Below are 55,448 nucleotides of genomic sequence, written 5' to 3'. Positions count from 1 at the left end.
CCCACCGACTTCCGCCAGACGGTTTTTCTGTCGACGCAATTCTTTGCGTTTTTTGGGACGAACCGCCATTTCGTAATATAGTTGTGGAGACACACCATTTTCCAGAAGTGCTCTATCCGTTTGATGCACCAATCCGTAGTTTCTACGTTGATTAGCACATTGATCTTCCAATGAATTGGCGATTTCGCCACCTATCGTAATGCCGTTCACATGCAAAAACAGGGATTGTCCCGGTTTGGTATCCAGAACAGCAAATAACTCGCGCCAAAAATTATCCGCATATCCCGTGCGGATTAGCGGCGTTCCCAAAAAGGCATTGTGGTGAAGCCAATTTTGCACATGCGGAAGCGGCCAACGACCATATCGTTGATGCGTTGACAGAGGCATCAATCCGCATAGTTGATCGCCATCCCAAAGGGTAAAGATTTGTACCTGACCCGATGTATCGAACTGTTCCAAAGCCGGACGCAGGAACCAGCTTTCGCCAAAGATGTTCGGTTCGGAAACATTGCCAGCAAGGTCATTCCAGGCCGCGACAAAGCCACGGTCAAACGTCTCCCGCCAACCCGAAAGCCGCCGACCGATTGCCCCTGCCCTGTTGGCGGCATCAAGTGCCCGTGTCGCCATTTTGCCCCTTGCCCCGAACGTCAATGTTCGTCGTAACAGCAAGCAGCAAACAATTTGCTAATATGGTAATGAAAAAGGCCGTCCACTTTTCCTTGAAAAGCAAGACGGCCTTATCCGAACTTGAATAACACAGCTTATTTGGAAGCCAATGTCATCGAAACGGGCGGAGCTTTGTCAGGGTCGGTCGACACATAGGCCGGATTGAAGCGTTCTGCCCAAGCTTCGGCTTCTTTCAACCATTCAATATGTACATCTTCATAAGGAAGATTGTGGGTTCCTTTAGGTTGTTCGACATATTTGAAATCCACACCCTCTTTCTTGCCAGAACTTTTCAAACGCGACACCAGGGTTCGCGATTGTTCGATGGGAATACGCGCATCGCGTAAACCGGCAACAATCAGGATCGGTGACCACGGACCATCGGTATTTCGTGCAGAAGAAATCCCGATCAAATCGTTGCTTGTAGCCTGGAAATTGGCGCCAAAATCACCGAAGGCGCGGGTGTCATATGCTTTCATCATGGGGAAGTCATATACCCCGGCACCTGCGATCGCACATTTCCATTTATCCGGATCCCGCTGAGCACCGCGCGCCGTGGCATAACCTCCATAGGACCATCCCATGATGCACGCACGTTTGGGGTCAACCAGACCCGATTGACCGAACCATGTCAGGACATCATTCAGGTCATCTTGCATCCGCAAACCATAGCCATCCGGCTTGCGACCTTCTTTTACAAACTCTTTGCCATAGCCACCCGACCCACGATAATTGGGCTGAATAACGACATAGCCCAATTCGGCCATCGATTGATGCCAGGGGAAAAAGCCAAATTCTTCCTGATCCCGTACCCCGAATGGGCCGCCATGGGGCATGACGATGACGGGCAAATTCTTGCGGTGTGGACGATGCCGCGGATATGTCACAACCGCTTCAATTTCCATCCCGTCCGATGCCTTGTACCGGATTGACTCCATCGGATTCATTTCAAAATCTTTTAAGACAGGATGGTACCAACCGAGCAGATTCATATTTCCGGTTTCCGTATCGAATAGATAGAAACCGCCAGGTTCGTTCACTTTTGCTACGAACAGCAAGATTTTGGTATCGCCATCATTGGTCGAAACAATTTGCGCATTACCGCGTCCAAAATCATCATCCATCAGTTTCTGCACTTCGGCCAAACGCTGATCAAACCAGCGCACACGGTCTCTCGTGCTTGTATAGGCAACTCCTGCAAGCTGATTTCGCCCCTCATTCGGTATGAGATTTCCGACATCATATCCTTTGACGCCGAAAATTGGTTCTCCGACAATCTGCATGGATTTCAAATTAACCTTATAAACCTTGCGCAAGCCATCCTTGTTGCTCGTCGCATAGGCCATATCGGGTTCGTCAAGAAAGATGTCAGGGGTGATCTGAGCACCAGTAAATGTAGTATCCGCCTCATTCGAGACTGTCTTCATTGCGCTGTTCGCATCCGATCGATACATTAAACGTTGCTTGCCGCTATCGCCGTCGCCTCCAACACCGGCCCGAACAATGCCTTTGCCGTCCACCAACCAACTGCCCACCTCGACATTGGGCCGCATTATGATTTTGAACTTGCCGGTCCGAACGTCGACTTCAATAACTTCTGGATTGCTGCTATATTTGAAATCTTTCAGGACATCACGCTCTACAAGCAGTTTCTCATTTTCGTCATCGATAAATAGGATGTTCGCGCCGTCACCGCCTGCGCCATCCCAGGCCAACGGGCTCACCTTTTTCGTTTCAATGTCATAGGATACCAAGCGTCTAACGTCGGAGCGCGAACCGCCAAGAATTTCTCTGGACAAAACGGTGAAAACAATCGTTTTGTTTCCAACGAAGCGCCACGATCCGATTGTCCGGTCGCCTGCTTCGCGAAATTCTTCTGCCTGAGCAAAAAAGACTGGGGCGGAGCCTGGTTTGGTTACGTCGATATAACCAAGATTATCGACGCCATCTTTAGTCATCATCACCGCAATCTTGGAACCATCTGGCGATAGCACAGGTGACCGCATGAATGGCCGTTTGCCGAATACGGCGGTGTCAACTTTTCCACGCGGAGCTTTTACAACGATGGTGCGGCTATCGATATTTTCTTTTGCGGCCTGCGCCGCCGACAGCGCAGCGGAAACCGGAGCCTGTTGATTGTCCGCAATGGCCGCCGCCGGTGTAATCGAAATTGCGCTTACCAACAAAGCACTCAAAACTCTCATGTTCATCAAAATTGCTCCCCAGCAAAAAATGTATGCTGTGGGTTATACGTGCGATGCAATCTGACGCAAGCATGGGAAACTCATTTTACATATTTTTCAACGATTACATTTCAACCACAAAAAACCCCGCCGAAATCGCTTCCGGCAGGGTCCGATTTTTGCGGATAACCAATAGCTACATTCCGCCATGTGCCAATGCAGCAAGAAGCAAAAGCGCCACGATATTGGTAATCTTGATCATCGGGTTTACCGCCGGACCGGCAGTATCCTTATAAGGATCGCCCACTGTATCGCCGGTGACGGCTGCTTTATGGGCTTCGGAGCCCTTTCCGCCATGGTTGCCGTCTTCGATATATTTCTTGGCATTATCCCACGCACCACCGCCCGAGGTCATCGAGATAGCAACAAACAGGCCGCCTACAATTACGCCAAGCAAAAGCGCACCGAGAGCGGCAAAACCCTCGGCCTGTCCTGCGACAGCGGTGATGATGAAATATACTGCGATAGGTGTCAGTACAGGCAACAGCGAAGGAATGATCATTTCCTTGATCGCGGCTTTTGTTACGAGATCCACCGTCCGCGCATAGTTTGGCTTGGATGCGTAAGTCATGATGCCTGGGTCATTCGCAAACTGGTCACGAACATCTTTCACAACTTCACCAGCCGCACGGCCCACAGCGGTCATGCCCATCGAACCGAAAAGGTACGGCAGAAGCGCACCGAGCAACAGCCCGACGATGACATACGGGTTTTCGAGGCTGAAGTTGACCGTGAGTTCGGGGAAATACTCCCGAAGGTCGGCGGTGTAGCATGCGAACAATACCAATGCGGCCAGACCTGCCGAACCAATGGCATAGCCTTTGGTCACAGCCTTTGTCGTGTTGCCAACGGCGTCGAGTGCATCCGTCTTTTCACGGACCGATTCATCAAGACCCGCCATTTCGGCAATGCCGCCGGCATTGTCTGTTACCGGACCATAAGCATCAAGTGCGACAACCATACCCGCCAAGGCAAGCATTGCGGTTGCTGCAAAGGCAATACCAATGACGCCAGCAAGCTGGAATGCGATGATGATACCGGCGCAGATAACGATGGTCGGCATCGCAGTTGATTCGAGGCTGATCGCCAGGCCTTGAATAACATTGGTACCGTGTCCGGTTTCCGATGCCTTGGCAATCGAACGCACAGGACGATAATTGGTGCCGGTATAATATTCTGTAATCCAGATGATCAGACCCGTCACGACCAAACCGAGCAGCGAGCAATAAAACAGGGTGCGACCGGTAAATCCGCCCACGCTTGTTTCCATGCCACCTAATGCATAGCTGATTGCCCACCAGATTGCAGGCACCGAAAGCACAGCAGTTACAAGGAAACCCTTGTACATTGCGCCCATGATATTCTTTCCGCCGCCGAGACGGACGAAATAGGTGCCAATGATCGAGGTAATAACGCAAACGCCGCCGATCAGAAGCGGAAGGCTCATGAGGTTCATGAACAATGCGCTGTCGGTTACTCCTTTCACCAAAAGCGCGATCAGCACCATCGTAGCACCGACAGTCACAACATAAGTTTCGAAAAGATCGGCGGCCATACCAGCGCAGTCGCCGACATTGTCACCGACGTTATCGGCAATAACCGCTGGGTTGCGTGGATCGTCTTCCGGAATACCGGCTTCGACCTTGCCAACGAGATCAGCACCGACGTCTGCTGCTTTGGTGAAGATACCGCCGCCAAGACGCGCAAAGATCGATATCAGCGAAGCACCAAAAGCAAGCGCAACAAGCGCATCGATCACTTCACGGCTGTTCGGTGCAAGCATCGAGACATCGGTCAGATACCAGAAGAACACTGCGATTGCGAGAAGCGCCAGACCTGCCACCAGCAAGCCGGTAATCGCACCGGCGCGAAATGCCATCGTGAGACCCGCCTGAAGCCCCGTTTGCGCCGCGGCAGCAGTGCGGACGTTGGCTCGAACCGAAATGTTCATGCCGACATAGCCTGCAACGCCTGAAAGCACGGCACCGATTACGAAACCGATGGTCGGAATGACGCCAAGAAACAGCGCAACCAATATGGCAACCACAACACCAACAATGGCGATTGTGCGATATTGGCGCCCGAGATACGCTTGCGCACCTTCCTGAATGGCCGCAGCGATTTCCTGCATTTTTTCATTGCCAGCCGATGCGCTCAGCACCTGGCGGCTGGTTACAAAACCGTACACAACGGCAATTAACCCGCATAATATTGCGATTATTGTCAGAGACATAAATGTCCTCCCCCCTTTGATTTTGCTATTACAGCATAAAATGGCATCTTCCTCCCGAAAGATGCAAGCTTGAAGGGTATAGGGCGGTGATAAGCGTCAACGCAACCCTTAAAAGTGACCTATTCCAGCCGATTAGGTCACTGATGCTGATAGCCAAGTGTCGCCGGTAAGGGCAATTGCCGATCACCGTCGTATAAAAGCAACCCTGACCCTTGGATTACCTGCCCGATCAAAGTTGAGGTTACCGGCAGTTGGATTTCCGGCGCTGCGGCAAACAAAAGCTGGTAATCATCGCCCCAACTTGCCGCCTGCATCCGGCTTTCCAGTGCATCGCCGCGATAGCTGATATAAGCATCGGACAAGGGGATTTGCGAAACATCGATGGCGATGCCAACCTTGCTTGCGCGCGCCAATCGTTCTGAATCCAGCAATAAACCGTCCGAAACATCCATCATGGCATGGACAAGAGGGGCCAGTAACTGGCCTTCATGAAGTCGTGGTTCGGGGCGATTATAGGCATCCGCCAAAATCCTCACCTCATCAAATCCAGCCTCGATCAGTTCAAAGCCAGCTAGCGCGTCGCCCAGGGTCCCTGTCACATAAACCAGATCACCTATGTGCGCGCCTGTGCGCGCAGGGACCGGCGCAAATGTTGCCAAGCCAATCGCCGTAAGCCCCAGGGAGCGCTTATCCCCTCTGTTAGCCACGGTGTCACCGCCGAGCAAGGGCACGTCGAAACGACCCAAAACTTCGTTCAACCCTTCTGCAAATTTCCGGTCCCAAGTATCTTCGCCAAGCATAAAGCCCAGCAATACCCCCAATGGCCGCGCACCTTTTGCGGCAAGATCCGACAAATTGGATGCGACAAGCTTCCATGCAACATCCGCAGGATCAGCATTGGAAAGCCAATGTACGCCTTCGGCCATCATATCGTGGGTAAGAATAAGGCTTTCGCCTCCGATATTCAAAACCGCGCAATCATCTGACAAATCTCGGGCTGCAGGATCGGATGCTATTGCGCGCATAAGGCCGATGAAACCGGATTCCGTTGTCATGGCTGCACGCCCCCAAAATATTTTATACGCGCATATCTTTTGCAACCGCGTCCAGCAATCCATTCACGAACTTTGCGTCTTTCTTGTCAAAAAAAGCGTGGGCGACGTCCATATACTCATCAATGACCGCGCCAGTCGGAATATCCGCGCGTGCAATCAATTCATATGTGCCACAGCGCAAGATCTGGAGCATAGTTTTGTCAAGCCGCGACATTTTCCACATCTCGTCCAGTCTACCTTCGATCAGCGCGTCAATCTCGGCCCGGCGGGCATTCACCCCAGCAACGACATCATCGAAAAAATCAACCTCGGCTTCGGCATATTGGGCATCTTCAATTTCGGCACCAAGACGGTGGGAATGAAATTCATCAAGAAGTCGCGCCAGCCCGACCTTCTCCATGTCCATCTGATACAATGCCTGCACAGCCGCCAGACGTGCGGCCGAGCGAGCTTTGGAGTTACGGGATTTCATAATCTTTTCCTGACACTTGCCGCATGAGCGGGTAAACCTTCGGCATCGGCCAATATCGCGGCCGCCGGTCCGATAGTTTTGATGGAGCGCTCGTCCAGAGCAATAAAACTCGTGCGTTTCATAAAATCAAGCACCGATAAGCCGGAAGAAAAGCGCGCTCGGCGTCCGGTCGGAAGCACATGGTTTGGCCCCGCCACATAATCGCCAATCGCCTCGGGAGTCATGCGGCCGAGAAAAACCGACCCGGCGTGGCGGACCATGTCAAACAAGGATTCCGCGCGGACATCGTCCACGGCCAATTCCAGATGCTCCGCCGCCAGCCGGTTCACAAGCGGCATTGCCTCTTCAAGACTTTTGACAACCACGATCGCGCCATTGTCGGTCCAGCTTTGCCCGGCAACGGTGCCGGTTGCCAATCCAGCAATCTGCGCTTCGACGGCCAGGGCGACCTTATCGGCAAAAGCGGCATTGTCCGTAAACAGGATTGACTGGCTGGTCGGGTCATGTTCGGCCTGACTCAACAAGTCAGCTGCAATCCAATCGGGTTTATTCTGCGCATCTGCAACCACGACTATTTCCGATGGGCCCGCCACCATGTCTATTCCGACCACACCATAAAGTTGCCGCTTGGCTTCGGCCACCCAAGCATTACCAGGGCCGGTAATCACATCGACAGCTTGAATACGGTCTGTACCAAAAGCCAATGCGGCAATCGCCTGTGCCCCGCCAACGCGCCAGATTTCGTCAACGCCCGCCAGATGTGCGGCAGCCATTACCGTCTGATTTATTTCACCACCCGGCGTCGGCGTTACCATGACCAACCGACCCACTCCTGCCACCTTTGCCGGTATGGCATTCATCAATACGGACGAGGGATAAGCCGCTCTGCCGCCGGGAACATAGACCCCTGCGGCATCAACAGCCGTCCAACGCGCGCCCAGACGGACGCCCGACTTGTCGGTATAATCCCGGTTTTTCGGAAGTTGCGCTTTGTGGTAAGCGTGGATGCGCTTTGCTGCGAGTTTAAGGGCATCACGCAAATCGGGCGTGAGTCCATCATAGGCGGCTTTGCATGCCGACGCTTCGACCTGCCAGCCTTCTGTATTCAGGTCAAACCCATCAAATCTTTGGGTCAATTCAACCAACGTGACATCGCCGCGCGCACGAACGCTACGTATCGTCTGCTCGACAATGCTCGACACATCGGCATCGGTCTCACGCCGGTCACTTACCAACGCATCAAAGGCCTCATCAAAGCCCTTTGCCGAGTCATCAAGCCGCCGCACGTGCGCCTGACAATAATCGAAAGCGCTCGACCAACGCGGGTAAAGTGCCGTTCAACATTTTATACGCGGCGCGATTGACAATCAGTCGCGCCGACACCTGGGAAATCACTTCGGTTTCAACCAGTCCATTTTCCGCCAGAGTTTTACCCGACGATACCAAATCAACAATGCGCCCTGATAGGCCCAACATCGGTGCAAGTTCCATGGCACCGTTCAATTTCACGCACTCGGTCTGAATTCCACGGGCATGATAATAACGGCTTGTTGTCGCAGGATATTTGGTGGCAACACGGATATGTCCACCATTCGCATTATCTGCGGCACCCGAAGGCATAGCCACGGAAATACGGCAGCGTCCGATCCCTAAATCCACAGGTGCATAGAGTTCGGAATAGTCAAACTCGTCGATAACATCCGAACCGACAATACCGATATGCGCCGCACCATGCGCCACAAAGGTCGCCACATCAAAAGCACGCACCCGAATGATATTCAAGGCCGGGTTGTTTGTGGCGAACAGAAGAGCGCGGCTGCTGTCGTCAAAAAAGGAAGATTCAGGCTCGATACCAGCGCTTTTCATAAGCGGCAGCGCTTCGTCCAAAATCCGCCCCTTGGGGATTGCAAAGATAATTTGTTCAGTCACAATGGCCGCGCTTTAGGGGCCACAGGCAGAAAGGGCAATATGTCAGACACATTCGGTATCGGTGTAATGGAAGACCACCGGGTTGCCGAAGGCATCCGGGTACAGGCAGAACATTGCCGTCGCAATGGCGCACCTGTTACGGCCCGCATTGTCGAGGCGCAGCTTGCGCTGATGCAAGGAAATACACAGTGCGGTCAGCGTATCGCCCATTGGCCGGGCCTACCGTTAGAAGATGCCATGCCGCTGAGACTTGCCGGTGGGTTCCACCATCTCTTACTGACTGGCACGGATTCCCGTCTTTTGCCGGTTTATCGCGGTGACATAGAAGCACAGACCGAGGTCGACGCCATTGTTGAGGCGGTAACCACCGAACATGATGCACGCCTGTTGCCCTGGCTGGACGGGCCACCCCAAACGAACGAGGCCGGCCGCTCTGCCAGTTTTATGGCGGGGTTACTTTGGCTGTCCGGCCGCATCGGGCCGCGCTTCGAACTCAACGAAATTGGGGCAAGCGCGGGTATCAATACGATGATGGAACGATATTGGTATGATCTTGGCGGAGTCAAAGTCGGGCCGGAAGGGTCGCCGATGCGAATCACGCCGGAATGGCGCGGCCCCACTCCCCCTGCTAATAAGGTGGAAATTGTTGGTATATCGGGATGCGATCAGTCCCCTGTTGATCTTGCAGAACATGACGCCGCGCTGCGTGTTAAAAGCTATGTCTGGCCAGAAAATACCGGCCGGTTGGATCGTATGGATGCGGCAATCATGCTTGCGTCGCAACAGCGACCGGAAGTGGCAAAGGCCGACGCGCTTGACTGGGTAGTTAGCCGATTGGCTGCGCCTCAAGACGCAGGAGTTGTCCGGGTCTTCAATCACAGCATTGTGTGGCAATACATCCCTGCCCAACGGCGCGACGCAATAACTGAAGCGATTGAAATGCAAGGTAGGAAAGCCACAGCCGAGAGGCCGTTAGCCTGGATGATACTCGAAACCAATCGTGAGACGTTCAAGCATGAATTGCAAGTTCGATACTGGCCAGGGCCCGATGAATGGCATTTGCTTGCCGAAGCGCAAGCGCACGGCGCTTGGGTGGAATGGCTGGAAAATGGGAATTAGGGTGGGAACCTAAGCCAAAAACCGTTCCATCGCCGCGTTCACAGCTTCGGGCTTTTCCCAGATTACAAAATGTCCGCAATCGTGCACTGGCTCGATAACCACCGACGGAACAAGCTTTTCGATACCATCAATATTGCTTGCAGGCAGAGCCAGGTCATCCATCGCCCAAACAACCAGCGTTGGGATTGCAAGTTGCGGAAATTCTCCCGCGGCAAAGGCTGGAATCTCGGCTACTTCGTCCATGTCGGGGACATATAAAGCAGACGCCCGATACCAGTTGAGCATTCCGAAACAGGCATCGCGATCTTCCCAATCGGTAAGCAATGCTGCGCGTTCTTCTGGTTCCATCGCGCTTGGTTTGTCCCACTTTATTGTTTCAAGCAACAATCCGGTGAGCCCTTTTTCCCGAACCAATGCATCATTAGCCGGGTCGCGAAAGGCACGGATATACTGGCTGGATGCGCGTTGGTTCATATCTTTAATCAGCAAGCGTTGAAAAAGATAGGGGTGCGGCGCATTTGCGATAATTGCGCGCGACACGCGTCCGGACCATGCGGGATTGAATGCTCCAGGCTGCCCGTTCAGCGCAACACTCCACGCAATTGCGCCGCCCCAATCATGCCCGGCGACAACAAAATTCTGCACATCCAATGCGTCGGCAAGTGCAAAGATATCAGCTGTCAGCTTGTCTGCTGTATATGCCTCAATCTCTTGCGGCTTTGACGTCCCGCGATAACCACGCTGATCCGGCGCAATACAGTAAAATTTGTCTGCAAATGCAGCTATCTGATGCCGCCAGGTGCGATGCGATTCGGGGAAGCCGTGCAGGAATATAATGGCCGGATTGGTTGGATTACCGGCGGTATAGGCATCCATGTCTATGCCGGTCGAGAGCGACACACGGCGGTGGAAGAGTTCGGTCATTAGGGTTCTAACCTTATGGAAGCGATGAGAAATCTACATCGTAATTTCTCCTGAAACAGAAATTAGTCCATTTTGATTGTAAAAAATCGGCAATCAAGCGCTTCGGGTAAGCGGGACTTCGGGAATTGGAATAGATTCCGTGTCGTCGCCGGGAACGAGTGGGAATGCTCCTGCCTTCCAATCTGCCTTGGCTTGATTGATCCGGTCGCGCGACGAAGATACAAAATTCCACCAGACGTGGCGCGGTGTGACAAATGCTTCGCCGCCCAGCAGCATAACACGACAATCGCTTTCGGCACGCAGGGTCATCGCTTGCCCTGGCTTCAAAACGTAAAGGCTGTGCCGTTCAAGAACGTCGCCATCAAGAGTCGCAGATCCAAGGGCAACCAATATCGCCCGTTCATCGGCATCGGGATCGATAGGGATCGTCGCGCCCTTGTTCATCAATATATCGGCATAAATCGTTTCGCTGTGCTGGGTGGTGGGCGCCGTTACGCCCCAGAGCGAACCCATAATGACGCGCGCCGAGACATCTCCGGTTTCAATCAAGGGGAGGTCGTCTTTTGCTACATGTTCGAAGGCTGGATCCATTTCCTCTTTGCCATCGGGTAAGGCGAGCCAAGTCTGCATCCCCGATATGGGCGATCCGGCGGCGCGTTCATCGGCGGGCGTCCGTTCACTATGGACGATGCCCCTGCCCGCAGTCATCAAGTTAAGTGCGCCAGGCCGAATGGTCGCAAACGTCCCCAAGCTGTCCCGATGATCTATTGCGCCTTCAAACAGATAGGTGACAGTGGCCAGATTGATATGGGGATGCGGTCGAACATCCATTCCTGTACCTATATCAAAATGGGCCGGACCAAATTGGTCGACAAAGATAAAGGGACCGACCATGGTTCGTGCTTTGCTGGGCAATGTACGGCGAACTTCAAAAGCGCCAAGGTCATGGGTCGTGGGTGTTATGATCTGCATAACGGATGAATGCTGCCACCGCCTATAATTTGTCAAGCGGGGAACATCGTCAATCTTCAAATCGGCTTTCTTCGCGCAACTTTAATCCTGCTGTTTGCAGAGGCGTAATTGCACTTGCAAAAACCTTTGGCGTCATGCCGGTGTAGCGCCGAAATTCCCTGTTCATATGCGATTGATCATAATATCGAAGCGCACCCAGTTCGCCTTCGCTCGGGCTGCTGAAACCACGCATGGCCGTTGCGGAATCTAGAAAACGGCTTCGGCGCAAAATGGCCTTGGGGGTAAGGCCAAATGCGGCGAGACAGCGGCGTTCCAATTGTCGGACAGAAAGACCGACCTGTGACGCCGCTTCTTCGATCCGGATCGTGCTGTCTGTTCGGGCAATGATTTCGAAACGCGCCATTTGCGTATCGGCATCACATGGTTGGAATAAAGCGAGCCGTTTACGAATAGCATTTTCCATCGCTTGCAGTTGCCCTGCATCGTCCTTCGCTTCTGCTACATCTTCAAACATCTTATCTGCCAACTGGCCCCAAAGCAGCTGCAACGGCAACATTTTGTCCGCGACCATGTGATGCGGTTCGGAAAAAAGCACGTGCCATCCACTTGGGCGGATCGCAAAACCGGTGACCGCAAATCCGCCTTTTACACGCACCTTGAACGGCTTGCTATTCGCGCCAAAAAATACGGTTTTACCCGCAGTACCCCATTCGCCTGGTCCTGTTTCTCCAGCCCAGTCGCCGCGCAACAGACATCGAACAAAAGCGGTTTCCGCCAGCAAAAAATCTTCGACAACCATAGCATCGGGTAAAGGCGCTTCGAACACATAAAATCGTCGGACAAAAGGGGCCAAATCAGCCGATGGCCGATAGGTGCGCGACAGCATCACTTCCCCCCATTTCTCCGGATGCGACCCAAGCAGAAGGAGCTATGACCCCATGCCCGCTTTTCCAGATATCCGACCCTAGTATAGGAAAGCTTTGTCAGGCAAGGTTTTTCCCGAAGCGCCGCATGGACTGGCACTTGAACGCCGATTTATTCGTCGGGAGCGGTTACCTTTATCGCGAGCGCATGAACCCGGTCACCAGGAATATTGCCAAGCGCCTTATTCACCATGCGCTGCCGCATCACCCGGTTTACCCCTGCAAATACTACGCTTTCTATTTCAACCGTAAAATGCGACTCCCCCGACCCATCATCGCCGCTGTGGCCATGATGTTTTGCACTGTCGTTGATTACAGCAAGACGTGACGGCGCAAACGCCGCCGTCAGCAGGGCTTCCATTTCAAGTTGGGCTGGACCTTTTTTCATTTGAGACCCTTCCCATATGTCATGTTTTTCGCCAAGGAAAATCATGGCTTCCGACCGACCTAATGACAGATTCCATGGCCGTGTGCGCGGGTCACGGCGCGTCTGCGCTTATCCTGGATGCAGGGAAACAGGCGAATTCCGGGCACCTGATCCGCTTGGACAAGCCGCATCACCCAATGGCCCCGGTGACTATCAATTTCTATGCCTCGACCATGTGCGCGAATTCAATGCCGGATATAACTGGTTCGATGGCATGACGATGGAAGAAATCATGGCCGCGCAAAGTCCGCTGAATGTCTGGCCATCCGAAACGCGCGCATTTGGCGCCAATGGCGGCGTCGATTCGCCGCCCAAGTGGGCAGACTTCAAAGACCCACTCGATGCCATATCCGCCCGGTTTCGGGACCGGATGCCTAAGGAACGTTCAGACGGCCAAATATTAACGCAGCAAGACCGCGCCGCGCTAAAGACGCTAGGGCTTGCAGTGGATGCCGATCGCCGCGCATTACGGACTGCCTATTCCGTAAAGGTGCGGGCATATCACCCTGACAAAAATGGTGGTAACCGGTCTTATGAAAAGTCTTTGCAAGACGTAATTGCGGCCTATACGCACCTTAAATCATCTCCTGCATTTATCTGAAGAGACTTGGCATGACAGACATTCCCAATATCCAACCCGACAGTCACGACACGACCATTCTTGCCGCGCCCGACAAGACCGTAAGCGTGCGTGAATTGTTCGGGATAGACGTGGATATGGAATGCCCCGCCTTTTCCATCGCAGATGAACGGGTGCCTGATACCGACGGCAGCTATGTCTTCGATCCGGACACAACTTTGGCGATATTGGCCGGTTTCGCGCATAATCGTCGTGTGATGGTTCAAGGTTATCACGGCACAGGCAAATCGACGCATATTGAACAGGTGGCGGCCCGCCTGAAATGGCCTTGCATCCGCATAAACCTTGACGCGCATATAAGCCGTATCGACTTGATCGGCCGCGACGCCATCGTTCTTCGTGACGGTCAGCAGGTCACTGAATTTCGCGAAGGTTTGCTGCCTTGGGCCTTGCAAACACCAACAGCTCTTGTGTTTGATGAATATGACGCGGGTCGCCCCGACGTCATGTTTGTCATTCAGCGTGTTTTGGAAACCGAAGGCAAGTTAACGCTTCTGGACCAGAATCGCGTAATCCGTCCCAATCCCTTTTTCCGCCTGTTTGCCACGGCCAACACCGTTGGTCTTGGCGATACCAGTGGTCTTTACCATGGTACACAAGCCATCAACCAGGGCCAGATGGACCGTTGGAACATCGTTGTCGGCCTCAACTATTTACCATCCGAAGTGGAAAGCGAAATCGTGCTGGCCAAGGCATCAGGCACCGACGCAACAAGCGTTGCCAATATGGTCAAGGTTGCCGACCTCACCCGTCAGGGCTTTATCAACGGCGATATCTCCACAGTTATGAGCCCGCGCACTGTCATCACATGGGCGCAAAATACGGCCATATTCAAAGATGTGGGCTTTGCATTCCGGCTGTCTTTCCTGAATAAATGCGATGAAGCGGAACGTGCGCTTGTGGCTGAATATTACCAGCGCGTCTTTGGCAAGGATTTGCCCGAAAGTGTTGTAGGCAAGGCATGATCCGCTTTGCCATTTTGGCATTTTCGATTCTGACACTCGGCGGCTGCGGAGTTGCGGTAGAATATGGCGATATTCCGCATCTCCAACTTTCAGAAAACGACCGCTGCAACCCATCCCAAACTCTTGCGGATGATGTTGACGGAAAATATTATTTTGCAGTTACAAGCCGGCTGCCAAACTGCCTTGGGTCGGAGGTACTTCTCACCAATCATCGCACGGATCGGGTTCGTTTCGCCCGGTTTTCGGCGCCTTCCACGATAAAGATTGTCAAAGGTCAAAAACAGCCGATGGCACCTATCGCTTTCCAGCCCGAGGCAGATTGGTGGGACAGTCTGCGCGATGCTGCAAATTTACGTAAAGGCCGCGTGCTGCTCTATGTACATGGTTATCGCGAAACTTTCCCTTCAACAGCAAAAGACACCGTCCAGATCGCGAATTTAACGCAATTTGACGGACCTATCGTCCAATATAGCTGGCCATCACAGGGCAATTTGTTGAGTTATGCGGTCGATGAGACCAATATGTATTGGGATGAACGCAATTTTCGAAATTTCCTGACCAAATTGGCGCGGCAGGAATGGGTGAAAGAGATCGTGATCGTTTCCCATTCGCTGGGCGCCCGTCTGGTAATTCCTGCTGTCGAATATGTCGACCGAACATCAACAAATTCTGATTCCAGTAATATTTCGAATATTATACTGGCATCACCTGATATGGATCGTGAAGACTTTGAACGCGACATTGCGGAAGAAGTTTTAGCCGCGAGACGGGTAAACAATGACCGGCGCATTACCGTATATGCGTCACTCAACGACAAAGCATTGGCGGTGTCGCGCGCTTTACATGGCTACCCCCGTCTCGGCTCACCCTTTTGCTTCAACCCGTTTGAAGCCAATGAGCTAATCGCCAAGGGCCTGCCGGCACGGTGCTTTGCCACAAAAACCAAATATGAAACGCAACCCAGCAAAACCGGTTTCACCATAATCGACACGACGGACGTGACGAGCGGAGGCAGCGGTCATAGCGATTATTTACGCAGTCTAGCTGTTTGCCGGGATTTTGCGGTTACCGTAAACGGCGCGCGCGAAAATAGCGATCGTCTTCCAACGCATGACGCGCATGTATTCAAGCTGCAAACTCATGGGAAAGTTGCCAAGGATCAGGTGGCGGCTGTGTGCAAATGGGCGGATGAATAATGGCGAACGAATCCCCTCTGGAACAATTTAAGCAGGTTTTGACGGGTACCGCCCGGGCATTAGCGCATGAACCGGAGGTCGAACTTGCTTTCACCGCCGATGCGCCAACGCAAGTTGGCAAAAACTTCAAAGTTCCAATGCCCGGCCGTCTACTCCCGCCCGATCAGGTGGCCGAGGCCCGTGGCTTTGCCGATAGTTTTGCGCTTAGGTTAAAACACCATAATCCGGCTCGCCACGCAGCTTTGCGTCCATCCGAGGCGATTGCCGGGGCGGCTTTCGATGCCGTGGAGAACGCCCGCGTTGAGGCGCTCGGATCGCGGAATATGGCCGGCATCGCCGCCAATCTTGGTCGGGCACTTGATCTTAAATTACGCACCGACCCGATCAGCCGCGCGCAATCAGCGGACGAAGTCCCGATTTCAACGGCGCTATCACTCATCGTGCGGGAGCGGCTGACCGGTGCCGCCATACCCGACAGCGCTGCGGCGGGTGTCGACATGCTTCGTGGCTGGATCGAAGAAAAGGCGGGCGGCGATCTTGATGCCCTCAGCATCGCACTCGACGACCAAACCGCCTTCGCCGCACTGACACAAAGCATGCTGGAGCATCTCAATCTCACCGAAGGCGACATCGACCCGTCCGATGCCGACGACGGCGGCGATGATTCCGATGACCAGCAGGAGCAAGACGGGGAAAGCGAAGACGATGGCGAAGGGGAAGCCGGCCAATCCGAAGCCCGCGCGCAACCCCAGGACGGCGAAGGCGAAGAGACCGAAGCCGACTATGACGGCGAAGACATGGACGACCAGGACAGCGCCGACGGTGAAATGGGCGACGACGGCATGCAGCCCGTCACCCCGCAGCGGCGCAATTGGGACCATTTGCCGCAGAGCGACTATAAAATCTGGTCGACAAAATTTGACGAGACGATCACCGCAACCGAACTGGCCGACGAAGAGGAACTAAACCGCCTTCGCGCCTATCTCGATCAGCAATTGTCGAACCTGCAGTCGGTGGTTACGAAGCTTGCGAACCGCTTACAACGCCGCTTGATGGCGCAGCAGAACCGCAGTTGGGATTTTGATCAGGAAGAAGGCATGCTGGACGCAGCGCGGTTGGCGCGGGTCGTTGTTTCACCGGGCAGTTCGCTCTCCTACAAGATCGAACGCGAAACCGATTTCCGCGACACGGTGGTGACCTTGTTGATCGATAACAGCGGATCGATGCGCGGGCGTCCGATCAGCATTGCCGCAATCAGCGCCGACATATTGGCCCGGACGCTGGAACGCTGCGGCGTGAAGACCGAGATATTGGGCTTCACAACCCGCGCGTGGAAAGGCGGACAGGCCCGCGAAGACTGGCTCGCCTCGGGCCGTTCACCCATGCCTGGCCGCCTTAACGACCTGCGCCATATCATCTACAAAAAGGCCGATGAGCCGTGGCGCCATGCCAAGCGGAACCTAGGCCTTATGATGCGCGAAGGACTGTTGAAGGAAAATATCGACGGCGAAGCCCTGCTCTGGGCCCACAACCGCCTGATCGCTCGCGCCGAAGACCGCCGCATCTTGATGGTCATATCCGACGGCGCGCCGGTCGACGACAGCACCTTGTCCGTTAACCACGGCGGTTATCTCGAACAGCATCTGCGCAAGGTCATCGAAATGATCGAGACACGGTCCCCCGTTCAACTGGTCGCCATAGGCATCGGACACGACGTGACGCGCTATTACAAGCGCGCGGTTACCATCATGGATGCAGAGCAATTGGGCGGTACAATGATCGAGCAATTGGCGGGATTGTTTGACGAGGAGTGAATTTGACAGATCATATAAAGTATGATTACGTATGATCATGGCAAAACTCGAACGTATCACTGTCACGATGCCCGAAGAAATGGCCGCCAAAATGCGCGCTGCTGTCGAATCGGGTGAATACGCAACTACCAGCGAGATTGTGCGCGAGGCGTTGCGTGATTGGGAAGAGTATCAGGAAAGGCGTCAGGCCAAGCTTCAGCGACTTCGTGCAGAAATTGAAAAAGGCATGAAAGGTGAAGGGCGTTCAATGGATGACGTTTTCAATGATCTCTTTAAAAAGCTAAAAGACAAAAAGGCGAAAGCCACTTGAAAAAGATCATTGTCGCGCCAGAGGCGGAAGCTGATCTGGACGAGATTACGGATTACATTTCACTGGACAATCCCGACCGAGCAGAGAGTTTTGTTGGCGAAATAATGTCGCGGTTTTTGACGATTGGAGAACGCCCTCGATCGTTTCCGGCTAGATCCGATCTCATGCAAGAATTGCGATCTGCCGTACATGCAAAATATATCATCCTGTTTGTCGAATTTGAAAACCATGTTCGGATTATAAGAGTTTTAAATGGGGCACGCGATCTTGACGAACTATTCTCATAATATGAACGTTACCGAAGCCGTGACTTCTCGCCGTTCGGTGCGCGCATTTATTGATAAGCCTGTGTCACAAGACATCCTCCAACGCGTGCTTCAAAAGGCGCAGCGTTCGCCATCAGGCGGCAATACGCAGCCCTGGAACGCCGTGATGCTGACGGGGCAGCCGCTTGCGGACCTGACCACGAAGATCAAGGCGAAGGCAGCGACCGCTCCCATGGGTGAGGGCCATGAATATGACATCTACCCCAAGGGGCTGGAAGGCCGTTACGAGGACCAGCGTCGCGGTGTCGGAAAGGCCATGTTCGACGCCTTGGGCCTTGCCCGCGAAGATGGCGCAGGCCGAATCGCGCAAATGATGAAGAACTGGGACAGTTTTGGCGCACCCGTGCAGCTGTTCACCTACACCCGCAAATATATGGGCCCGCCCCAATGGTCGGACATGGGTATGTGGTTGCAGACAGTCATGCTGCTGCTGCGTGAGGAAGGCCTCGATAGCTGTGCGCAGGAAATCTGGGCCATGTATGGCACCTATATGCGGGAATTGCTGAACATCGATGATGACCATATCTTCTTCTGCGGCATGGCCATAGGCTATCGCGACCCCGATGCACCTGTGAATGGCTTCACAGTGCCGCGTGTCGAGATCGATCAGGCGATCCGCTGGGAAGGGTTCTGACGGCTTGACCTCGCGCGGCACATCGCGCATCGCCACAATATGACCGAATTACGCCTCTTCAACAGCCTTACCCGGCAACTTGAACCCTTTGTTTCCGTCCATCCCGGCGAAGCACGCGTCTATACCTGCGGCCCCACCGTCTATAACTATCCCCATATCGGCAATATGCGCGCCTATGTATTTGCCGATACGCTGGGCCGCGTGCTGACCTATGCCGGCTATAAGCTGACCCATGTCATCAACATCACCGATGTCGGCCATCTGACCGACGACGCGGATGCCGGTGAAGACAAAATGGAGAAGATGGCGGCCGAGAAAGCCCAATCCATCTGGGACATCGCAAAGCATTATACCGAAGCTTATTGGGCCGACATCAAAGCGCTCAATATCCGGCAGCCTGCGCATTGGTCCATCGCCACCGACTATGTGCCCGCGATGATCGAGTTCGCGAAAAGCATAGCGGACAAGCATTGTTACGAACTGGAAAGCGGTCTCTATTTCGATACATCGACGGTCGCCAACTATGGCGCTCTGGCGCGTGCCAAAACTGAGGACGGCGAAGGTCGCATCGAAGAAGTCGAAGGCAAACGCCACGCCGCCGACTTCGCCATCTGGCGCAAGACACCCGCTGGGGAATCACGGCAGATGGAATGGGACAGCCCATGGGGCAAAGGCGCGCCCGGTTGGCATCTGGAATGCTCGGTCATGTCCGAAGCGCTGCTGGGCTTGCCTTTTGACATTCACACGGGCGGCATCGATCACCGCGAAATCCATCACCCGAACGAAATCGCCCAGAATCAGGCGCGTTGTGGCGGCGACCATAGCGGCGCAAAAATCTGGATGCACAATAACTTCCTGATCGAACGCAGCGGCAAGATGTCCAAATCATCGGGCGAGTTTTTGCGGGTGCAATTGCTCATCGATAAAGGCTTCCACCCCCTCGCCTATCGTCTGATGTGCTTGCAGGCACATTATCGCAGCGAGTTGGAGTTTAGCTGGGAAGGGTTGCAGGCGGCGTTTGTGCGGTTGAAGCGGATGGTGATGGGAGTTTCATCTCTTAAAACCCGTCATGCTGAACTTGTTTCAGCATCCATCGTGCAGAATGAACTGTCGTCTGATGCGGAAAAATGGACCCTGAAACAAGTTCAGGGTGACGATGCTGTGGAATCAACAGGCCAGATTGAACGCAGAATAGGTACAATGAGGTTTGAAGAGGTAATATTCGACGATTTGAACACGCCGGAAGCACTTACCTCTATTGATTGGATATTCTCCCTCAAGCAGGAAACCCCCGAGGCGAAGCTTGCAACAATTGCTAAAATGGACTCCGTTCTTGGTCTCGATCTGTTATCCCTAACCCGATCCGACCTCCGCATCCGCCCCAAAGCCGCCATCATCACCGAAGCGGAAATAGGAACTGCCCTCGCCGCCCGCAAGGAAGCGCGCGCTGCGAAAGACTTTGAACGATCCGACGCGATCCGCGATGACCTGATTGCAAAGGGCGTAGAAGTTATGGACGGCGATCCATTGGGTTGGGATTGGATGTTGGATGTTTGACGCTCCCTCCGCCGTTCGTGTCGAGCGCAGTCGAGACACCTTTCGGCTGCGCATGACCTCACGGCATCTCGAATGGGCACCATGTGAATGGTATTTGGGAGATATCGAATAATGATCGCAGGCAAAACCAAGCTCATAATGGCTGGCCACGTCCGGCCATTGGTTGAACCTCGGCTTCCGGATTGGGTGGAACCGCACTGGTTCATGTCCAAGGACGAGGCATTGGAATTGGCGCCGATGGCGGAAATTGGCTGGTTCGACATGTATGACAAGGCAGATATGGCCGCTGTTATCGGGGCCGCCACGCAGATGAAATGGCTCAACTCCATCTATGCTGGTGTCGATGGCATGCCTTTGGCCCAACTCAAAAAACAAGGTTGCATGGTCACCAACGGCGCGGGCATCAATGCGATTACCATTGCCGAATATGTGGTGATGGGCATGTTGACTGTGGCGAAGGGTTATCGCGAAGTCGTCCGTGCGCAGGAACGGCGCGAATGGCTGCTGGATTCACCGGGCAAGGTCGAACTTTATGGTTCAAAGGCGTTGCTGCTGGGCTATGGCGCGATCGGCAAGTTGATTGAAGAGCGGCTCAAGCCTTTTGGGGTCGATGTCACCATCGTGCGCCGGACACCGGGACCAACAAGCCTAGCTCCCGACGCATGGCGTGCGCGTTTGGGCGAATTTGACTGGGTCATTCTCGCCGTTCCTGCCACCGCAGAGACCGACGATATGATCGGAGCGGACGAGTTGGCTGCGATGAAGCAGAGCGCCGTTCTGATCAACATTGCTCGAGGTTCGGTCGTCGAGCAGGATGCGTTGGTCAAGGCGCTTAAAGACAAGCAGATTGGCGGGGCTTTTCTGGATGTCACAATGCCGGAGCCCCTGCCCGCAGACCATATCTTGTGGACGCTCGATAATGCCCATGTCACAATGCATCTTTCGGGTCGAGCGCAGGACAAGATGTTTATACGTTCAGCCACACGCTTCTTCGAGAATCTGGAACGCTACCGAAAGGGCGAGAAGCTGGAACCCCTCGTAAATCTAGATCTGGGATATTGAATATGGCACATAATCCGTCTGAAATCTGGCATAAAGTGGCCCTTTCACGCGATGTCGACGCGATTGCCGCTATCCTGCATGACGACTGCATTTTCGAAAGCCCGGTGGTTCACACCCCGCAACTGGGCAAGGCAATCACCGCCAAATATCTGGCCGCAGCCGGTCAAACGCTGGGTAATAGCGATTTTGCTTATATCGGAGAATGGCATCGCGAAAATTCGGCAATATTGGAATTCCAAACCGTTATCGACGGAATTGCGATCAACGGCATCGATATGATCAGTTGCGATGACGACGGTCTGATCACCCATTTCAAGGTCATGGTCCGCCCATTGAAGGCAGTGAACATGCTTCACCAGAAAATGGGCGAGATGCTGATGAAGATGTCCGGGTGACTTTTCCCACATTTTCCGGCTTCGATGTCACCACATTTTTGCGGGATTACTGGCAGCAAAAACCGCTCCTGATCCGGAACCCTTGGACGAGCTGGGCCAATCCACTTGAACCCGACGAGCTGGCAGGTTTGGCGTGTGAACCGGAGGTGGAATCCCGTCTTGTTATCGGTGCACAAGGCAGTTGGGCGGTGGAGCACGGTCCCTTGGCCGAAGCGCGCTTTGCCCGTCTGGGACAAGAACCTTCGACATTGTTGGTTCAGGCGGTGGATCACCATGTTCCTGAAGTGGCGGCCCTTATCGCGCCGTTTCGGTTTATTCCCGACTGGAGGATAGACGATGTGATGGTCAGCTATGCAACCGATGGCGGCGGAGTCGGTCCGCATTTTGATCAATATGACGTGTTCCTTATTCAAGGAAGCGGAAGCAGACGTTGGCGTGTCGGACAGCATTGCGGCCCCGAAAGCCCGCTGCTGCCACATGATGAATTGCGATTGCTGGCCAATTTTGAAGCCACCGACGAATGGCTATTGGAACCCGGGGATATTCTCTACGTACCTCCTCGTATCGCCCATGATGGGGTTGCCGTAGGCGATGGTTGCATGACATATTCAGTCGGCTTTAGAGCGCCGTCCCGTAGTGAACTTATTACACATTTTGTTGACGATCTGGTTGCCGAGATGCAGGATGATGACCGTTATGTCGATCCTGGAATTTCCACACAAAACAACCCCGGTGAAATTTCAGGCGATGCCTTGGCAAGGCTGCATCATATGGTAACCGAAAAACTGGCCGATCGGCAAAGCTTTGCCCGTTGGTTTGGTGGATATAGCACAACGCCTAAATATCCCGAAGTTGACTGGACACCCGAAGACCCCTTCTGTGTCGAAGAAGTCAGCCTGAAATTGGTCAATGGCGTTGCGCTGACGCGCAATCCAGCAAGCCGGTTTTCCTTTATTCAAAGTGGCCATGGCGTCGAATTGTTCGTCGACGGCCAATGTTTCCCGTGCAGCGGCGGCGATGAAGTCTTTGCCAGATTATTGTGCGCGCAAAACCGTTTGGCCGTCGTGCCAGAACTGGCTTGTTCTGAAACAGTCCAGTTGTTGATTATGCATCTTCTCAACATGGGTTGCATCGCGTTCGAATGGGACGAATGAAACCGTGGTGAAAACACGATTGAGCATCTGCTCCAAAAAGCAGCGCTATGACACCCTGCCAGATGCACAGGCAGCAGCGCAGAATGCAAAGATACTTCTGCACCCATATTTGTGCGACCGCTGTCGTAAATTTCATCTCACAAGCCGGACCAAGGGCAAACGGATCGTTAGGCCGGACCGGCAACCTCGCGCCACTTCCCTTGCTCAAGATTTTCGACATTCCAATCGCCAATAGCCCAACGAACAAGACGCAATGTTGGAAAGCCTATCGCTGCGGTCATGCGCCGCACCTGCCGGTTTCGCCCTTCATATATGGTCAGTTTCATCCAGCTGTCGGGTACGGATTTACGAAAGCGAATTGGCGGATCGCGCGGCCACACATCAGGGTCGGCAATAGCTTCGGCATGTGCGGGTAACGTCATGCCATCTTTTAGGTGCAGGCCGGTTCGCAAATTCGCCAATGCTTCATCCGAAACATTACCTTCGACCTGCACCAAATAGGTTTTAGACATTTTGAACCTGGGATCGGATATCCGGGCTTGCAATCGCCCATCATCGGTAAGCAGCATGAGCCCTTCGCTGTCCAAATCCAGACGTCCGGCAGGATAGACATCTGGGATATCTATGTAATCCGACAATGTCGGACGTGACGAACCACCGATACCGGTGTCGGTAAATTGCGGCAAAACACCAAATGGTTTGTTGAACAGGATCAATCGGGACATAGCCTGCCCTTACTCGGCTTTTTCTTGTGGCAATATCACTTTCAAGTTTTCCACCAAAAAGGCCGGTGAGTTTCCCCACCGGCCCTTTGTATTTCAGCCTGAGCTGAGCGTCGGACTTAGAAGTCCATACCGCCCATTCCGCCCATTCCGCCCATGCCACCGGGCATTCCGCCGCCGCCAGCAGACTTGTCTTCTGGTGCGTCGGAAATTGCAGCTTCCGTGGTGATGAGAAGGCCGGCAACCGATGCCGCATCCTGCAACGCGGTACGAACAACCTTGGTTGGGTCGATCACGCCTGCCTTGACAAGATTTTCATAAACGTCGGTTGACGCATTGAAGCCCATGGTTTCGTCATTTTCACGCAACAAGTTACCAGCGACAACAGCGCCATCAACGCCTGCATTCTGGGCAATCTGGCGCAGCGGCGCTTCGATTGCCTTGCGGATGATGTCAACACCGCGGGTCTGGTCATCATTGGCACCCTTGGTGTTTGCCAATGCCTTGGTTGCGTACAACAAGGCTGTACCGCCGCCAGGAACAATGCCTTCTTCAACAGCTGCGCGGGTTGCGTGCAGCGCATCGTCTACGCGATCCTTGCGTTCTTTCACTTCAACTTCGGTCGAACCACCGACCTTGATGACGGCAACGCCGCCGGCCAATTTGGCCAAACGTTCTTGCAACTTTTCCTTGTCGTAATCAGACGTGGTGTTTTCGATCTGCGAACGGATCGCTTCGACGCGGCCCTTGATCGCATCGGTTTCACCTGCGCCGTCGACGATGATCGTGTTGTCCTTGTCAATGGTGACGCGCTTGGCCTGACCCAGCATTGCAAGTGTAACGGTTTCAAGCTTGATGCCCAAATCTTCGCTGATCATTTCACCCTTGGTGAGGATCGCGATATCTTCCAGCATCGCTTTGCGACGATCGCCAAAGCCAGGGGCCTTGACGGCAGCAATCTTCAGGCCGCCACGCAGCTTGTTGACTACCAAAGTTGCAAGCGCCTCGCCTTCCACGTCTTCGGCGATGATCAGCAGCGGACGGCCCGACTGCACCACAGCTTCGAGGATCGGCAACATGGCTTGCAGATTGCCGAGCTTCTTTTCATGGATCAAGATGTAAGGATTATCGAGTTCGACAGACATCTTTTCGGTGTTGGTGATGAAGTAAGGCGACAAATAACCGCGGTCAAACTGCATGCCTTCAACAACGTCGAGCTCGCTTTCACGGCCCTTTGCTTCTTCGACAGTGATAACGCCTTCTTTGCCGACCTTTTCCATGGCCTTGGCAATCATTTCACCGATTTCGGTTTCGCCGTTTGCAGAAATGGTGCCGACTTGGGCAACTTCAGACGAACCGGCAACAGGCTTGGAGCGCTGAACAAGATCAGCAACAACGGCCGTCACGGCAAGGTCGATACCACGTTTCAAATCCATCGGATTCATTCCAGCGGCAACCGACTTCATACCTTCGCGCACGATGGCTTGTGCCAAAACGGTCGCAGTGGTCGTGCCGTCACCGGCAATGTCGTTGGTTTTCGAAGCAACTTCGCGAACCATTTGTGCGCCCATATTTTCGAACTTGTCTTTCAGTTCGATTTCCTTGGCGACGGTAACGCCGTCCTTGGTGATGCGTGGTGCGCCGAAGCTTTTGTCGATTACGACATTGCGGCCCTTTGGACCCAGGGTCACTTTCACCGCATCGGCAAGAATGTCTACGCCGCGCAGGATGCGTTCACGCGCATCGCGGCCGAATTTCACGTCTTTAGCAGCCATGATATTATTCCTTTTGTTCAAAACAAATATGTGTGGCCCGTCACCCTGAACTTGTTTCAGGGTCTTAATCCGGGCCGTCGAAAGTAAGACCCTGAAACAAGTTCAGGGTGACGGCGGTTGCGTGGGTTAGGAAACGATCCCGAGGATATCCGATTCCTTCATAATCAACAGGTCTTCCCCATCGATCTTGACTTCGGTTCCGGACCATTTGCCAAACAGGATCTTGTCGCCAGCCTTGACGTCGAGCGGAGTTACAGTGCCATCATCGGCCTTGTTACCCGAACCGACGGCGACAACTTCGCCTTCTTGCGGCTTTTCCTGAGCGGTGTCGGGGATGATAATCCCACCAGCGGTTTTTGCTTCGGCCTCGACCCGACGGACGAGGACACGGTCATGCAACGGACGAAATGCCATGTTGAACCTTCCTTTTAACTGTTTCGCCATCCCGCCACTCCCGCAGGGAAGCAGGTGACGGCAATGAATAGATGTTGGCACTCACCAAGTGCGAGTGCTAACGGAGCCCAGATAGGGTGTTTTTGTGACGGGTCAAGGACCGCGCAAAAGATTTTTTATGCATATTGTAACCATCGGCCTGCGCATATCGAATGATTGACAGGACCGGATGATTGATGGTCCATTCCCCTCTGGCTTATTGCCCGAACAGATTTGGAGAATCACGATGAACACTATGTTGTTGAAACTTGCCGGTGCCGCTGCAGCCCTTTCTGCCGCCGCTACTATGGCCGCCGCCCCTGCCCAGGCCGCTGGCGATAAAGAAAAATGCTATGGCGTTTCATTGAAAGCCAAGAATGATTGCGCCGCAGGACCAGGCACAAGCTGTGCAGGCACATCGACTGCCGATTATCAAGGTAATGCCTGGAAATATGTTGCCAAAGGCACATGCGAAAAAATGGGTGGTTCACTTGCCGCGAAAAAGGGCAACGCAAAGCCCGTGCCCATGAAGGGCTAAACTAATTTGCCGCCATTTTGGACGCAATTGGCATTCAATCGAACGCGTTCAGGGTGACGGCTAAATTTTGAGAGTTTATGGTTTGCGGATGGACATCAGACCTTTCCCCTCCCTCCTTCCTCCTTCGGTCGGGATAGGTTTGAAACCGCAACATTATGAATCGTTGCTTGATCCTTCATGCCCATCGGGTCGCTCTTGTTGGGTCGAAGTCCATCCGCAGAACTATTTTGGAGATGGCGGTCCACCGCATCGTTGGTTGACCGCCATCGCCGAACGTTATCCACTCAGCTTCCATTCGGTCGGGCTATCTCTCGGTTCCGCCGATGGATTGAACAGTTACGACCTTGATCGTATCGCTTTGCTGTGCGACTTATATCAGCCTGCGTCGGTTTCTGATCATTTGAGCTTTTCGGGCAATGCCCATAACCGTTTCGCTGACCTACTTCCCGTTCCCTATACAAGGCCGTCACTTGACCATTTTGCAGGCGAAATCGGTAAAGTTCAGGATCGGCTGAAACGCCCGATCCTTATTGAAAATCCCTCCCGCTACCTCGCATACCGCGGCGATGAGATGGAAGAAGTCGAGTTTATATCGAGGCTGATACGTGTCAGCGGATGCGGGCTTTTGTTCGATATCAACAATGTCGAAGTCTCGGCAACCAATCTGGGATTTTCGCCATTATCCTATCTCGACGCAATCGATCCTGCGATGGTCGGAGAAATCCATTTGGCAGGCCATGCCGTTGAACATCATGAAAGCGGGCCCTTGTTGATCGACGATCATGGGAGTCATGTTACCCAAACAACATGGGATATGTACCGCCAATTCATCGGGCGCGCGGGGGCGATCCCAACTTTAATAGAGTGGGATACCGATGTACCGGATTATCCTGTGCTGATGGAGGAGGCCGAAAAAGCGCAAGTTATAATGGACGAGGCCTGCTATGCTTTCGCTGGTTGAAGCGCAGAATAATTTCATCGACACAATAAACGAAGGGCCGGACCGTCTGGATCCGCAACTATTTGATGGCCCTGCCGACCGGATCATATTAGGTTTAAAGGCGCACGCGAATACTATAAACCATGCACGAATTGTTGCTTTGGAAGACACATTTCCTCTGACACGCGAATATATCGGCGATGCGGAATTCAACCGATTAGCCCGCGATTTTGTCGAAAGCGAAATTGCGCGGGCCAGTGATAATAATCATATCGGATTGCGCTTCCCATATTGCCTGGGCGATGCAGCCACCATTGAACTGGCGCAAATTGAATGGGCATGGCTTGAAAGTTACAACGCGGCAGAAGCGACCGCCCTCACCCTTTCCGAACTGAGCGGATTGGATCAAACCCATCTTTTGGAATTGCCGATAGCGCCACATCCCTCTGCGCGGCTTGTTCCGATTTCCTCGCCTATGGTAATTGCGGTTGAAAATCTGACGGATATGCAGCCATCGGCAATATTAACCGTTCGTCCCGAAACCGAAGTGCGCCTCGTTCCGCTAAACCGCATCCAAATGGCGATATGCGCAGCTTCGGCAGAGAATAATGTAGTTTTGGGTAACCTTTTGGCGATCGCCATCGAACAGGCAGGTGAACAGGCTCCTCTGGATCCAATTTTTCACCTCATCGGCGCAGGTGCGCTGATCAAAGCTGGATGATGTATGAACGCTCTTTTAGTGCCCTATAACCGCATCGTTGCGACATTTTCGTCTGCGCTTGCCGAATCCATTATGCTCTTGTTCGTGCGCATTTCCCTGGCAGGAATTTTTTGGCGTTCCGGGCGTACAAAAGTGGAAGAAGGCAGTTGGCTAACGGTAAGTGACACAGCAAAATTCTTGTTTGAAGAAGAATATAGCGGTGTACCGCTCCCTTCCGAATTTGCGGCTTACATGGCGACTTATTCCGAACATTTGTTTCCCATCTTGCTCGTGATCGGGCTCTTTACACGTCTATCTGCGCTCGCATTATTCGGTATGACCATGGTCATCCAGATTTTTGTCTACCCGGAGGCATGGTGGTCGGTTCATATGATCTGGGTTGCACTTGCGTTCGTTCTGATCGTTCGCGGTGGCGGAAAGCTCTCCCTTGATGCGTTGTTGACGAAACCGAAATGATTGCCCGCGAAGAAACAATGCGAGACCTGATGCGCCTTGCTCAGGCGGGTGACAAACAGGCCTATGCCGTGTTGCTGGAGCAAACCGGACGCTGGCTTGCGCGGTTCTTTGCCCACAAGATTGCGGCCGATGCAGTTGATGATCTGGTGCAGGACACGCTCATTTCATTACATCGCAAGCGGGCGAGTTACGATCCTTCCCGACCGTTCTTGCCTTGGCTCGCGGCCATCGCGCGTTATCGCTGGGTTGATCGCCTGCGGCAAACATATCGCCATGCCGCCGATGAATTGCAGGACCAGCATAGCGAAGACAGTCATGAAGATGTCGTTGGTGCAAAAATCAGCATCGACAACTTGCTGCATCAATTACCACAGGCGCAGGCACTTGCCATTCGCCTCGTCAAAATCGACGGCCTCAGCATAGCCGAGGCCTGCATTAAATGCGGCCAGTCCGAACCATTGGTTAAAGTAAACATACATCGTGGCCTCAAGAAGCTGGCCATGCTTATCGAGAGTGAATGATATGAATAAGAGTTTCGATATCGCCGCACTGGTTGATGATCTTGAACCGGTCAAACCGATGCGACAAAATGTGCCCCTCGCCTTTCTGGCCGCTATCACTATCGCTGCAACATCAATAGTTGTGTGGACGCAAGGTATGCGTGCCGACGTGCTTGCAGGCCATCCCGACGAGATGTTCCTGATCCGCGCGGGCGTGTTATTGCTTCTGGGCGGCGCGACCGGTTATGCGGTTACGTCAATGGCGAGTCCTGCTGTCGGCAGAAGCCAGAATGGTTGGCAGATGGCGCTGGCCGCTGCTGCCGTTTTTCCACTCGCCGCAATTGTGGTTGCATCGACCGGAGATATTGGCCCCGCAATGTCTGCGATGGAATCCGGTATTCGCTGTATGTCATACAGCCTGATTGCAGCCCTTGCGACGGCCGTGCCTATGGTGGTGTGGCTCCGCAAAGGCGCACCTTCTTCGCCCGAGCGTGCAGGCTGGCTAACCGGCGTGGCCTCTGGCGGGCTGGGTGCATTTGCCTATAACCTGCACTGCCCATTCAATAACGTGGTCTATATAGGGCTTTGGTACAGCCTGTCGCTTATCATCTGTGCGGTAGTTGGCCGTTTGGTAGTGCCCCGCTTGATTAGGTGGTGAGAAACCAGCATCATTCTCTTTGTCACCAGCACGTGACCGAAGGTCAATGGCCCAATTGCATGCAGTTGCAGCCGTTGGCCGGATAATGATGACGCACAATTGATGACATCTTAAACCTTAAGCTAAAATGTCAATATCCAGCTTTTACGATTACGACCTTGCTTTCAATTAGTCTCTTTTATTTTGGCGATTGCTTCAGACGATGCCTGCGACAAAAGGTTTTCGTTCGCAACCTTTTGTTGATTGACGACATTTTGTAAGATGCTGGCAAGATTTGTAAGTTCGTCATGCCCGAATGTGTCTTCTGTCGCAAATTTGCAAATCAAGTTAAGGTCATTTTCAGCCAGATTTTCGTATGCGGAAATGTGGTTTGCATTCCACGCGCTTTGATTTCGCTCGACGACATCGTCCACTATTGAATCAAAACTGGGCTGATAAAAGCCTCTACTCGCGTCGTAAGTCGCTATCTGCGGTTGCCAAACAGATAGTTTTTCAGTTAATTGGTTTTTGAAAATCGAGGCTTGATTTTCGCATTTGGAAATCGCCTCGGGCGTACATTCCTGCGGACATTTGCCACATCCCGCGAGCACAAACAAAAATAGAATAGTCATTATTTTTACCATCTGCCGATGGTAGAACGTCAAGCTAAAGAAATGATTACTTATCAGGCGACTGCCGATCGTCCTACGCTCCGCGCAGGAAGCCCCGCTGCCTGCAATGCGGCATGGGCTTGCGCAATGCTGTGCTGACCAAAATGGAAAATGGATGCGGCGAGTACGGCGCTGGCATGACCTTGGCGCACGCCCTCAACTAGGTGGTCAAGATTGCCGACACCGCCGCTTGCAACGACTGGCACATTAACCGCATCGGCTATCGCCCGGGTTAAAGCAAGATCATAGCCGTCACGTGTCCCGTCACGGTCCATGCTGGTGACAAGCAGTTCCCCTGCCCCTAGCGCAGCCAGCTTAACCGCGTGCTCCAATGCATCGATACCTGTCGGATTGCGGCCTCCGTGGGTGAAAATTTCCCATCGATCACCTGTGCGTCTTGCGTCAACCGAGGCAACAACGCACTGGCTGCCAAAACGTTCGGCGATATCGGCGACAACCTCGGGCCGGGCCACCGCTGCGCTATTAACAGCGACCTTGTCCGCACCTGCCAACAGCAACGCGCGCGCGTCCTCTGCACTCCGCACTCCGCCGCCAACAGTCAGCGGCATAAAGCACACTTCTGCAGTGCGCCGGACTACATCGATAATAGTGCCGCGTCCTTCGTGGCTGGCACCGATATCAAGGAAACAAAGCTCGTCCGCACCCGCTGCATCATAAGCCTGCGCCTGTTCGACGGGATCACCTGCATCGCGCAGGTCGACGAAATTTACGCCTTTGACGACGCGGCCGTTGGAAACGTCGAGGCAAGGAATGACGCGGATGCGGACAGTCACGCCCGCTCCGCCATCGCAATCGCTGTCGCCAGATCCAGCCGGCCGTCATAAATCGCACGACCAGTAATCACGCCCTCAATCCCGTCTTTCGCGTGCAGCGACAGCATGTGGATATCATCGATACCCTTCACGCCTCCGCTGGCAATCACCGGTATTTTTACCCGTCGCGCCAGATCAACCGTTGCTTCGATATTGCATCCAGTCAACATTCCGTCGCGGCCGACATCGGTGAACAGTATCGATGCAACACCGGCGTCTTCAAACCGGCGGGCGAGATCGACGACCGGCATATCGGACTTTTCGGCCCAGCCCTCGGTGGCCACAAAGCCATCGCGTGCATCGACCGCAACGACGATGCCATTTTCGAACTCGCGGGCCATGTCCTTGACGAATTGGGGATCTTTCAGAGCCGCCGTGCCGATTACCAGCCGCGCCACGCCCATGTCGAACCAGCGCTCGACGGTCTGCGGATTGCGTATGCCGCCGCCAAGCTGAATATAGCCGGGAAAATTCTCGATAATGCCTTCGACCGCCTCGGCATTTTCGGGCTTGCCAGCAAACGCGCCGTCAAGATCAACTACATGCAGAAATTCCGCGCCCTGCTCCGCAAAGAGAAGCGCCTGTGCCGCCGGATCATCGGCATAGACCGTCGCACGGTTCATATCACCCTCTGCCAAGCGAACCACTTCGCCGCCCTTAAGATCAATTGCGGGAAAAACGATCATGGCCGCCACTCCAGAAAACGTTTAAGAAAATTTACGCCATAGGCTTGGCTTTTTTCGGGATGGAATTGCACACCCATAATATTGTCCTTGCCGACTGCGGCCACCAGCATTCCGCCATGATCGCTCGTCGCCAGAACATCAGCTGCATTCTCTGCATCAAAATGATAGCCGTGCAAGAAATAGGCTTCGCCGGTCTCGACCAACGGCGCGCCTTCCTTCGGCGTTACGTCATTCCAGCCCATATGCGGTACTTTCAGTCCGGCCGCTGGCTCAATCGCGCGTACCGTGCCCTTTATCCATCCCAGCCCCGGCGTCGTTCCGTGCTCAACCCCTGCATCAGCTAGAAGCTGCATGCCAACGCAAATGCCAAGGAACGGAATGCCGTCGCTATGCACTTTGCGCTCCATCGCTTCAATCATGCCGTCAATGGCCGACAAAGCCTCAAAGCAATGGGCAAATGCCCCGACCCCCGGCAACACAATCCGGTCGGCTTTCGCCACCACATCGGGATCTGCGGTAACAACAACATCTTCCGCCCCTGCCGCTTTCAACGCATTATGCACAGAATGCAGATTACCCGCGCCATAATCAATCAGCGCGAGAGTCACGGCTTAGAGCATCCCCTTGGTGGACGGAATTGCATCCGCTTTGCGCGGATCAATCTCGACGGCTTGCCGTAACGCGCGTGCCAAAGCCTTGTAGCAGCTTTCGACTATATGGTGATTGTTCGAACCATAAAGATTTTCGATATGCAGCGTAATGCCAGCCGCCGTCGCAAAGCTATGGAACCAGTGTTCGATCAACTCGGTATCCCATTCACCCAGCCGCGGCATGCCAAGCGACACTTTCCAAACAAAATAAGGCCGCCCAGAAATATCCAGCGCGCAGCGAGTCAGCGTTTCATCCATTGGCGCATAAGCCGTTCCGTATCGCGTTATGCCGCGTTTATCGCCCAGCGCCTGCAACACTGCCTCACCAATCGCAATTCCCGTATCTTCGGTCGTATGATGTTGATCGATGTGCAGGTCACCTATGGCTTTCACCCTGAGATCAATGAGCGAATGCCGCGACAATTGTTCCAGCATATGATCCAGAAACCCAATGCCCGTGGAAACTTCATACACGCCACTGCCGTCGAGATTAACCTCGACATCAATCGACGTTTCATTGGTTTTGCGGCTAATGGTCCCGGAGCGCATGGGCGTCGCTATACGCATAATCTCGCGCTTGGCAAGTTGACTTGGCAGCAACAAGTATCTTGATTTCAACCTCTCTACGGTCCACCAAGCGCCAATGAGTGAAGAGCATTTCGACAGCATGATTCCCTATGACGACGTTGTGCAAGAGGCACTGCGCGCCGTTGTGGGTCGTGTGCTGGGCGATGTTGCGCTTAACGGCCTTCCTGGCGACCATCATTTCTATATTACTTTCAAAACACAAGCGCCCGGAGTTGCCATTCCGTCCCATCTGCACGAACGATTCCCTGATGAGATGACAATCGTTTTGCAGCATAAATATTGGGACTTGAAAGTTGAGTCGGACCATTTTGAGGTAGGCCTGTCTTTCAGCCAGATACCTTCGCATCTATTTATACCTTATTCCGCGATCACGGCATTCGTTGATCCTGCTGTAGATTTTGCTCTGCAATTCCACGTCGACGCGGGTGAAAGCGGTCCAGAACCGCACGAAGTTGCTGGCAACGATGAGCCTGCGGTTATGGTCGAAGACGGCTCCAACGTTGTAAGCGTGGATTTCGGGCGTAAAAAGTGACGGCGAACACCCGCACTGAATTTGATAGTTTTGGCCCCATTGAAGTTCCCGTAGCGACATATTGGGGCGCACAAACGCAGCGCAGCATCGCGAATTTTCCCTTCCCCGCCCATGAACGGATGCCCATAGGGATCATATACGGATTGGCGCACGTCAAGCGGGCAGCCGCGATTGCACATAAAACGTCCGGCGCGTTGGAACCAAGGATCGCAGACGCGATCATCGCCGCCGCCGACCGCATTTTGGCCGGCGAGTTTGACGACCAGTTTCCACTGGTCATCTGGCAAACGGGTAGCGGCACGCAATCGAATATGAATGTGAATGAGGTGATTGCGGGCATCGCCAACGAAGTGCTGACGGGTACGCGCGGCGGCAATGCACCCGTGCATCCCAATGACCATGTGAACAAGGGGCAATCGTCCAACGACAGTTTCCCGACGGCCATTCATGTCGCCGTGGCCCTCGCGACCCATCATAAATTACTGCCATCTTTGGCACTTCTTACCGAAGCGCTTATGTCTAAATCGGCGGCCTGGTCCGACATTATCAAAATCGGCCGCACACATTTGCAAGATGCAACGCCTCTCACTCTCGGTCAGGAATTTTCAGGCTATGTGGCCCAACTGATCGCGAACCGGGCCCGAATCGAAGGCACCGTCCTCCACAATGTCCAGAAACTGGCGCAAGGCGGAACAGCGGTCGGTACCGGTTTAAATGCGCCTGAGGGGTTTGATCGGGCAATTTCAACCCAAATTTCCGCAGCTACCGGAATAGAATTTGAACCCGCACGCAACAAGTTCGAAGCACTCGCATCCAATGACGGCCTGGTGCAGATGTCCGGCGTTTTGAATACACTTGCCGTCAGCCTGACAAAAATCGCGAACGATATACGCCTGCTGGGCTCCGGTCCGCGTTCAGGGCTTGGGGAACTTTTGCTTCCGGAAAACGAACCGGGCAGTTCAATCATGCCGGGCAAGGTCAATCCCACGCAATGCGAAATGCTGACAATGGTCGCAGCACAGGTCATCGGCAATCATCAGGCGGTGACCATTGGCGGCCTTCAAGGTCACTTGGAATTGAATGTTTTCAAACCTTTAATCGGCGCAAATGTAATACGGTCAATTGAGCTGCTGAGCATCGGCATGGACACATTCGCCCGAAAATGCGTGGACGGACTTGAACCTGACCGCGACCGGATAGCAGGGTTGATGGAACGATCATTGATGCTGGTCACCGCACTCGCACCGGCCATCGGTTATGACAATGCCGCTAAAATCGCAAAACAGGCCCATGCCAGCGGCTCCACCTTACGCGAAGCCGCTTTGGCGTCGGGCCTGGTTGACGAAAAGACCTTCGATACCCATGTCAGACCAGAAGATATGATTTAGGAGGCTCCGAATGCTAAGGTCTATCGCAGGTGCCGTTGTCGGCGAAGTCATCGGACGCAAGCGTGGTAATGGTTTGCTGGGCGCGGGACTGGGTCTGGTCGCCACCCGCATAGCTACACGTTCGTTGCCGGGATTGTTGCTCGTTGGCGGCGCCATTGCGGCCAAGACGATTTACGACCGGCGAAAGCAGCATCAGTCGGAATAACGCGCCGCGTTTCAAAAACCAATTGACGCCAACCCACCCTTTCGCGCAGGAGTGGCTATGGCCGATAGCAACACCACAAAGCCGCACGAACTCGCAAGACGCGGATTATTATTTGTACTTTCCTCACCATCGGGTGCCGGAAAATCGACGCTTTCCCGTATGTTGCTGGAAGCGGATGAGAAAATAGCGCTGTCGGTATCCTACACGACACGTCCGCCACGCCCGGGTGAAATTGATGGTGTTCACTACCATTTCACCGATGTGCCGACCTTCAAAAAAATGGCCGCCGATGGCGAATTTCTGGAATGGGCGCACGTGTTTGGCAACCGCTATGGGACGCCCAAAGCCCCCGTCGAAGAAAAATTGGCCGCCGGTAACGACGTATTATTCGATATAGATTGGCAAGGTGCCCAGCAACTTTATCAGGAAGCCGGACCTGACGTTGTACGTGTTTTCATTTTGCCACCGTCCATAGACGAATTGGAACGCCGCCTTCACACCCGGGCACAGGATAGTGATGCAGTTATTGCCGATCGTATGAGCCGGGCCAAATCGGAAATCGGGCATTGGGACGGTTACGATTATGTCTTGATCAACGATAATGTGCAGACCTGTTTCGAAAAAGTACGCCAGATCCTCGCCGCAGAGCGCATGAAAAGGCGACGCCAAAAAGGACTGATCGGTTTTGTTCGGGATCTAGCGGCGACATAAGACTTAAGCCAGCGCGGCGAGCAAGAGGGTCAGACCACCCAACCCCAATGAAAGGTGCCATCGCAACTTCATCCAGCCTACGGGCAAGTTGCATTTCTCTACCATCCACCTGTCAACCAGCGGCGAAGCCATCAAGAACAGCCCGATCCACGCTAATGAAGGTCCCGGCCAGTCCCATCCCCAAATCCACGGCAAATAGCTGGCAAAGGCAATCAGGCTCGGTGCTATCGCCCAAGCGAATATCGGCGCGGCCTCGACTTCATCCTTGCGCGCGATAACGCCGAAGCCCCACCAAATTCCGCCAAGGAAGCTGAAAATGAAGGCGGCATAGCCATAAGCGACGGCAAGACCGGTCCACCGGTACTCGCTTCCCGATAATATGAGTGCGGCAGCTATAATCTGCGGAAGAAGACCGGCATAGCCGGCAACGAACGCAGCTTTCGGCAGTTTTGGCGAAACGGTTCTAAGGATCAATGTCATCTGCGACATTTACTACACAGGAATCTCCGAAACGACCTAGGTTTTCACCTATGTCGATGTTCCAAGCAAATCGAGAAAACGAACTGACTGCATAAATTCACCTTCGCGATCATAGCGGTTTTTCTGGGCCCAATGATCGGCGCCCCACAATTCTTCCTGCCACAATTCATCAAGGCAGGAAGCGTTCCAGATGTCTTGAGCGGAACCTGCATGTTCAACAACTGCCAACGTTGCGATGAGCGATCCAGAAAGATGTGCGAGTTTCGCCATGGCGGCAAGTTCGAACGTACCCCGTGCTTTCACCGCCGCGCGCAACTTTTCGAGCGTTAGTGCTGGCTGCGGCCGGTGCATGACGCCCTCGACGATTACAAAGTGGACATCATAACGCCCTGATGCCCAATCCAGCCACGGATCCCAAATCGCAGCCTGCCGCTGCGCCAACGCCTCACCCTTTGCTGCGCGGTAACAGAACAAATCAGTCTCGCCATAAGCGGCTATCGCAGTGGCAAAATCGTCACGGTCTATGCCAACCCGGTCGATTGCGGCATTGGCAAAACCGGTCATCGGCATTTGGGCCGGATCAATATCTTTTTCAACCGCGTCCCATTCCGCAACAACAGCATCGGCAAGCCGGCGCGTCGGCAATGCCAATTCATTGCGTGTCGGTGTCTTGACCGGACGCCCATCAAGTCGCACGGCATAGCCGAACGAACTTTGCTCCAAAGTAACCTCTTTCCAGAATCGCCTCATATTTTGGGCGTGCTCTTCCATCGTTTTGACAAGAAAACAGGAACCAGAAGAAAGTCCAGCATCCCAAACAGAAACAGGACATAGCCTGCTGCCTTGGGCAGGCCAAAGGCTTCACGCGCAATAACCGCAAGACCGATGACCAACATGACTGCGCCGGTGATGCGACACAGATTGATGACTAGAAAGCGATATTGCGCCCTGGTTTCTTCTTCTGGTGTCATGCGAAACTTCCCAATAAAGTCGACAGTTCGTTCATAGTTTCCGCTATAGCACCCGCCCCCGCAGCCCGCAAATCATCCACAGAATGATAGCCCCAATTCACGCCGATAGTCCGGGTACCCGCCGCACGGCCCATCTGGATATCATAGATGGTATCGCCAATCACAACGGCCTGCCTCGCTTCCACCGCCGCATCGGTAAGCGCCTGCTGAACCATAGAGGGATGCGGCTTGGACGGGTGACGATCAGCGGTTTGCAAGGTCACAAACATATCCTTTATGTTGTGATGCTCCAAACATCGAATGAGCCCCCGGTCCGACTTACCGGTCGCAACACCCAATAACCAACCGCCTTTATCCAGTGAGGTTAAAAGCTCGGAGATGCCGTCATACAGTGGTTCATGCTCCATCCCTTTGTTACGCAGATCCAAATAGGCTATCCGATAACGCTCCACCATCGCACTGTGCATTGCGGCATCGGCGTCAGGCAGCAAAACGCGCATGATATCGACAAGGCTTAGACCGACCGTCCGCCGAATTACGTCACGCGGTGGCGGCGTCATTCCCGCTTTGTCAAAAGCACATTCCATCGCATGACAGATGTTCGCCTGACTATCGACAAGCGTTCCATCGCAATCAAATATCGCCAGCTTGATCGTCACGTCAAACTTACTTCTTTGTAACCGGTCTTTTAATCACCGGCTTCTTCGCGGCAATTTTCTTGCCCGTAGCCATTTGACTGCGTTTTTTGTCTTTCGGCTTTTCGGTGACGGCGCCGCGCGAACGGCGCTCGCCCTTGCGTTCCTTACGCGCTGACTTTGCGATATTCGCGGCCACGCGCTTCTTGCCTTCGGCTGTTTCGGAAAATTTGGGGGCGTCGAGTATCAATGCATCGCCAAGCTCGATTTCAAAGCCGAGATCGGCAAAGCTATCTTTCATGTGCGGCGGCAAATCGGCGCGCACATCAATCTGGTGCCCTTGCGGATGATCGATACGCAGCCGCCTTGCGTGCAAATGCATCTTGCGGCTGATTGTACCTGTCAGGAAAGCATCTTTGCCGCCATATTTTCCGTCGCCAACAATCGGATGGCCGATTGCAGCCATATGCACGCGCAACTGATGCGTCCGCCCTGTATATGGTTGCAGTTCCACCCAGGCGCAGGCATTCCCGGCACGTTCAACGATGCGATATCGCGTGCGTGCCGACTGCCCGTCTTTTTCATCGACGTGCATCTTTTCACCGCCGCTGCCCGGCTGTTTGCCGATTGGCAAATCAATGAACCCATCGGCTATATCAGGCACGCCAACGACTAACGCCCAATAAACCTTGCGGGCCGTTCGGGATGAAAAGGCTTTGGCAAAATGCCCGGCGGACCGGGACGTTCGCGCCAATAACAATGCGCCCGATGTGTCTTTATCAAGACGGTGCACAAGCTTGGGCCTGTTATCAAGTTCGAAACAGAGCGCGTCCAACAATCCGTCGACATGGTTCTCTGTCTTCGTTCCACCTTGGGTCGCCAACCCCGCTGGCTTATTGATTACCAACGCTGAATCGTCTTTGTGGATGACCATGCCCAGCGCAAAGTCGATCTCGTCATCGGTTAAATCGCGCCGCTTGCGTGCCGGTCGCGCACTCGCAGTCGTCGATGTATCTGCTGGGGGGACGCGGATCGCCTGCCCCGCCAGCAAACGATCGCCCGGTGTTGCCCGCTTTCCATCGACCCGCAATTGTCCTGTTCGTGCCCAGCGCGATACAATGTTGAAGGATGTATCCGGCAGATGCCGTTTGAACCAACGGTCGAGCCTTATGCCGTCATCATCGGGTTGCACGACAAATTGCCGTATCGCTTTTTCGTCACTTTTGCTCATGCCCAAATTGCCTTTGCTGCCGTCATTCCGGCAAATAATGCCCCTAAGGCGAGGAGTACCGAAGCCAGCGCATATCCCGCCGCCAGCCCCAATTGCCCCCGCTCGATCATCCGCGCCATTTCCAGACTGAAGGCGCTGAATGTTGTAAATCCACCAAGTACGCCGACGCCCACAAACAAACGCAGGGGTTCCGCCGAATTATCGCCGCGCAATATCCACGCCGCCAGCACCCCCATGGCCAACCCGCCCAAAATATTCGCGGCAAAGGTGGGCCACGGCCAGCCGCCATCGGACACAGGCAATGCGCGCGATAGGCCAAAACGTAACCCAGCGCCAATTGCGCCGCCGGACATAACAAGGATGACGGGGTTCATAATGGTCGCCATAGCGGAGGCCGCGCCGCAAGGGAAGGCAGAGCGGTCAATCCGCGGGATTATGCTTCGCCAAAAATCCTTCCATGGCAGCCAGTAACGTAACCCGATCAGCCTGCCGCGTGAAATAATGGTCGGCGAGCGGTAATGATACGAACTCGACCACTTTGTCCGCCTTGGTCATTGCGTTGTGCATCTTCACCGATTGCACATGATCCACAGTCACATCCCGTTTTCCGTGGATCAGCATTAGCGGTGTCTTGATTTTTGCGATGGCGTTGATTGGCGACACTGCGTTGAAATCTGGCGTCATTTCCTGCCATTGCTGCTTATACAGATTGCCCCGGATCGAATTGCCGAAATCATTCACCTCGCGCCGCAATGCCGCCACGCCCGAGATTGAAATAGCGCAGCGATACAAGTCCGGATCCTTGGCAATCCCCCACATTGCGGCATAGCCGCCATAAGACGCGCCCACGATACACACGCGTTTTGCGTCCGCAATGCCTTGGTCAACTGCCCATTTGACACCGTCGGTGATGTCATCCTGCATCGCAAAGCCCATCTGGCCCTTGCCTTTTTCGATAAATTCGGTGCCGTATCCGGTCGACCCGCGAAAATTGGGCTGAAGCACGACATAACCGCGGCTGGCGAGAAATTGCGCCCAATAGTCATAGTCAAGGCCATCATGTCCCCATGGTCCGCCATGCGGCATGACGATAAAGGGAAGGTTTTTCGCCGCCCTGCCCTTGGGGGTCGTTAGCACCGCCTCAATCTCCAACCCATCGCGCGCCCGATATTGCACCAGCTTGACCGGAGACAATTTTTTGCTGCCAAGCTTCTCGTTCACCAACGCCACTTTTTGAAGAACGCCGACATTGGTGTCGAAAAAATATAATGTGCCAGGGGACTCCGCAGAATCAATCCGCACCAACATCTTGGTCCGATCAGCGTTCATGCTTTCAATATTGACACGCGAATTGGGGATGGTTTTGTTTAAATTTGCCTGCACATTGTCCAATACCGGATCGAACCAGACCACCGGCGTGTTTTTGTCGGTCGTATAAGCGCCGAGCAATTTGCCGTCATCGGAGGTTACCACGCCGTCGACCTCGCCCACTTTGGGTTCGAATATCGTTTTGACTGTCTGTTGCGTCGCCAGATCAACCTCAAATATCGAGGCACGGCCATTGTCGTTGTCGCGCATCACCAAGGCATTATCGCCGCCGGGCAAAAACAGGAACGGAACGGTGAGCACGTCGTCGCGTTTGTGGCTGACCTTGTCGACCTGTTTGAACTGGCCCTCACCCGACGGCCGATAAATCAGCCGCGAGGTCAGGCTGCTGTCATCATACCCAATGCCGATACGCACCTGACCGAGATTGTCTGCACCCCAATCGAGAACACCGCTGCGGCCAATGACTTCGTTGCGGCTTCGGCCATTGGTGACATCTACGCGATAGATGGTCGGCCAAAATTCGGGGGTGTTGCTGTAAATAGAGCCCTGCGCCGCGACCAAAACATGGTTACTGCCATCGTTTGGCACCCAAAGCACATCGGCGCCATTCTGACCTTTCAAATCCCATAATAGCTTGGTGAATTTGCCGCTAGGCCGATTGACCGCGAGCAGGCGCGATATGTACCACCGGCTTGACTCAACGGGCAAAAGTCCGGTGATCGACACGATGATATTGTCATTATTTACCCACCGGACACGTCCGGGTTGCGTTTCTTCGGGTAATGTCAGGACGACCGGATCGGTTGCGTCATTGGCCAGCGGCAAAATCGCGATGTTCTGTTCGCCCCGCATACCGAATATTCCCGCGATATATTTACCATCCGGAGATAGTTCGGCACGCTCGACAAACGGCAGGCTGGCAAAAGCTTCCACGGTTGGCGGCACAGCGGCTGCCACGGCTGCGGCGGGCTCAGCCGGAGTTTCGGCTTTCTGGGCAAATAAGGGGGAAACGAAAAGCGAGGCTGCGACCACAAAACGGAAAAGCATGTATCCCCCAGTCAGAATTCATTGGCCGCCTTGTGTAGCATTCTATTTCCAAAGCGCAAAAAAATAGGGCGGCACCTCTGCCGCCCCAGGCGCTTCGGTCTGAAATATTATTTACCGGCCATTATTGGCCACAATGTCTACGCTGGTGCCGCCACCGGCTTTTGCATTGAACGTGATGAAGTACGCGCCGCCATCATTATCGCGGGTGCCTCCAAGTACATGCTCGCCAGCAAGTATCTGGTGCTCGGCATTGAAACCCGATTTCCGTGCGCGCGTGTAATAATAGTCAATGACGTTCTGCATCGCTGCCGATGTTGTAAAGGTGACAACGCGGATATCGCAAATGCCGCCGTCAACGCCGCCTGCCTCTTTCACATTACCGCGCGGATAAACCGGGAATTCGGCGGGCATCCGGTAGGCCCAGCCTGCGCCATATTGTAATTTTGCCTCGCACGTGCCTTTGCCGCGGGTGACGCCTTGATCGGCAGCAAGCCCGCCCAGCGTAGCAGCGCGGCGGTCTCCGCAATTTGTGCAGTTTTCAGCGGCAACGACAGTCGCTTTAGGCGCGCGCATCAGTTTTGCACCGTCCAAGGCTTCGATCGATGCGTCGCCATCATATCCACTATCCGCAGGTGTTGCCCCGGACAGTGGCTTTGTTGCGGCTTTCAGGCTGTTTTTATTGGCGCTGTCGGTCAGATCGGGATCGACCAAAATCGGATCGTTCAATGCTGCATTGACTTGCGGATCGCTGCCCTTGCCGACCAGCTTGTTGTCAAGATCGGCTACCGCGGCGTCATCTGAGGCTTGATCACCACACGCAGCCAACGGCAACGCCAGCGCCAGTCCCAACAAAACTGGAAAGCTAAGGCGCGGGATGGATCGCATAAAACTCGTTCCTGTATACTTCATGAACAGACGCTGCGACCGATACACCTCAATTACTAGTCCTAAAGGTGGTTAACAACTACCTTGAGTCGCATTTACCCTGTATCGACGGACGGATTGTGCCAGCGCGGGACAAATGTGGCATTCCGGTTAACGGCCAACGATCCGCACGCGCTCAACCGGAAACCAGAAGCGCGAACTATACTTTAGCAAAATATTCAATCTCCCCTGTTAAATCTTGATCTATGTTACGGGGGCAAAGGCACAAAAACCGCTTATCTTACGAGCGCAGCGCGCGGACAGATATTCGTGCATGGGGCATGTTTATAGTCGGTGCGGTCTTTGTATTTGCCGCGTTGAGCATTGATCCGCAAGACAATTGCAATGAAGCGGGCGAATGCGCACCTTGGCTGGTACCTTTGGCCTTTGTCATGGGCGCTGTTGTCGGGATAGGAGGTCTTGCACAATTGATCGCCAACCCCCGGCGCGGCAGCCGGATTGATCCGGAAACCGGCGCATTAATCTGGTGGCAGAATCGTGTTGGATCTGTTCCCGGTGACGAAGGGGCGATCGATCCACAACATATCGGGTCAATCTGCATCGTAAAACAAAGCGAAGGCAGCGACGAGGTGCACCTTTATGACCGAAACGGTGTGCGGCAATTTTATTTCGACGAAGAAGTCATACCTTGTGATCAGGAAGGCTGGGTCAAGGCCTTAATCGAGCAATGGCCACACATCCGGTTGGATATTGTTGCATGATCAAGTGACAAAATTCTGTGCTATACTCCAGAACGGACTATTATTCATTTTTCCGAATCTGAAAAACAATTTATTCTTATGTTCGCTTGGGTGGCATCAATTTAGGGTCAAGACCTAAGTTGACAATTGAAAGGATGAGTCCTTGATCAACGATCCATTTCAGATGCAGCGTGAACTGCGATATGGTGCCCCTGTCTGTGACCAGATCCTAACCGGTCGATATTTTACGATAGGTTATTCCTGGTATTTTCGCCAAGCGAAGTGGACACTGGAAATTATCAATCGCGAACGAAATATTTTTACCGACCTTCCCAAAGCTAAACGATTGAACAATTTTCGTGCAGATTTGCGTATTCCGGGCAGATTTCGGGCGAGCCTTGACGACTTCAAAGGCAGCGGATTTGATCGCGGTCATCTTGTTCCATCGGCGAACCACAATTTCGGTGACATCGTCAACAGCGAGACGTTTTTATTGTCAAACATGTCACCACAACATGATGAATTTAATCGTAAAATATGGGCCGAACTAGAGTCCGCAGTGCGGCAGTTAGACAGCCGCCACGATATATTCGAAACCTATGTCCTCACATGTCCCGTATTCTATTTTGATCGTATCGTAGAAACCATTGGCAAAATCAAAGGTGCCGATGGCGTCAAAGGCAATGATATTCCCATTCCTCATGCGTTCATTAAAAGCGTACTTGCCGAGGACAAACGCGGTCAATTGCAGCTTTGGACCTTTGAAATGGAGAACAAAGAACTAACCGGAAAACTGGGCGACTATCTCGTACAAACTTATGATGCCGAAGAACTTGTCGGCGGCAGATTCTGGGACAGGGTGAGCGGCGGCGACATCCATTTGCAAAAGAAGAATAAGAATAAAATGTGGGAATATTCGGATATCCCATAATATTCCCCAACTTCATTTGCGCTACCACAACGCCGCCACCGCCTATCCTTAGTTGATACGAAAGCCCTACTTCACCACACCGCGATAACTTATCGTGCGCGTCGCCCCTGCGCCAATTGCATCGGGGAACACCCAACGGACATGAGTGACGTCTTGTTCGGTTGCGGCGCGTTCAACGTTGGCGGTGCCGGCGGCATCCTTCGCTTTGGCTTTCAGGTTGGCAAGCTTGCCCCACAAGGTGCCTCCGTCGACCGACACTTCGGCCCAATCTTCAGCCACAGAGGAAAATTGGACAGCGTCCGGCATCGGGTTCGTCGCACGAAATCCCGCCGCTGGTTCAGCGCCGGTATTCACAACCTTCAGCGTAAAAACGACCTTGTCGCCCGGAACCACCGAAACCGCACCCGGTGCATACAGCTTTGCTGTTTCTTTGCCGGCTGCGTCGGTTTCGATCCGCTCGATCTGTACATCGCTGCTCAAGGTTACCGGCGAACGTGCTGCGGTTTGCGCCATAGCTGCAGGGACCGTCAATGCGATACCTGACAATATGAGGGCCAAAGGAGCCAAATGGGAAGCGGCTTTAAACATTCTCTTTTTCATTACATTCCTGCCATATTCGAATGAGTGTCAACCGGGTCGGGGCAATAGTATCGCGGGATGACGGTCAATGGGTAGCAAAATCTGCATATCTGTTAGATAATTACGTCCAAAACCATGACCAATCCAACACCAACCACGATTTTTGAAATGCTCGACATGGCCGGAGAGCTTCGCATACGGGTCGTTCCCGGTGCGAAAGTCGAACGTGTCGCTGTCGAAAACGCAGTCCTTAAAATATGGATTCGAACTGCGCCGGAAGACGGCAAGGCCAACAAGGCGGTTGTCGCATTGCTAGCCCGGATATTATCGCTGCCCACGGGCAATATCCGGATCGTCAAAGGACACACAAGCCGCGACAAGCGCGTTCAGCTAACCTTGAAATAGGCAAAACAGCACCGAAAACCGCCATTTATTAGCGATATGGTAACCAACGCTGTTTAAGGTGTATTTCTTATGAACCGGTTCCCTTTACCTTTGCCCGATGTGGATTGACGATGGCGGTCGCTAAACTATTCCGTAACTTCCCCGGCGTCGGCTCTTCCGATACGACGGGATACGGCTCTGTCGCTGTCATCACGCAAGCCGACGCGGGCCGTCGCCTTGAAGTGCTCGACGATTTTGAACACGCAGGAATCGGCTGGCTATGGGCCACCGATGCCGAAGCGCGGTTGATTTACATCTCTGAAAATGCTGCGGAAAAGCTAAACCGTCCAATACAGGATTTACTGGCACAGCCATTAACGACGTTATTTGAAACGGACGCCGACAATCACGGGGATCGTTCCGATCGGCCCCTGAATTTCCAGATAACGGCGCGCAACAAGATCATCGACCAAACCGTCCGCTTTGCCCTCAATCCATCACACGGGGATGGGCGTCAGACATGGTGGTCAATTTCCGGCCATCCCAAGTTCGACAAAACCGGAGTCTTTCAGGGCTATCGCGGCAGCGCCAAGGACATAACGGTCGAATATGAGCGCAAACTCGTCGATTCCCGTCTGGCCGAATTTGACTCGCTGACCGGCCTTGCGAACCGCCATCGTATGGACAAGAAGCTGGAAAGCATCCTTTCCGCCTATAAATCGGCCAAGCGCAGCTGCACGCTCATCATGCTGGATCTCGACCGGTTCAAACATGTCAACGATACGCTAGGTCATCCGGCAGGCGATGATCTGTTGTGTCAGGTCGCGCGGCGTTTGGAACGGGTAGTTGGCCAGCGCGGCGAGATCGGCCGTTTGGGTGGCGACGAGTTCCAGATCATTTTGCCCGACCTTGATGACCGCGGCAAACTTGGCGAAATGGCGAACAAGATCATCCAGATCGTGTCGCAACCCTATAATATCGACGATAAGCGAGCCACCATCGGCACCTCGATCGGCATCGCGATTTCACCTTATGATGGCATCGACAAGCTGGATTTGATCCACAACGCCGATCTGGCGCTGTACGCCGCAAAAAATGGCGGGCGCGGCCAATTCCGTTTCTACTCGGCCGACCTGAAAGATGAAGCCGAGGAACGCCGCCTGCTCGAAGAAGGCCTGCGCGACGCGCTCGCCAACGACATGCTGGAATTGCATTATCAACCCGTCGTGCGAACCGAAGACAATATGGTCGTCACGTTCGAGGCTTTGATGCGCTGGGAACATCCTGAACGCGGGACCATCGGTCCTGATGTATTCGTCCCGATTGCCGAAGAATCCGACCTCATCAACCAAATTGGTGCCTGGGCGTTGAACAAGGCATGCAACGATGCGATGGCGTGGCCCAAATCGGTGCGTGTTGCGGTCAATGTTTCCGCAGCCCAGTTCGCGCATTCGGACCTGATCGACATCGTCACCCACGCGCTGGAAACCTCGGGTCTTGACGCTAACCGTCTGGAACTCGAACTCACCGAAAGCGTGTTCATGGGCGATGGAGAGACCATCGACGATATCTTTCGTGCCTTGAAAGAACTGGGCGTCCGCCTTGCACTGGACGATTTCGGTACCGGCTATTCTTCACTCAGCTATCTGCGTTCTGCCCCGTTCGACAAGATCAAGGTCGACCGCACCTTTGTCGACAGCTGCACCCAAAAAGACCAGAATAGTGCGAAAATCATCGCTGCTATTATCGGTCTGTCCGACGCATTAGGCATGGAAACCACGGTCGAAGGCGTTGAAGCTTTTGACCAGTTGGAAGTCGTCAAATCCAAGGGCGCGCGCTTCATTCAGGGATGGATCTATTCCAAGGCCTTGACCCAGGAAACCGTCATTCACCAATTGAAAAGTGGCGACTTGAGGATCGAACCCGACGGCCCGGAACGCCATCGCCCGGAACGCCGTTCGGTATTCCGCCGCATCGGCGTAATTCACGACGACCACCGCTATGACGCGTTGATGCGGAACTTGTCAAAAACCGGCGCGTTGATCGACGGCCTTCTTGGTGTGCCCGAAGGTACCGGCCTTGTGCTGGATCTGGGCGGAGGACAACTTGTTGTCTGCACCGTGGCCCGCGTTCAGGATGCATTGATCGCGGTCGAATTCGAAACCCCTTTGGTCAGCGACGGTGCTGGCGGCCTATGCACCCGCCACCGCATATCCCCATATGTGCTCGCTGCCGCAACCTCTGCCGGCGCACCCCAGTCCAAACCCGTATTCATGCAAGTCGCCGCCGTGTCCGGCCATAACGCAATGGATTTTCAGGACTAAGCGGGATTTCAATACGGTAACAACGGTTCAGATCAGCTCAACCTGAAGCCTGCGTCCAACAAGCGCAGCCGCGCGCTGTAGCGTTTCTAAGGTTACATTACCGTCATTTGGGTCGAGCATCCGGTTAATCTGCGTGCGGCTAGTATGCATCAATTCGGCTAATCTTGTTTTTGTAAGATTACGGTTTTGCATCGCTTCGGCAAGTTGCCATGCGATAACTTCCTTGATCGCTTGCGCCTGAAATTCACCAAGCGTACCTTCTTGTTCCAAAAAGCTATCGAGAGTTGAGCCACGATGCGGGTTCTTAGGCATTTTCAATCTCCTTTTGCCGTTTGCGAGCCAGCTCCAGTTCTGCCTCCGGCGTTTTCTGTGACTTTTTAATAAAACCATTTAACGCATACAAAGCCCCATCGTGAAAACAGAATAATATCCTCGCCATTGTTCGATCCGGCAAATTTGTCCTGACTTCAAATAACCCGTGTCCCATTGGTCGAACCAACGGCATACCAACAGGAAAACGGAACTGGACACGCTGCAAATCCATCCCGACCGCACGCCGACTCTGCTCCGGCAATTGAACAAGCCATTCACGTACCGGTTCATTTCCACCCAAGCTTTTGTAAAAGAAAAGCTCGATCCGCGACGGGGCGGAATTGCTGACACTGCTCATCGCGCCGATGCGTACTTTATATAGTACATTTCGTCAACGGTTTTTGTTCCAAGCACAAACAATCCCCGTCTGCATTATCCTAAATCAATTGGCGCGATAACATCCCCAACCCTTTGCGCCATGTCTCCAAAGCTGCCAAGAGAGAGCGATGAACTTAAAGGAAACCCCATGATCCCCTTAGTCACCCTGACCGACACACGCGGCCAGAAAATCTCCGTCAATCCCGAAATCGTCCAATTCATCCGCACGGCCGACAATGCCCATGACGAATGCCTGATCGTCTTTGGAAAAGACCAACTGCTCCGCGTGCGCGGGACGCTGGAGGAAGTGACGGAAGTTTTACGGGAGGGGTGAGGCATTTCGACATTTCTTAAATCGTCCTGGACCCATCCCCCCTTCCCTTTCCCGTCCTGTCGCGCTAAGCGCGCGGGGAACCGAATCTCCCGCTTTGTCGCTGGTTCGCGGTCAGATAAGTCGGCCCGTTCCCCTATCCAGCAAAAAGCCCAACAGCCAAGGGGTATATAATAATGACCGCAATCGGATTAGACAGCCTGCAAACCCGTTCCACCCTGACCGCTGGCGGCAAGACGGTGGATTATTTTTCTATCAAGAAAGTATCGGAAAAACTGGGCGATGTGTCGCGCTTGCCATTTTCGATGAAGGTCTTGCTTGAAAACCTGCTGCGCTTTGAAGACGGCGGTTTTACCGTTTCGGTGGACGATGTGCAGGCGCTGATCGATTGGCAGGCGGATCCAAAGTCCACCCGCGAAATCCAGTATCGCCCTGCACGCGTGTTGTTGCAGGATTTCACCGGCGTTCCATGCGTGGTCGATCTGGCCGCGATGCGCGATGCGATGAACAAGCTCGGCGGCGACGCGCAAAAAATCAATCCGTTGGTTCCGGTGCATCTGGTCATTGACCACTCGGTCATGGTCGACGAATTCGGTCACCCCAAGGCAGCCGAACAGAATGTCGAGATCGAATATCAACGCAACGCCGAACGGTATGACTTCCTGAAATGGGGATCAAAATCGCTTGCCAATTTCAAGGCGGTTCCTCCCGGTACCGGCATTTGCCATCAGGTCAATCTGGAACATATCGCACAGGCGGTTTGGACTTCGGCGGCCACCGACGGGGCGATGATCGCATATCCCGACACCTGCGTTGGCACCGACAGCCACACGACAATGATCAACGGCCTTGGCGTTTTAGGCTGGGGCGTGGGCGGTATCGAGGCGGAGGCCGCGATGTTGGGCCAGCCAGTGTCCATGTTAATCCCCGAAGTGGTCGGGTTCAAGCTAACAGGTGCGCTGGCCGAGGGCGTGACCGCAACCGATCTGGTGTTGACAGCAACACAGATGCTGCGCGCCAAAGGCGTGGTCGGCCGCTTTGTCGAATATTATGGCCCGGGCCTTGCCTCGCTCAGCCTTGCCGATCGTGCGACGCTTGCCAACATGGCGCCGGAATATGGCGCGACGTGCGGGTTCTTCGGAATCGACGAAAAGACACTCGATTATCTGCGTTTGACGGGCCGTGATGAAGACCAGATTGCGCTGGTCGAGGCCTATGCCAAGGAACAGGGCCTGTGGGCCTATGCCGATATGGCTGATCCTGTGTTCACCGACACGTTGTCGCTCGATATGAGCACGGTTGTTCCGTCGCTGGCAGGTCCAAAACGGCCGCAGGACAAGGTAATCCTGACGCAAGTCGACAACGTGTTCAATGCCGACCTCATCAATGTGTACAAGCATGACGGTGCCAAGCGCGTCGCGGTTGAAGGCAAGGCCCATGATATCGGCGACGGCGACGTCGTGATTGCGGCGATTACATCGTGCACCAACACCTCCAACCCTTCGGTTCTGGTGGCCGCTGGTCTTGTGGCTCGCAAGGCCAATGCCTTTGGTTTGCGTCCAAAGCCGTGGGTCAAAACATCGCTTGCTCCCGGAAGCCAGGTGGTCACTGACTATCTGGACCGTGCCGGTTTGACGGCCGATCTGGATGCCGTTGGCTTTAACCTGGTGGGCTATGGCTGCACCACTTGCATCGGTAACTCCGGTCCATTGGCCGAGCCGATCTCGAACGCCATCAACGGCAATGACATTGTCGCGGCATCGGTCATTTCAGGCAACCGCAATTTCGAAGGCCGCGTTTCACCCGACGTGCGGGCCAACTTCCTCGCGTCGCCTCCGCTGGTCGTTGCTTATGCGCTGAAGGGCACGGTAACCGAAGATTTCACAACGACGCCAATTGGTCAGGCGACCGACGGCAGCGATGTGTTCCTGCGCGATATCTGGCCAACCAATCAGGAAGTACACGACGTCATGACCGCGAATATCGACCGTTCGATGTTCACCGCGCGCTATGCCAAGGTCTATGAAGGTGACGCACATTGGCAGAAAATCCAGGTCGAAGGTTCGGACACTTATCAGTGGCGTGCTGGCTCCACTTATGTCGCCAACCCGCCCTATTTTGACGGCATGAGCATGACACCTGCGCCCGTAACCGACATTATTGAGGCCAAGCCGCTGGCGATTCTGGGTGATTCCATTACAACAGACCACATTTCGCCAGCCGGTTCGATCAAGGCGGACTCTCCTGCAGGCAAGTTCCTGATGGAGCATCAGGTCAGCAAAGCCGATTTCAACAGCTATGGCGCACGACGTGGCCATCACGAAGTCATGATGCGCGGCACCTTTGCCAATATCCGCATCAAGAATGAAATGGTCCCCGGCATCGAAGGTGGCATGTCCAGCTATGCTGGTGAAGTCATGCCGATCTATGACGCGGCCATGCGCCACAAGGCCGACGGAACGCCGCTGGTCGTCATCGCCGGTAAGGAATATGGCACGGGATCAAGCCGTGACTGGGCCGCAAAGGGCACAAACCTGCTTGGCGTAAGGGCCGTCATCGTCGAAAGCTTCGAGCGGATCCACCGTTCAAACCTGGTCGGCATGGGCGTGCTGCCTTTGCAGTTCCAGGAGGGCGAAAACCGCGGAAATCTGGGCCTTACAGCCGATGACAGCTTCACCATCAAAAACGTCTCGAAGCTTCAGCCACGTCAAAAAGTGACGGTCGAGGTAACCCGCAAAGATGGCTCCACTTTCACCTTCGACACGCTGTGCCGCATCGACACCGCAAACGAGGTCGAATATTTCATGAATGGCGGCATCCTGCACTATGTGCTGCGGAAACTCGCGGCTTAAGAAACGGGTCTAGACCCGGGCGAGGATCGACAGCGCCGCCTTCAAATGCGGTGCGTCGATCATCTTGCCATCCAGTTGCAGCACCCCTGCGCCGGGATTGGCGGCAAAGGCGTCGACCACGGCCTGGGCATGGTTCAATTGTTGCAATGAAGGTGTAAATGTGGTGTTTATTACAGCAACTTGTGACGGATGAATGGCGAGCATACCCGTAAAGCCATCGCGTGCGGCACGTGCAACATAGGCAGTTAAAGCTGTCGTATCGCTGATGTTCGGGAAAACCGTGTCGATTGCCGCAACGCCAGCGGCATGGGCGGCAAACAGAGTCAGTGAGCGGACCATCTCATAAGGCGCAGTATAACGCCCGTCAGACTCGCGAGAAGTGGCGGCACCAATAGCGGCCGGTAAATCTTCGGCCCCCCAGCTGACGCCGGCCAACCAAGGCGCAACCTCACGCAAGCTGCCAAGGTCAAATACCGCGCCGGGCGTTTCAGTTGCGATCGGCAGAATCGGCGGCGCTTCGCCATCCGGATTGTCCGCCACCGCCGCCGCCTCGGCGCGCAGCCAGTTGACCGAACGCGCACCTTCCGCCTTTGGCAAAACGATGCCGTCGGGCAAGAATGGCAATACCGACGCCAGATCATCATGGGTCAAATGGCTATCTTGCGGGTTAACCCGAACAAAAACCGGCACAGGTCGATCGCCGGACAAATACTCCGCCGTCGCTTCCCGCGCCGCAATCTTGCGGTCGAGCGCGACCGAGTCTTCGAGGTCGATGATGATGGCATCTGCCCCGCTGGCCGAGGCCTTGACAAAGCGTTCAGGCCGGTCACCGGGAACGAAAAGAAGCGAACGGAGTTTCATAGGTTTTAGCCTTAAATGTTTCACCGGTGCACTGGCCTTTTCGAAAAACGTTTCTTCACGTCTTTCGTTAAGCCTGCCGACAAGGTTACGCGCTTTCACTCCGCTTTAACAGCGCCGCACGCTCGCAACTGCACACCACTTCGTTGCGCTGGTTGAGGCAGCGGTGGAGGAAGGTGACTAAGCCTGCGTCAGGCCGCGATTTGCTCTCCTTGAGCGCAATGACTTCGGTCTCGGCGCGGAGCGTATCGCCGAGGAATACAGGCTTTGGCATGACGAGCTTGTCATATCCCAGATTGGCGACCAGCGTACCCAATGTGGTGTCACCCACCGACAACCCGACCATCAGGGCAAAGGTGAAGGTGCCGTTGACGAGAATCTGCCCGAATTCGCTCGCCCTCGCCGCCTCCGCATCGATATGCAGCGGTTGCGGGTTGTGGGTCATTACCGAGAACAGGAGGTTATCGGTCTCTGTGACAGTGCGGCGGATTTCGTGGGCGATGCTGTCGCCGATTTGCCATTGGTTGAAAAATCTACCTGCCATACCGCACCCCTTTCCCGTTCGTGTCGAGCATCGTCGAGACAACGTGAAATGGCACGCGACCGATGGGCATCTCGACTGCGCTCGGTGCGAACGGACTTTTATTCATTATTCGCCTCAATCCGAACCAGCAAAGCCTCAACCTGCACCTGAGCGCCAGCCTCAGCGTTCAGTTCCGCCACCACCCCGTCGAATGGCGCGGTTAGGCTGTGTTCCATCTTCATCGCTTCGAGCGTGAGGAGTTTCTGGCCCTTGGTTACAACTTGGCCCTGCGCGACCTCGACCGCGATGATGCGGCCCGGCATGGGAGAGAGGATGTCGCCGTCATGGGCGTGACCGCTGCCACCGCCATCCGATCTCAACGACGCAGTCAGAAACTCACCTTGGCCGAACACCGTTACTGAGCTAGATTCCTGATTGTTCTCAACCGTTCGGGTGATGAAATCTTCAGGAACTTCTCTTTGAATGGTCTGGCCATCAACACGAAGAGTCAAACTTTGTTGCCATTCCCGATTAAGCCTAAATCCCTCACATCGGCGCCAAACCGGACCCGAATGATCCCACAGGTATTCGAGCTTGAAAGAGTCTCCGAAATATCCGGTAATTTCTCGCCCCCAGATGACAGTGACCAAATCGTCGAGCAACCTCTCTCTTAGCCTTTCGTCGACTCTTAACTCCGCCATCCTTTCGTCGATAAAACCCGTGTAAACTTGCTTGGCAATGAAATCAGGATGCCGGATTAAACGATACAGAAATCCGACATTCGTTTTAACGGGTGCGACACAGGTCTTTGATAGCGCTTCGCTCAACTCGCCAATACATTCAGCCCGAGTTTCGCAGTGAACAATTTCCTTGGCAATCATCGGATCATAAAAGGGCGATATTACATCCCCCTGTTCAACGCCGGTATCGGTGCGAGCTTTTCGGCCTGATTGTCTTTTGCGTAAAACGTCAAGGAGGCCAATGCTAGGCAAGAAGTTGTTTGATGGATCTTCCGCATACAACCGCGCTTCAATCGCCCAGCCGTTAATGCTCAGCTCGTCCTGCCGCTTCGGCAAAGCCTCCCCACTCGCCACTCTGAGTTGCCATTCGACCAGATCGACGCCGGTAATCTCCTCGGTCACCGGATGTTCGACCTGCAACCGCGTGTTCATTTCCATGAACCAGATGCGGTCGGCGCGCAGGCCTGAGCCCCCGCCTTCCCTATCAGAAGTGTCAGCGATGAACTCGATCGTGCCTGCGCCGACATAATCGACCGCCTTGGCCGCCTTCACCGCCGCTGCGCACAATTGGTCGCGGGTCGCTTCGTCCATGCCCGGCGCGGGGGCTTCCTCGATCACTTTCTGGTGGCGGCGTTGCAGCGAGCAATCGCGTTCGAACAAATGGACTATGTTGCCGTGGGTGTCGCCGAAGACCTGCACCTCGATATGGCGGGGGCGCGGGATGTATTTTTCGATCAGGACATGCGCGTTGCCGAACGACGCGGTGGCCTCGCGCTGGCAAGAGGCGAGCGCGTCGGCGAAGTCGACCGCGTCCTCGACCTTGCGCATCCCTTTGCCGCCGCCGCCCGCGACCGCCTTGATGAGGACGGGATAGCCTATTTCGGCGGCCTGCCCGCCAAGGAACGCGGGGTCCTGTTTCTCGCCCATATAGCCGGGGGTGACGGGCACGCCCGCCTCCGCCATCAATTTCTTGGCCGCATCCTTTAGCCCCATCGCGGTGATGCTGGCGGGGCGCGGGCCGACCCAGATCAGCCCAGCGTCGATTACGGCCTGCGCGAACTCGGCATTTTCGGAGAGGAAGCCATAGCCCGGATGGATCGCCTCTGCTTTGGTGGCGAGCGCGGCGGCGATGATCTTCTCCCCCACCAGATAGCTCTCGCGCGCCGGAGACGCCCCGATATGCACCGCCTCATCCGCCTGGCGCACATGCAGCGCTTTGGCATCGGCATCCGAATAAACCGCAACGGTGCGGATACCCATCGCGCGCGCGGTGCGGATGATGCGGCAGGCGATCTCGCCCCGGTTGGCGATGAGGAGGGATTGGATCATAATTCCTCCCCGGCACGGGGAGGGGGACCATCCGAAGGATGGTGGAGGGGCACGCTAGGAGTCTCCCGCCCTCGCTGCTCAGCCAACTTCCCTATCCTGTCCTCAGAAACCTCAACTATTCTCAAAACCGCACCTTCCAAATTACCCAACACCGCACTCACCGGCACCCGCAATGTGGCGACCCCTTGCGACCGCAAGAAATGCCCCCGCGTCGCGTCGGCTTTTGCGGCAATGTGACCGTCGTGCGAATGGCCATCGACTTCAATTGCAAGCTTGGCCGCAGCGCAGTAAAAGTCGAGGATATATCGGCCAGCCGGATGCTGCCGCCGATACTTGAAGCCAGCGGGACGTTTTCGTAACTCGCGCCACAATATCGTCTCGGGTAAGGTCATTTCGCTGCGCAGCTTTCGGGCGCGTTTGAGCGTTTCCGTGGGGCCGGTGATCACCTGGCGTGCCCCTCCACCATACTGCGCATGGTCCCCCTCCCCGTTTCGGGGAGGATTTGCTGCAAACCCCTCACATCCGGAACACGCCAAAACGTGCCCCCTCCTCGACCGGCGCATTCAACGCAGCCGCCAGCGCCAACCC

The 55,448-nt window shown here is 54.2% G+C and carries 62 protein-coding genes (1 of these 62 running past the window's edge); 28 read left to right on the top strand and 34 right to left on the bottom strand.

Annotation, left to right across the window (positions count from 1 at the left end; translation table 11 throughout):
- From ACKVOS_RS01770 to hisG, 7 genes are all read right to left on the bottom strand, one after another.
- Positions 1-627: the 5' portion of a GNAT family N-acetyltransferase gene (locus ACKVOS_RS01770; protein ID WP_409210308.1), read on the bottom strand. It extends 552 nt beyond the left edge of the window; the window shows 627 of its 1,179 coding nt (coding positions 1-627); the start codon lies at positions 625-627; the stop codon falls past the left edge of the window.
- A gap of 134 nt (positions 628-761) precedes the next feature.
- The gene (locus tag ACKVOS_RS01765) at positions 762-2,876 is read right to left on the bottom strand and encodes an alpha/beta hydrolase family protein (protein WP_409210307.1); all 2,115 of its coding nucleotides are present in this window, start codon (positions 2,874-2,876) and stop codon (positions 762-764) included.
- Positions 2,877-3,045: 169 nt separating this feature from the next.
- The gene (locus tag ACKVOS_RS01760) at positions 3,046-5,142 is read right to left on the bottom strand and encodes a sodium-translocating pyrophosphatase (RefSeq protein WP_409210306.1); all 2,097 of its coding nucleotides are present in this window, start codon (positions 5,140-5,142) and stop codon (positions 3,046-3,048) included.
- Between the two features lie 137 nt (positions 5,143-5,279).
- The gene (thiL, locus tag ACKVOS_RS01755; RefSeq protein ID WP_409210305.1) at positions 5,280-6,197 is read right to left on the bottom strand and encodes a thiamine-phosphate kinase; all 918 of its coding nucleotides are present in this window, start codon (positions 6,195-6,197) and stop codon (positions 5,280-5,282) included.
- Between the two features lie 22 nt (positions 6,198-6,219).
- Positions 6,220-6,669 (bottom strand): transcription antitermination factor NusB, encoded by a 450-nt coding sequence (gene nusB / locus ACKVOS_RS01750; protein ID WP_409210304.1) that lies wholly within the window; start codon positions 6,667-6,669, stop codon positions 6,220-6,222.
- Positions 6,666-7,955 carry a histidinol dehydrogenase gene (hisD, locus tag ACKVOS_RS01745; protein WP_409210303.1) on the bottom strand — a complete coding sequence of 430 codons (1,290 nt, stop codon included), beginning with the start codon at positions 7,953-7,955 and terminating at the stop codon, positions 6,666-6,668. The genes nusB and hisD overlap by 4 nt, the downstream gene beginning before the upstream one ends.
- Positions 7,942-8,598: an ATP phosphoribosyltransferase gene (gene hisG, locus ACKVOS_RS01740; protein WP_409210302.1), complete on the bottom strand. Its 657-nt coding sequence runs from the start codon at positions 8,596-8,598 to the stop codon at positions 7,942-7,944. Before hisG ends, hisD begins: the two co-directional genes overlap by 14 nt.
- A 39-nt stretch (positions 8,599-8,637) precedes the next feature.
- Between hisG and ACKVOS_RS01735 the strand changes: the two genes are divergently transcribed.
- Positions 8,638-9,717, top strand: coding sequence for a DUF2332 domain-containing protein (locus ACKVOS_RS01735; protein ID WP_409210301.1), 1,080 nt, complete (start codon positions 8,638-8,640; stop codon positions 9,715-9,717).
- A 9-nt stretch (positions 9,718-9,726) separates the two neighbouring features.
- Here ACKVOS_RS01735 and ACKVOS_RS01730 read toward each other — a convergent pair whose 3' ends face one another.
- The 4 genes from ACKVOS_RS01730 to ACKVOS_RS01715 form a co-directional block, all read right to left on the bottom strand.
- On the bottom strand, positions 9,727-10,641 hold the full coding sequence (locus ACKVOS_RS01730) for an alpha/beta fold hydrolase (RefSeq protein WP_409210300.1): 915 nt from the start codon (positions 10,639-10,641) through the stop codon (positions 9,727-9,729).
- A gap of 93 nt (positions 10,642-10,734) precedes the next feature.
- Complete coding sequence (locus ACKVOS_RS01725) at positions 10,735-11,613, bottom strand: pirin family protein (protein WP_409210299.1); 879 nt, start codon at positions 11,611-11,613, stop codon at positions 10,735-10,737.
- A 49-nt stretch (positions 11,614-11,662) separates the two neighbouring features.
- The gene (locus tag ACKVOS_RS01720) at positions 11,663-12,499 is read right to left on the bottom strand and encodes a helix-turn-helix domain-containing protein (RefSeq protein ID WP_409210298.1); all 837 of its coding nucleotides are present in this window, start codon (positions 12,497-12,499) and stop codon (positions 11,663-11,665) included.
- Between the two features lie 149 nt (positions 12,500-12,648).
- Positions 12,649-12,924, bottom strand: coding sequence for a BolA family protein (locus ACKVOS_RS01715; RefSeq protein ID WP_409210297.1), 276 nt, complete (start codon positions 12,922-12,924; stop codon positions 12,649-12,651).
- Positions 12,925-12,967: 43 nt separating this feature from the next.
- Between ACKVOS_RS01715 and ACKVOS_RS01710 the strand changes: the two genes are divergently transcribed.
- The 11 genes from ACKVOS_RS01710 to ACKVOS_RS01660 all read left to right on the top strand — a co-directional run bounded on the left by ACKVOS_RS01710 (position 12,968) and on the right by ACKVOS_RS01660 (position 23,016).
- Positions 12,968-13,564, top strand: coding sequence for a DnaJ domain-containing protein (locus tag ACKVOS_RS01710; RefSeq protein ID WP_409210296.1), 597 nt, complete (start codon positions 12,968-12,970; stop codon positions 13,562-13,564).
- Between the two features lie 11 nt (positions 13,565-13,575).
- Entirely contained in the window at positions 13,576-14,568 is a 993-nt protein-coding gene (cobS, locus tag ACKVOS_RS01705; RefSeq protein ID WP_409210295.1) for a cobaltochelatase subunit CobS, read from the top strand.
- Entirely contained in the window at positions 14,565-15,764 is a 1,200-nt protein-coding gene (locus ACKVOS_RS01700) for an alpha/beta hydrolase (protein WP_409210294.1), read from the top strand. The genes cobS and ACKVOS_RS01700 overlap by 4 nt, the downstream gene beginning before the upstream one ends.
- Entirely contained in the window at positions 15,764-17,578 is a 1,815-nt protein-coding gene (gene cobT, locus ACKVOS_RS01695) for a cobaltochelatase subunit CobT (protein ID WP_409210293.1), read from the top strand. The genes ACKVOS_RS01700 and cobT overlap by 1 nt, the downstream gene beginning before the upstream one ends.
- Before the next feature lie 37 nt (positions 17,579-17,615).
- Positions 17,616-17,888: a type II toxin-antitoxin system ParD family antitoxin gene (locus tag ACKVOS_RS01690; RefSeq protein ID WP_409210292.1), complete on the top strand. Its 273-nt coding sequence runs from the start codon at positions 17,616-17,618 to the stop codon at positions 17,886-17,888.
- Positions 17,885-18,175 carry a type II toxin-antitoxin system RelE/ParE family toxin gene (locus tag ACKVOS_RS01685; protein ID WP_409210291.1) on the top strand — a complete coding sequence of 97 codons (291 nt, stop codon included), beginning with the start codon at positions 17,885-17,887 and terminating at the stop codon, positions 18,173-18,175. Before ACKVOS_RS01690 ends, ACKVOS_RS01685 begins: the two co-directional genes overlap by 4 nt.
- A 1-nt stretch (position 18,176) precedes the next feature.
- The gene (locus ACKVOS_RS01680) at positions 18,177-18,848 is read left to right on the top strand and encodes a nitroreductase (RefSeq protein ID WP_409210290.1); all 672 of its coding nucleotides are present in this window, start codon (positions 18,177-18,179) and stop codon (positions 18,846-18,848) included.
- Between the two features lie 39 nt (positions 18,849-18,887).
- Positions 18,888-20,405 (top strand): cysteine--tRNA ligase, encoded by a 1,518-nt coding sequence (gene cysS / locus ACKVOS_RS01675; RefSeq protein ID WP_409210289.1) that lies wholly within the window; start codon positions 18,888-18,890, stop codon positions 20,403-20,405.
- Positions 20,406-20,516: 111 nt separating this feature from the next.
- Positions 20,517-21,467 carry a D-2-hydroxyacid dehydrogenase gene (locus ACKVOS_RS01670; protein ID WP_409210288.1) on the top strand — a complete coding sequence of 317 codons (951 nt, stop codon included), beginning with the start codon at positions 20,517-20,519 and terminating at the stop codon, positions 21,465-21,467.
- A gap of 2 nt (positions 21,468-21,469) precedes the next feature.
- Positions 21,470-21,862, top strand: a complete 393-nt coding sequence (locus ACKVOS_RS01665) for a nuclear transport factor 2 family protein (RefSeq protein ID WP_409210287.1) — start codon at positions 21,470-21,472, stop codon at positions 21,860-21,862.
- On the top strand, positions 21,859-23,016 hold the full coding sequence (locus tag ACKVOS_RS01660) for a JmjC domain-containing protein (RefSeq protein WP_409210286.1): 1,158 nt from the start codon (positions 21,859-21,861) through the stop codon (positions 23,014-23,016). Before ACKVOS_RS01665 ends, ACKVOS_RS01660 begins: the two co-directional genes overlap by 4 nt.
- A gap of 167 nt (positions 23,017-23,183) precedes the next feature.
- Here the strand turns inward: ACKVOS_RS01660 and ACKVOS_RS01655 are convergent, their stop codons facing one another.
- The 3 genes from ACKVOS_RS01655 to groES all read right to left on the bottom strand — a co-directional run bounded on the left by ACKVOS_RS01655 (position 23,184) and on the right by groES (position 25,927).
- Complete coding sequence (locus tag ACKVOS_RS01655) at positions 23,184-23,741, bottom strand: pseudouridine synthase (RefSeq protein ID WP_409210285.1); 558 nt, start codon at positions 23,739-23,741, stop codon at positions 23,184-23,186.
- Positions 23,742-23,857: 116 nt separating this feature from the next.
- Positions 23,858-25,513 carry a chaperonin GroEL gene (gene groL, locus ACKVOS_RS01650; RefSeq protein WP_409210284.1) on the bottom strand — a complete coding sequence of 552 codons (1,656 nt, stop codon included), beginning with the start codon at positions 25,511-25,513 and terminating at the stop codon, positions 23,858-23,860.
- Positions 25,514-25,639: 126 nt separating this feature from the next.
- Positions 25,640-25,927, bottom strand: a complete 288-nt coding sequence (gene groES / locus ACKVOS_RS01645) for a co-chaperone GroES (RefSeq protein WP_409210283.1) — start codon at positions 25,925-25,927, stop codon at positions 25,640-25,642.
- A gap of 265 nt (positions 25,928-26,192) precedes the next feature.
- Between groES and ACKVOS_RS01640 the strand changes: the two genes are divergently transcribed.
- The 6 genes from ACKVOS_RS01640 to ACKVOS_RS01615 all read left to right on the top strand — a co-directional run bounded on the left by ACKVOS_RS01640 (position 26,193) and on the right by ACKVOS_RS01615 (position 29,758).
- Complete coding sequence (locus ACKVOS_RS01640) at positions 26,193-26,483, top strand: DUF2282 domain-containing protein (protein WP_409210282.1); 291 nt, start codon at positions 26,193-26,195, stop codon at positions 26,481-26,483.
- Positions 26,484-26,571: 88 nt separating this feature from the next.
- The gene (locus ACKVOS_RS01635; protein ID WP_409210281.1) at positions 26,572-27,444 is read left to right on the top strand and encodes a DUF692 family multinuclear iron-containing protein; all 873 of its coding nucleotides are present in this window, start codon (positions 26,572-26,574) and stop codon (positions 27,442-27,444) included.
- Positions 27,428-28,144, top strand: coding sequence for a putative DNA-binding domain-containing protein (locus tag ACKVOS_RS01630; protein WP_409210280.1), 717 nt, complete (start codon positions 27,428-27,430; stop codon positions 28,142-28,144). Before ACKVOS_RS01635 ends, ACKVOS_RS01630 begins: the two co-directional genes overlap by 17 nt.
- A 3-nt stretch (positions 28,145-28,147) precedes the next feature.
- Positions 28,148-28,600, top strand: a complete 453-nt coding sequence (locus ACKVOS_RS01625; protein ID WP_409210279.1) for a DoxX family protein — start codon at positions 28,148-28,150, stop codon at positions 28,598-28,600.
- Positions 28,597-29,121: a sigma-70 family RNA polymerase sigma factor gene (locus ACKVOS_RS01620; protein WP_409210278.1), complete on the top strand. Its 525-nt coding sequence runs from the start codon at positions 28,597-28,599 to the stop codon at positions 29,119-29,121. The genes ACKVOS_RS01625 and ACKVOS_RS01620 overlap by 4 nt, the downstream gene beginning before the upstream one ends.
- Position 29,122: 1 nt before the next feature.
- Positions 29,123-29,758 (top strand): NrsF family protein, encoded by a 636-nt coding sequence (locus ACKVOS_RS01615; protein ID WP_409210277.1) that lies wholly within the window; start codon positions 29,123-29,125, stop codon positions 29,756-29,758.
- Positions 29,759-29,922: 164 nt separating this feature from the next.
- On the opposite strand, the gene ACKVOS_RS01610 is transcribed toward ACKVOS_RS01615, so the two are convergent.
- Genes ACKVOS_RS01610 through hisB form a run of 5 tightly spaced genes read right to left on the bottom strand, consistent with a single transcriptional unit; the run spans position 29,923 to position 33,126 of the window.
- Positions 29,923-30,369, bottom strand: a complete 447-nt coding sequence (locus ACKVOS_RS01610; RefSeq protein ID WP_409210276.1) for a hypothetical protein — start codon at positions 30,367-30,369, stop codon at positions 29,923-29,925.
- A gap of 53 nt (positions 30,370-30,422) precedes the next feature.
- Entirely contained in the window at positions 30,423-31,202 is a 780-nt protein-coding gene (hisF, locus tag ACKVOS_RS01605; protein ID WP_409210275.1) for an imidazole glycerol phosphate synthase subunit HisF, read from the bottom strand.
- Entirely contained in the window at positions 31,199-31,927 is a 729-nt protein-coding gene (gene hisA / locus ACKVOS_RS01600) for a 1-(5-phosphoribosyl)-5-[(5-phosphoribosylamino)methylideneamino]imidazole-4-carboxamide isomerase (protein WP_409210274.1), read from the bottom strand. The genes hisF and hisA overlap by 4 nt, the downstream gene beginning before the upstream one ends.
- Positions 31,924-32,535, bottom strand: a complete 612-nt coding sequence (gene hisH / locus ACKVOS_RS01595) for an imidazole glycerol phosphate synthase subunit HisH (RefSeq protein WP_409210273.1) — start codon at positions 32,533-32,535, stop codon at positions 31,924-31,926. The genes hisA and hisH overlap by 4 nt, the downstream gene beginning before the upstream one ends.
- A 3-nt stretch (positions 32,536-32,538) precedes the next feature.
- A complete protein-coding gene (hisB, locus tag ACKVOS_RS01590; RefSeq protein ID WP_409210442.1) occupies positions 32,539-33,126 on the bottom strand; it encodes an imidazoleglycerol-phosphate dehydratase HisB in 588 nt (195 codons plus the stop codon).
- 94 nt (positions 33,127-33,220) lie between these two features.
- Between hisB and ACKVOS_RS01585 the strand changes: the two genes are divergently transcribed.
- The 4 genes from ACKVOS_RS01585 to gmk are packed head-to-tail and all read left to right on the top strand — an operon-like array spanning position 33,221 to position 36,001.
- A complete protein-coding gene (locus ACKVOS_RS01585; protein WP_409210272.1) occupies positions 33,221-33,697 on the top strand; it encodes an SspB family protein in 477 nt (158 codons plus the stop codon).
- Positions 33,694-35,085, top strand: a complete 1,392-nt coding sequence (fumC, locus tag ACKVOS_RS01580) for a class II fumarate hydratase (RefSeq protein ID WP_409210271.1) — start codon at positions 33,694-33,696, stop codon at positions 35,083-35,085. The genes ACKVOS_RS01585 and fumC overlap by 4 nt, the downstream gene beginning before the upstream one ends.
- 10 nt (positions 35,086-35,095) lie before the next feature.
- Complete coding sequence (locus tag ACKVOS_RS01575; protein WP_409210270.1) at positions 35,096-35,290, top strand: hypothetical protein; 195 nt, start codon at positions 35,096-35,098, stop codon at positions 35,288-35,290.
- A gap of 57 nt (positions 35,291-35,347) precedes the next feature.
- Positions 35,348-36,001 carry a guanylate kinase gene (gene gmk, locus ACKVOS_RS01570; protein ID WP_409210269.1) on the top strand — a complete coding sequence of 218 codons (654 nt, stop codon included), beginning with the start codon at positions 35,348-35,350 and terminating at the stop codon, positions 35,999-36,001.
- 3 nt (positions 36,002-36,004) lie between these two features.
- Here the strand turns inward: gmk and ACKVOS_RS01565 are convergent, their stop codons facing one another.
- The 8 genes from ACKVOS_RS01565 to ACKVOS_RS01530 form a co-directional block, all read right to left on the bottom strand.
- Entirely contained in the window at positions 36,005-36,490 is a 486-nt protein-coding gene (locus tag ACKVOS_RS01565) for a DUF3429 domain-containing protein (protein ID WP_409210268.1), read from the bottom strand.
- Between the two features lie 39 nt (positions 36,491-36,529).
- A complete protein-coding gene (locus ACKVOS_RS01560) occupies positions 36,530-37,231 on the bottom strand; it encodes an ATP12 family chaperone protein (RefSeq protein ID WP_409210267.1) in 702 nt (233 codons plus the stop codon).
- Positions 37,228-37,452: a hypothetical protein gene (locus ACKVOS_RS01555; protein WP_409210266.1), complete on the bottom strand. Its 225-nt coding sequence runs from the start codon at positions 37,450-37,452 to the stop codon at positions 37,228-37,230. Before ACKVOS_RS01555 ends, ACKVOS_RS01560 begins: the two co-directional genes overlap by 4 nt.
- Positions 37,449-38,105 carry an HAD-IA family hydrolase gene (locus ACKVOS_RS01550; protein ID WP_409210441.1) on the bottom strand — a complete coding sequence of 219 codons (657 nt, stop codon included), beginning with the start codon at positions 38,103-38,105 and terminating at the stop codon, positions 37,449-37,451. Before ACKVOS_RS01550 ends, ACKVOS_RS01555 begins: the two co-directional genes overlap by 4 nt.
- A 13-nt stretch (positions 38,106-38,118) precedes the next feature.
- The gene (locus ACKVOS_RS01545; RefSeq protein ID WP_409210265.1) at positions 38,119-39,318 is read right to left on the bottom strand and encodes an RluA family pseudouridine synthase; all 1,200 of its coding nucleotides are present in this window, start codon (positions 39,316-39,318) and stop codon (positions 38,119-38,121) included.
- Positions 39,315-39,692 carry a fluoride efflux transporter FluC gene (locus ACKVOS_RS01540; protein ID WP_409210440.1) on the bottom strand — a complete coding sequence of 126 codons (378 nt, stop codon included), beginning with the start codon at positions 39,690-39,692 and terminating at the stop codon, positions 39,315-39,317. Before ACKVOS_RS01540 ends, ACKVOS_RS01545 begins: the two co-directional genes overlap by 4 nt.
- A 46-nt stretch (positions 39,693-39,738) precedes the next feature.
- The gene (locus tag ACKVOS_RS01535) at positions 39,739-41,694 is read right to left on the bottom strand and encodes an alpha/beta hydrolase family protein (protein WP_409210264.1); all 1,956 of its coding nucleotides are present in this window, start codon (positions 41,692-41,694) and stop codon (positions 39,739-39,741) included.
- Between the two features lie 111 nt (positions 41,695-41,805).
- Entirely contained in the window at positions 41,806-42,579 is a 774-nt protein-coding gene (locus ACKVOS_RS01530; protein WP_409210263.1) for a hypothetical protein, read from the bottom strand.
- Positions 42,580-42,899: 320 nt separating this feature from the next.
- On the opposite strand from ACKVOS_RS01530, the gene ACKVOS_RS01525 reads away from it, so the two are divergent.
- Positions 42,900-43,340, top strand: a complete 441-nt coding sequence (locus ACKVOS_RS01525) for a hypothetical protein (RefSeq protein ID WP_409210262.1) — start codon at positions 42,900-42,902, stop codon at positions 43,338-43,340.
- 142 nt (positions 43,341-43,482) lie between these two features.
- On the top strand, positions 43,483-44,250 hold the full coding sequence (locus tag ACKVOS_RS01520; RefSeq protein WP_409210261.1) for a DNA/RNA non-specific endonuclease: 768 nt from the start codon (positions 43,483-43,485) through the stop codon (positions 44,248-44,250).
- A gap of 66 nt (positions 44,251-44,316) precedes the next feature.
- Here ACKVOS_RS01520 and ACKVOS_RS01515 read toward each other — a convergent pair whose 3' ends face one another.
- Positions 44,317-44,850, bottom strand: a complete 534-nt coding sequence (locus ACKVOS_RS01515; protein ID WP_409210260.1) for a hypothetical protein — start codon at positions 44,848-44,850, stop codon at positions 44,317-44,319.
- A gap of 114 nt (positions 44,851-44,964) precedes the next feature.
- Here ACKVOS_RS01515 and ACKVOS_RS01510 point away from each other — a divergent pair, with 114 nt between their 5' ends.
- Together ACKVOS_RS01510 and ACKVOS_RS01505 are read left to right on the top strand one after the other, a co-directional pair.
- Complete coding sequence (locus ACKVOS_RS01510; protein ID WP_409210259.1) at positions 44,965-45,234, top strand: DUF167 domain-containing protein; 270 nt, start codon at positions 44,965-44,967, stop codon at positions 45,232-45,234.
- 110 nt (positions 45,235-45,344) lie between these two features.
- Positions 45,345-47,537, top strand: coding sequence for a putative bifunctional diguanylate cyclase/phosphodiesterase (locus ACKVOS_RS01505; RefSeq protein WP_409210258.1), 2,193 nt, complete (start codon positions 45,345-45,347; stop codon positions 47,535-47,537).
- Between the two features lie 27 nt (positions 47,538-47,564).
- Here the strand turns inward: ACKVOS_RS01505 and ACKVOS_RS01500 are convergent, their stop codons facing one another.
- Complete coding sequence (locus tag ACKVOS_RS01500; protein WP_409210257.1) at positions 47,565-47,849, bottom strand: Fis family transcriptional regulator; 285 nt, start codon at positions 47,847-47,849, stop codon at positions 47,565-47,567.
- On the bottom strand, positions 47,842-48,207 hold the full coding sequence (locus ACKVOS_RS01495) for a type II toxin-antitoxin system RelE/ParE family toxin (protein WP_409210256.1): 366 nt from the start codon (positions 48,205-48,207) through the stop codon (positions 47,842-47,844). Before ACKVOS_RS01495 ends, ACKVOS_RS01500 begins: the two co-directional genes overlap by 8 nt.
- Before the next feature lie 168 nt (positions 48,208-48,375).
- On the opposite strand from ACKVOS_RS01495, the gene ACKVOS_RS01490 reads away from it, so the two are divergent.
- Together ACKVOS_RS01490 and acnA are read left to right on the top strand one after the other, a co-directional pair.
- Complete coding sequence (locus ACKVOS_RS01490) at positions 48,376-48,561, top strand: hypothetical protein (RefSeq protein WP_409210255.1); 186 nt, start codon at positions 48,376-48,378, stop codon at positions 48,559-48,561.
- 173 nt (positions 48,562-48,734) lie between these two features.
- Positions 48,735-51,410: an aconitate hydratase AcnA gene (acnA, locus tag ACKVOS_RS01485; protein ID WP_409210254.1), complete on the top strand. Its 2,676-nt coding sequence runs from the start codon at positions 48,735-48,737 to the stop codon at positions 51,408-51,410.
- Positions 51,411-51,419: 9 nt separating this feature from the next.
- On the opposite strand, the gene ACKVOS_RS01480 is transcribed toward acnA, so the two are convergent.
- The 4 genes from ACKVOS_RS01480 to ACKVOS_RS01465 form a co-directional block, all read right to left on the bottom strand.
- On the bottom strand, positions 51,420-52,271 hold the full coding sequence (locus ACKVOS_RS01480; RefSeq protein WP_409210253.1) for an HpcH/HpaI aldolase/citrate lyase family protein: 852 nt from the start codon (positions 52,269-52,271) through the stop codon (positions 51,420-51,422).
- 85 nt (positions 52,272-52,356) lie between these two features.
- Positions 52,357-52,812, bottom strand: coding sequence for a MaoC family dehydratase (locus ACKVOS_RS01475; RefSeq protein WP_409210252.1), 456 nt, complete (start codon positions 52,810-52,812; stop codon positions 52,357-52,359).
- A 98-nt stretch (positions 52,813-52,910) separates the two neighbouring features.
- Complete coding sequence (locus ACKVOS_RS01470) at positions 52,911-54,860, bottom strand: biotin carboxylase N-terminal domain-containing protein (protein WP_409210251.1); 1,950 nt, start codon at positions 54,858-54,860, stop codon at positions 52,911-52,913.
- On the bottom strand, positions 54,857-55,306 hold the full coding sequence (locus ACKVOS_RS01465) for an endonuclease domain-containing protein (protein WP_409210250.1): 450 nt from the start codon (positions 55,304-55,306) through the stop codon (positions 54,857-54,859). Before ACKVOS_RS01465 ends, ACKVOS_RS01470 begins: the two co-directional genes overlap by 4 nt.
- Between the last annotated feature and the right edge of the window lie 142 nt (positions 55,307-55,448).

Origin of the sequence: Sphingorhabdus sp., from assembly GCF_046154385.1 — a bacterium.
GTDB lineage: Bacteria > Pseudomonadota > Alphaproteobacteria > Sphingomonadales > Sphingomonadaceae > Sphingorhabdus_B.
This window is presented reverse-complemented; position numbering and strand designations above follow the sequence as displayed.

What these genes read in the sequence shown, in the direction of transcription:
- ACKVOS_RS01765 (WP_409210307.1), bottom strand. Translation starts at nt 2,876, where the DNA reads ATGAACATGAGAGTTTTGAGTGCTTTGTTGGTAAGCGCAATTTCGATT.
- ACKVOS_RS01760 (WP_409210306.1), bottom strand. Translation starts at nt 5,142, where the DNA reads ATGTCTCTGACAATAATCGCAATATTATGCGGGTTAATTGCCGTTGTG.
- thiL (WP_409210305.1), bottom strand. Translation starts at nt 6,197, where the DNA reads ATGACAACGGAATCCGGTTTCATCGGCCTTATGCGCGCAATAGCATCC.
- nusB (WP_409210304.1), bottom strand. Translation starts at nt 6,669, where the DNA reads ATGAAATCCCGTAACTCCAAAGCTCGCTCGGCCGCACGTCTGGCGGCT.
- ACKVOS_RS01735 (WP_409210301.1), top strand. Translation starts at nt 8,638, where the DNA reads ATGTCAGACACATTCGGTATCGGTGTAATGGAAGACCACCGGGTTGCC.
- ACKVOS_RS01730 (WP_409210300.1), bottom strand. Translation starts at nt 10,641, where the DNA reads ATGACCGAACTCTTCCACCGCCGTGTGTCGCTCTCGACCGGCATAGAC.
- ACKVOS_RS01725 (WP_409210299.1), bottom strand. Translation starts at nt 11,613, where the DNA reads ATGCAGATCATAACACCCACGACCCATGACCTTGGCGCTTTTGAAGTT.
- ACKVOS_RS01720 (WP_409210298.1), bottom strand. Translation starts at nt 12,499, where the DNA reads ATGCTGTCGCGCACCTATCGGCCATCGGCTGATTTGGCCCCTTTTGTC.
- ACKVOS_RS01715 (WP_409210297.1), bottom strand. Translation starts at nt 12,924, where the DNA reads ATGAAAAAAGGTCCAGCCCAACTTGAAATGGAAGCCCTGCTGACGGCG.
- ACKVOS_RS01710 (WP_409210296.1), top strand. Translation starts at nt 12,968, where the DNA reads ATGGCTTCCGACCGACCTAATGACAGATTCCATGGCCGTGTGCGCGGG.
- cobS (WP_409210295.1), top strand. Translation starts at nt 13,576, where the DNA reads ATGACAGACATTCCCAATATCCAACCCGACAGTCACGACACGACCATT.
- ACKVOS_RS01700 (WP_409210294.1), top strand. Translation starts at nt 14,565, where the DNA reads ATGATCCGCTTTGCCATTTTGGCATTTTCGATTCTGACACTCGGCGGC.
- cobT (WP_409210293.1), top strand. Translation starts at nt 15,764, where the DNA reads ATGGCGAACGAATCCCCTCTGGAACAATTTAAGCAGGTTTTGACGGGT.
- ACKVOS_RS01690 (WP_409210292.1), top strand. Translation starts at nt 17,616, where the DNA reads ATGGCAAAACTCGAACGTATCACTGTCACGATGCCCGAAGAAATGGCC.
- ACKVOS_RS01680 (WP_409210290.1), top strand. Translation starts at nt 18,177, where the DNA reads ATGAACGTTACCGAAGCCGTGACTTCTCGCCGTTCGGTGCGCGCATTT.
- cysS (WP_409210289.1), top strand. Translation starts at nt 18,888, where the DNA reads ATGACCGAATTACGCCTCTTCAACAGCCTTACCCGGCAACTTGAACCC.
- ACKVOS_RS01670 (WP_409210288.1), top strand. Translation starts at nt 20,517, where the DNA reads ATGATCGCAGGCAAAACCAAGCTCATAATGGCTGGCCACGTCCGGCCA.
- ACKVOS_RS01665 (WP_409210287.1), top strand. Translation starts at nt 21,470, where the DNA reads ATGGCACATAATCCGTCTGAAATCTGGCATAAAGTGGCCCTTTCACGC.
- ACKVOS_RS01655 (WP_409210285.1), bottom strand. Translation starts at nt 23,741, where the DNA reads ATGTCCCGATTGATCCTGTTCAACAAACCATTTGGTGTTTTGCCGCAA.
- groL (WP_409210284.1), bottom strand. Translation starts at nt 25,513, where the DNA reads ATGGCTGCTAAAGACGTGAAATTCGGCCGCGATGCGCGTGAACGCATC.
- groES (WP_409210283.1), bottom strand. Translation starts at nt 25,927, where the DNA reads ATGGCATTTCGTCCGTTGCATGACCGTGTCCTCGTCCGTCGGGTCGAG.
- ACKVOS_RS01640 (WP_409210282.1), top strand. Translation starts at nt 26,193, where the DNA reads ATGAACACTATGTTGTTGAAACTTGCCGGTGCCGCTGCAGCCCTTTCT.
- ACKVOS_RS01635 (WP_409210281.1), top strand. Translation starts at nt 26,572, where the DNA reads ATGGACATCAGACCTTTCCCCTCCCTCCTTCCTCCTTCGGTCGGGATA.
- ACKVOS_RS01630 (WP_409210280.1), top strand. Translation starts at nt 27,428, where the DNA reads ATGCTTTCGCTGGTTGAAGCGCAGAATAATTTCATCGACACAATAAAC.
- ACKVOS_RS01625 (WP_409210279.1), top strand. Translation starts at nt 28,148, where the DNA reads ATGAACGCTCTTTTAGTGCCCTATAACCGCATCGTTGCGACATTTTCG.
- ACKVOS_RS01620 (WP_409210278.1), top strand. Translation starts at nt 28,597, where the DNA reads ATGATTGCCCGCGAAGAAACAATGCGAGACCTGATGCGCCTTGCTCAG.
- ACKVOS_RS01615 (WP_409210277.1), top strand. Translation starts at nt 29,123, where the DNA reads ATGAATAAGAGTTTCGATATCGCCGCACTGGTTGATGATCTTGAACCG.
- ACKVOS_RS01610 (WP_409210276.1), bottom strand. Translation starts at nt 30,369, where the DNA reads ATGACTATTCTATTTTTGTTTGTGCTCGCGGGATGTGGCAAATGTCCG.
- hisA (WP_409210274.1), bottom strand. Translation starts at nt 31,927, where the DNA reads ATGATCGTTTTTCCCGCAATTGATCTTAAGGGCGGCGAAGTGGTTCGC.
- hisB (WP_409210442.1), bottom strand. Translation starts at nt 33,126, where the DNA reads ATGCGCTCCGGGACCATTAGCCGCAAAACCAATGAAACGTCGATTGAT.
- ACKVOS_RS01585 (WP_409210272.1), top strand. Translation starts at nt 33,221, where the DNA reads ATGAGTGAAGAGCATTTCGACAGCATGATTCCCTATGACGACGTTGTG.
- ACKVOS_RS01575 (WP_409210270.1), top strand. Translation starts at nt 35,096, where the DNA reads ATGCTAAGGTCTATCGCAGGTGCCGTTGTCGGCGAAGTCATCGGACGC.
- gmk (WP_409210269.1), top strand. Translation starts at nt 35,348, where the DNA reads ATGGCCGATAGCAACACCACAAAGCCGCACGAACTCGCAAGACGCGGA.
- ACKVOS_RS01565 (WP_409210268.1), bottom strand. Translation starts at nt 36,490, where the DNA reads ATGTCGCAGATGACATTGATCCTTAGAACCGTTTCGCCAAAACTGCCG.
- ACKVOS_RS01560 (WP_409210267.1), bottom strand. Translation starts at nt 37,231, where the DNA reads ATGAGGCGATTCTGGAAAGAGGTTACTTTGGAGCAAAGTTCGTTCGGC.
- ACKVOS_RS01555 (WP_409210266.1), bottom strand. Translation starts at nt 37,452, where the DNA reads ATGACACCAGAAGAAGAAACCAGGGCGCAATATCGCTTTCTAGTCATC.
- ACKVOS_RS01545 (WP_409210265.1), bottom strand. Translation starts at nt 39,318, where the DNA reads ATGAGCAAAAGTGACGAAAAAGCGATACGGCAATTTGTCGTGCAACCC.
- ACKVOS_RS01540 (WP_409210440.1), bottom strand. Translation starts at nt 39,692, where the DNA reads ATGAACCCCGTCATCCTTGTTATGTCCGGCGGCGCAATTGGCGCTGGG.
- ACKVOS_RS01535 (WP_409210264.1), bottom strand. Translation starts at nt 41,694, where the DNA reads ATGCTTTTCCGTTTTGTGGTCGCAGCCTCGCTTTTCGTTTCCCCCTTA.
- ACKVOS_RS01530 (WP_409210263.1), bottom strand. Translation starts at nt 42,579, where the DNA reads ATGCGATCCATCCCGCGCCTTAGCTTTCCAGTTTTGTTGGGACTGGCG.
- ACKVOS_RS01525 (WP_409210262.1), top strand. Translation starts at nt 42,900, where the DNA reads ATGTTTATAGTCGGTGCGGTCTTTGTATTTGCCGCGTTGAGCATTGAT.
- ACKVOS_RS01515 (WP_409210260.1), bottom strand. Translation starts at nt 44,850, where the DNA reads ATGAAAAAGAGAATGTTTAAAGCCGCTTCCCATTTGGCTCCTTTGGCC.
- ACKVOS_RS01510 (WP_409210259.1), top strand. Translation starts at nt 44,965, where the DNA reads ATGACCAATCCAACACCAACCACGATTTTTGAAATGCTCGACATGGCC.
- ACKVOS_RS01505 (WP_409210258.1), top strand. Translation starts at nt 45,345, where the DNA reads ATGGCGGTCGCTAAACTATTCCGTAACTTCCCCGGCGTCGGCTCTTCC.
- ACKVOS_RS01500 (WP_409210257.1), bottom strand. Translation starts at nt 47,849, where the DNA reads ATGCCTAAGAACCCGCATCGTGGCTCAACTCTCGATAGCTTTTTGGAA.
- ACKVOS_RS01495 (WP_409210256.1), bottom strand. Translation starts at nt 48,207, where the DNA reads ATGAGCAGTGTCAGCAATTCCGCCCCGTCGCGGATCGAGCTTTTCTTT.
- ACKVOS_RS01490 (WP_409210255.1), top strand. Translation starts at nt 48,376, where the DNA reads ATGATCCCCTTAGTCACCCTGACCGACACACGCGGCCAGAAAATCTCC.
- acnA (WP_409210254.1), top strand. Translation starts at nt 48,735, where the DNA reads ATGACCGCAATCGGATTAGACAGCCTGCAAACCCGTTCCACCCTGACC.
- ACKVOS_RS01480 (WP_409210253.1), bottom strand. Translation starts at nt 52,271, where the DNA reads ATGAAACTCCGTTCGCTTCTTTTCGTTCCCGGTGACCGGCCTGAACGC.
- ACKVOS_RS01475 (WP_409210252.1), bottom strand. Translation starts at nt 52,812, where the DNA reads ATGGCAGGTAGATTTTTCAACCAATGGCAAATCGGCGACAGCATCGCC.
- ACKVOS_RS01470 (WP_409210251.1), bottom strand. Translation starts at nt 54,860, where the DNA reads ATGATCCAATCCCTCCTCATCGCCAACCGGGGCGAGATCGCCTGCCGC.